Genomic DNA, 57,446 nt, shown 5'->3' on the forward strand with positions numbered 1-57,446 from the left:
TGGGAGGGCAGTTACAGCACCATGTTGCCGGCTCACAAGGGGCCTTGGATTACGCGCTTGATTTCGGTGCACGCCATATCGGCGCCTCTTACGACGCCAAAGGGCATCGTATTGCGCCCGAGCCGAGCCAAGGCGACCTGTTTGATTCCAACACTTACAACATTGGCGGCAAATTCGGCTGGCGCATTGATGAGCAACAGCGCGTTCAGCTTTCGCTTAGCCACTACAACGCCGAGCAGGACAGTGACTATACCGCCGACCCCTCGGTCAGCCGGTTGCCGCCGGGTTCAGTCCCTGCGCAACCGTTGTCCGGGTTGTCACTCGACGAGCAAAACCAGATCAAGAACACATTAGTGAATCTTCAGTATGCCCACACAGAGGTGCTCGGAGGCACACTCGACACCCAGCTTTACTATCGCGACTATTTCACCCGCTTCACACCATTCGATGCGCGAGGCGTGGCCACCCGCGGGCGCAATGTCGATCAAGTCATGCAAAACAGTGAAGTCTTTGGTAGCCGCATCACGCTGCGAACCCCGTTAGGCGGCTCGGATACCGAGGTGTTATGGGGTGGCGACTTCAACCAGGAGCGCAGCGACATGCCCATCGATATCTTCGACCCGCAGGAATTCGATGCGAGCGGTGGGGCGGTGTTCAACAAGATCGGCAAGTTGACGTACATGCCAGACCTGACGTCCCGCAGCGTAGGCGCATTTGCACAGTTGCAGCACCGCTTCACCGAGCAGTGGTCAATGGAGGGCGGCGTGCGTTATGAATATGCCACTGCTAAATACGGGGACTTCGTGCCGCTGTCCGAATCGACTGCAGCGAGCCCAGCCACGGTGGAAGGCGGCAAGGTGCATTACGATGCGCTGCTTTCCAATATCAGCCTGACTTACTCGCCGGTCAGCGGACAGGCGATATATGCCGCCTTCAGCCAAGGCTTCCAACTGCCCGACATTGGCGTGCAATTGCGTAATGCGCGGCGGGACTTCGAGGTCGGATCTTCCAATCTGGAACCGGTCAAGACCAACAACTACGAACTCGGCTGGCGCGGCGACCTGGGCGAGCAGACCCTGGCATCGCTGGCCATTTTCTATACCACTTCCAAATTGGGGGATGTGCAAAGCTTCAACAATGGCCTGATCCTCACGCGCACCCAGGAACGGATCTACGGTGTTGAGGGCAGTGCCGACTGGCTGACCCGACACGAGCATTGGGGGGCAGGGGGGAGCTTCACCTGGATGAAAGGGCGCGAGCAACCGGACGGAGGCGATTGGCAAGACATGACGGGCTACCGTATTCCACCGCTGAAGCTGACGGCTTATCTTCAATACAAACCTGACGAAGACTGGACCCACCGCGTGCAGGCGACTTACTTTGGCGCAGAGGACTACCGCCTCAATGGCGTAGAGAGTTTTGGCAGACGCAGGGTGGAGGGTTACACCACGGTGGACGTCATCAGCCAGTACCAACTGAGTGAAGGGGATCAGATCAGCGTAGGCGTACAGAACCTGTTCAATCGGTACTATTATCCGCTCTATAGCCAGCTGATGCGGAACAGCAACAACACCAGCCACTTGCCAGCGCCCGGTGCCGTAATCACAGCGAGTTATACCCACCGATGGTGATCTTGCAGGCCATGTTCAGCACGGTCTGAATATAACTAAACTAAATGAACATTTAGCGTAGTTATATTCAGAAGCAACCAAAGAGGCAGGTGGCGAGGTGAATAAAAGGGCGCATCAAGCAGCCGTCGCCTGCCTGGCTAGGTCAAGTGCCGGGGCCTGAGTGCCTTGCAACCTGTCACAGTAAAGGCCCACACCTTGTTCGACGGTCAATGTCGCCGCCTCGTAGCCTGCAGCGCGCAAGCGTTCCAGATCGGCACAGGTGTAACACTGGTACTTGCCACGCAAATGCTCAGGGAATTCGCCGTATTCCAGAATGCCTTCCAGCAAGGCGATCTCCAAGGACAATGGGGGTTGATGCTGGTACCCGCGCAGCCGATTGATCACCGTCAGGGCGACGTCATTAAACGACTGGGCGCGCCCGCTACCGACATTGAAGATACCGCTCAACTGTGGGTGATCAAGGAAGAACATGTTGACCTTGACCACATCATCCACCGCAACGAAATCACGCAGATGGCCACCGCTGGGATAGTCCCCATAACTGCCGAACAGGCTGACTTTTCCATGGGACTGATACTGATTGAAGCAATGCAGGGCGACTGACGCCATCGCACCTTTGTGCTGTTCATGTGGGCCATACACGTTGAAATAACGCAACCCGACGACCTGGCTGCGCGCTGTCATCAAATGCCGGCGTACCTGTTGATCGAACAGGTACTTGGAATAGCCATAGACGTTTAGCGGGCGCTCACACTCACGTTGTTCGCGAAAATCCTGCCCGGCGCCATAGACAGCTGCCGATGATGCATATAAAAGCGGGACCTGTTGCTGCTGAGCAGACGCCAGCAACTCACGGCTGAACCGGTAGTTGTTGTCCATCATGAAACGACCATCAGCCTCGACGGTGCTTGAACACGCGCCTTGGTGCAGCACAGCACGCACCTTGCCAAACTCACCGCGAGCAAAGCGATCGAGAAAATCGTCTTTGTCCAGGTAATCGGCAATTTCACTGTCGGCCAGGTTACGAAATTTGTCGCCATCGGTCAGGTCGTCGACGGCGATGATGTCGGTTTCGTTGCGCTGGTTGAGCGCTTGAACGAGATTGCTGCCGATGAATCCTGCAGCACCTGTGACGCTCAGTTAAAAATGAAACTTCCCTCGGCACCCTCTAGCTTAGGGCTTTCAGCGAGGTCATCAACTAAAAATGATTGTTTCTCTGCGTCAAATGCCGCATTTGATCATTTCTCAAACTTAAGCGCTCCAGCCCAGTAATCATAAGGCATCCACTGATGCTAGCCGATCACTTATAAATGATCATTTTATAACCTATTGATAGAGCTAAAATTTTTATCTGAATTTTTAGATGCTCCATTCGCGAATGATCATTTTTAGTTGGTCTCCAATCCCCAGCCAGGATCTACTCTATGGCAAAATCCCACATTCGTTACAGCTTCAGGTAGCTGAAAGCTCTGTTTTCGCATAGTTTGCTTGATTTTTTTTCATGCATGCCACTGCTTTGCATTAGCGACGCTCTCGTTAATGAATCAAATGCCCTATTTTCATATAATAGATATAAATTGACAAGTTTGAAATTTTCTTTTGAAAACCACTACTTATCTGGTGGCCTAAAACTTGCTTAAGGCTAAGTGGCTTTTTTAGGCGTCAATACTCATTATTTGTTTAGAGCTGCATTGGAGTGATGCTCTTTTTTGACGTGTGCTCGCAAATCGGTTTAACTTCGACAAAATTTCAAGTGCTGAGAATTTGAATGAAAAGATTTGTGAACAAGGGAAGTCTCGTCAAACATTCAGAGAACGCATACCGTGTCATAGAAGTATCCAAGGATGGCTCTGTCACTCTGGAGAATCTGGATGCGGGGAATACTTTCAGTGTTCCATTTACAGAAGTTTCCCTGCTTGAGACAGAAGGTGCACGTGAGGAATACATCACCGAACGCCGACTTGCTTGGCTTGAACAATCAAAAAGCAATCCAGTGGAAATGCAAGTAGCAATAACTCGTGCAGAGTGCATCGATCGATTGCTCTCAGGTAAAATCTCCCGTGCGAATTTGTTATTAGAGCTTGAAATATCCGTACCTACTTTGACACGCCTTCTTAGACGATATGATCCTGAGTTGGGTGCAGTCTCTTTGATGCGAAACGTTCGCGGTAGAAAAGCTGCAACTCGCATGCTGAGTCCTCTTCATGAACAAATCATTGAGGATGGGATAAAGCGATATCTCAATAAGACCAAAAAACTTTGCACTTTTACTGAGATGTATGAATATGTAGAATCAAAATGCGTTGTGAATGGCCTAAAGCCTCCAAGTCCGAATACAATAAAAAATCGGTTGGAGTCTTTTGGTGATCGCGCAATTTATTCTATAAGGCGTGGCCGTGAGGCGATGCTGCAGAAGTTTGAAATGAAACCAGGGTCTATAGATGTCGAAACTATTCTATCTATGGTGCAAGTCGATCATACAAAAGTCGACGTAATCATCAGGGACTCGAACGGCTTGCCGCTAATGCGGCCTTGGCTGACTGTAGTCATAGATCTTAAAAGCCGGATTGTTTTGGGCTATTACTTAGCGCTGCATCCTCCAAGCGCATTGAGTGTCGCCATGGCGTTGTTGTCTGCCTGTTACCCAAAAAGCGAGCAGCCGATGATGATGGGGGGAGGGATAGGAACATTGCATCGTTTTTGGGGTACTCCAGTCGCAGTGGGTACTGATAACGCTGCAGAGTTTACTTCGGACGAGTTTGCAGCCGCTTTAGGACTCTACGATATAGAGTTGCTACTGAGGCCGATTGGTAAAAAGCATTACGGTGGACATGTCGAACGGCTCATTGGTACATTGATGGGTAAAGTGCATATGCTGCCAGGGACTACCTATTCAAATGTCTTAACTAAAGCAGATTATGACTCTGCTAAAGAGTCGGCGCTGACATATCAGCAACTTTGCAAGTGGTTTGCGGATCAGGTAGCTATATATCATGGGCGTGCTCACGAAGGTTTGGGGCGTCGATCTCCTAGTGAAGTGTGGGATGAAGAGATGGCGAAACTAGGGCCACAGTATATTCAGCCTATACCAGGTGATTTTCGAACTTTTGCTTTAGATTTTTTTCCGTCTTTTACGAGGACTGTGCAGACGAAAGGGGTTGAGTTTAAAGGGGACTTCTACGTTTCATCTGTAATCCGAAGGTTAGTAGGGCAGCGCCTAACCTTCAAATACAACCCTCTAAATCTCGGGAAGATCTGGCTTCGCTTAGAGGGCAGGTATTATGAGATACCGTATTCAGATATAACCAAGCAGCCTATATCTTTGAGCGAGTATTATGCTAGTAACAGATCAGGCAAACGTCGCCGTGGAGAGCTTATCGACCCAACGCTTCACGAACTTAGGCTTCAGGCTCACGATGATATTGATAATGCTGTGGCAGAAGCTAAGCGCGTCAGACAGCACATTGCAAAAAAAGCTCACGGCGTGGGAATAACGGCTCTACTAGAAAATAAGTCGTTTGATGATTCCGGGCTCAAACCACTTGCTGCTGATCAGGCCCGTAAAAAACTTGACTGGAAGGGGTAAATTTATGCCGTTCGAACATATACATGAAAGCCGCCGTTTCGCAATGGAATTGTCTGATCAGGAACGTATGGACTTCATACGGAAAGACGTACTAATTTCCACGGAGCACCTGAGGAACGTCAAGCTGATTGCCTACAACATGATTCATATCCCAAGAGGGTGCATGGAGGCACCTTGCCTTGTAGTAACGGCTGGCAGCAATTACGGAAAGTCTACCATTTGTAACGAAATCAGAGGTTTGAACGAGGATTGGTGTCGTAAGATTCGTTATGTGAATTTTGTACGGGACACAAGAAATGTTCGAGTCCGACCGCGGCCCGGCGAGAAGCTGATGATTGCATTGGGTTTGGATCCTGGTAAGACGGGATTAGACATTGGAATGGTAATGGAATACTGCCTCGCAAATGATGTCAGGGCAATTTTTATGGATGAGTTCCAAGACTCTATTCTGCAACTTTCCAATCAGGAGCAGTTGGCCTTCTTGTCAATGCTGCGAGGTATGTGTGGCCCGCCCACATATATGAGCTTTTTTGTATTTGGTGTGGGTGAGGCTCTAAATGCCTTGCAGTTCGACCCACAGTACGTCCGTCGGTTTGAGAAGTATGAAGTGACACCATGGCAGCAGGTAGATTCAGAATACCTCAATTTCCTCGATACTTGGGAGAGCATTATGCCCTTAGCAATGCCCTCTCGATTGTCCTCTGCGGAACTCAGCAGCGCGATTTACAAAAAAACGGAAGGAGTCGTCGGTCGCATTTGCGACCTACTCAAAGCAGCAGGAGCTTATGCTATTTCGTCTGGAATTGAGAAGATTACAATTGAGGTTTTGGAAAGGGCGGGCAAATCGAAATGGCTCCAAGAAATTCCAGCTAACCAAAAATGAGAGTTTTCCGGTGCCCGTTACAGAGACAAGCTAGACTTTCGGTAACAAGAGCTCTCCTAGATAAGGATCTGATTTTATTGCGAGGGGCGCCACTGTCTGGGAAGAGCATAGTCTTGTCTGTGTTGTTTTCGTCGATGAACGATCCGAAGTGCCTATGGCCGATAGTGATTCGGTCACCGCATGTGCATGTAGGTAAATCGTTAAGGCTTGCATTTGCTCATGCATTAGGCTTGCCAAGCTCTGTTGTGTGCTCTTCACCTAGAGCGCTAAATAGTGTACTACACGAACTCAACAGTAAAGACGCTGCGGTAGTGCTCGCTATTGACGATATTGATATATTTTTTTTAGGGGCCGCAAAAGTATACCAAGATGCTTGTGATTTTATATTTTATCTCTCCAAAAGACTCTCCCGCTTAAAAATTGTGGGGACTTTTTCTCGGTTCGAAAAAATCAGAAGCATCGCTAAAGACCTGAGGATGGAGAATCATTGCGTGCTTGAGTTGCAGTGCTGGCCGGCTACCACTGAATTTTGTGATTTTGTAAAATATGTGGGAAAAAATTTTGGACTCAGTGAGCATCAGGTTTCCGACAAGGCTTTTTTGCAAGCCCTGTTTGAGTCAACGCGCGGAGCGACTGGTGCCATTTTGACAACCATCAAGATATTAGTCATGAGTGGAGTGTTTGAAGGCGGGGAAGTTGCAAGCCCCGTTCACCTTGGGCAGCTTTGGAGGTTCTGATTCTTGGATATTGTTGATAACCATAAAATAGTTATAGGCGAGACCATTCTCTCTTGGGTGTATAGAGGCCTATCGTTGGGCTGCCTCAGAAATCCACACTTATTCCGTGCTGCCATTCAAAAGGCAGTCAAATCTGAGTATTGCGAATCAGGCGAGGTTTCAAAGTGGCCAATGCATTTAGATTCAGACATAGAATTTGATGCATCAAGCGAGTTGGCGTGCCTTTATTCTGAAATCTACAATGTATCCATCGATGTCATTCGAATCTATTTTGGGGGTGACAAACTACCCTTGACAAACTTGCTCTATAGGAGTAATTCATGTGAAGACTGTCTATCTCACAGCTTTATGGCAGTTAGGTTTCCAGTGTGGAAGATAAATTGGTGTTACCTCACTTCTGCATATTGTCCAATTCACCTTAAAGCCCTCCGGTCACCATTCACTCAACCACCTGTCGAAAGTCGTATGTGGAATTGCTATCTACATACTTTGCAATTGGGACTTAACCCGGTAAATTATGAAGAAAAACGATTGGCCCTCTTGGTGGTGAAGGCTCAGTCATGGGTGCAAAGACGTATTGTAAACCACCCCGGAGAATCTGACGTGTTACATACTCTTTATGGGCTATTTTTGAGTAGACGTACGTTATACGCAGTTGAGGGGGTCGCCGCATCAGGTTTTGCTCATCCCCCCAGATCACCCTGCCGCACGCATCTAGATGTCCTCGACCGGATAGATTATGGGATGCACTCTGCCAATGGCACTCAGCGGGGTGGAGCGCTTCTTATGATGGGGTGGCTTTTAGAGCTGTTCCCAACGACTGACATTAACGGTGCAATTCGAAGTAATCGCATGGTAAGGCGTGCATTACCTAGAAGCCCTCGCATGCTCGGCTTTTTAGCTGCGCGCATATTTATTTCACGAGAAGAGGGCGAGTTAGTCGCAAAAAAACTGCAACCGCTAAAAAACTATAATATTAGGAGCATCTGTGATTTTTTAGATTCACTTAACGCCGGCGTGAAGTCTCTGAGATGACCGCTTATGGACGGCGGTGGTTAGGTCACTCAATCTTACTGTTTCGCCAAATTCGACCAACAGTTGTCTGGTGGATGCCTAGTTTTCTCGCAACCTCACTCTGACTTAAACCCTGATCACGATAGATCAATGCTTCTTGGGTGATTTTATCAGGAAGGCTCCTTCCTGCCTTTTCTCCGACAAGCTCACCCTCCGAGAAATGTTTTGGCATGCCGGCAACGATGCCCAGCGCATCAAGCTGCTGAATCTCCTTTTTCAGTGCCGCACGACGCTCCCCAATGGACAACTGTTCGTCGTAGCTTGATGCCACCATCAACAAAGCTATCGGATCGAAGGATAGGGCTTCAGCAATGCTGCCTAGCATCTCCAATGTAACGCCGGTTTTGGCGTTTTCCAGTCGCTGAAGGTGGCGAGGCTCAATCTTGGTCTTGATCTTTGCATACAGCTGATCACGAGACATCCCGCGGCTGGCGCGCGCGAGACGCAGCACTGCTGCGAGGGCTTCCCTCGATACCATGTCAAATCCCCAAAAGTGAGGATAAGGCCATATTGATCCTATGCACGCCATGACATATAGTTCATGGCGCGCATAGGATGGCCACCTTGGGTCTCGCAACCCGCGTGGAGTCTAAGGCTAGCGCTAGCGGCCTCCAGCCAACGAATGGCAAAAAATGACGATCATGGTCGGAAGTATGGCCTTCAGTGACCGTTGCGTGTGGACTATCCCGTCGTAGGGAGTTCCCCCTCATGCGACCAGCAATGCTAGGAAGAAATGTGTTTTTGACGAAGAGCGATGAGCTCCAAGGGAGATTCAGGATTGAGGACTCAGAAGTCCTGTTCTGGAAATCCATCAACCTGAGCCGCTGCACGTATGTGTTTCTGGTCGAAGGGGTAGGCTTCGATGCAGGTGCCCTTGGCCCTACATCACAGCTTGTGTGTGACGTATCAACGATCAAGTCACTCTGGGAAAACGGATCAGCGGAGCTCCTGAACGTGCACAGGGTGTACGTGATTCCTCCACTGGCCCTACGCAAGACCGGTTGCTACATGGAGCCGCTTTCTGAGATCCGAATCAGCGGTGGTAGCGAGAGGTCTCCTGTCTATGAGTTCGTCACAGACACAGGTCATGTTTTCAGCAGCGACGAGGTCTGACGATGGCTGTAACGCTGGAAGAGGTTAGTGAGTTTTTCTACGGGCAAGGGAAGGTTGTCTCGGGATGGGAGGGTGACGATGGCGAGCTGATAGAGCTCGCTCAGGCGTATCACCCGGGTAAGCCGTATTGCTTGGTGCGTAAGTGGATCGTTGCCGACCTGCAACTGTCACAGGCAGAGCTGGAACGATTGAAATCTGAGGCGGTACAGCCTTTGGTGCTTTTTGCTCATGAAGTTGTCCGAGACAGTCGCAATCGATTTGCCCCTGGGCACTGGGTGCGCAGCAACTTTGGAATCTCGCACCGCCAGCCATGCATGTTCGAAACCAGGAGCACGGTTTACCTTCTGCTAGGTGATGGTTGCAGGAAGCGCGCTACCCTCGACACGGTTTTTTCACTGCGTCCCTAGCTCAATCCGAGAGCTAGCCCGACTTCCCTTCGGAGAAGCCTTGGAGAAGCGATCCATACAATGCCGCTCGGAGCGTGAGAGAGCTGATGAAGGTTTTGGTGTATTCAGATTTGCATTTGGAATTTCGGGGCTTCGAGTCACCCCAAGTCGACGCCGATCTGGTGGTGCTCGCTGGAGACATTTCAGTGCGCGGTCAGGGCGTGACCTGGGCGAACCAGACTTTCGCTTGCCCGGTCATCTACGTCCCCGGGAACCACGAATACTACAAAGGCGGACACCTGGATCGTACGCTCGCCAAGATGAAGGTGGCTGCGGAGGAGCATGTGCATGTCCTCGAAAACGAATGCCTGGTCATTGGTGACACCCGATTTTTGGTGACTACCGCTTGGACAGACTTCACCTCAACCGGCGATTACAAAACTGCAATTTACGAGTGTTGGGAGTGGATGAATGACTTCAGGGTTATCCGGAGCGGGGAGGGTTTCAGGAAGCTTCGCCCCGTCGATCTCATCGCCCGGAACATTACCGCTCGCGAGTTTCTTGCCACAGAGCTCGCTAAGGACTTCGAGGGAAAGACGGTTGTGGTTACTCACCACTGCCCGATTCAAGAGATAGCAGGTGATGGACACGTGGGCCATCTCGGTGCTGCGTATTTCAACCAGTGGAATGGCTTAGTTTCGCAGGCTGATGCCTGGATCTTCGGTCATACCCATCACGCGGTCGACACGGTCATTTCCGGCTGCCGACTCGTATCGAACCCTCGAGGCTATCCGGGCGAGCGCACCGGTTTCTCGCCGGATTTCACCATCGAGATTTGAATTGCCGTAGGGCGTTGCTCAAGCGACGAGCACCAGCGGCAAAGTAGGAACAACGAATGTCAGACGAAGTCGTCATCGAATACCACGTCAAAGAGCTCTCGGATTTTCAACTCAACAGGATCGCTCGTGCCATGGCTCAGCAGTACCCCGTGCCGATCACTGCCTACCTGAGCGATGTGTTCATCTCGTCAGAGTGCGCCGCAGGAATCGTCTTTGGCCACAACGATCCAGGGCCCCACGAGCAGCATGCGGACGGGCACATTTTGCAGACCGCGCCGATCTACCAATTGCGAAGGTTTGGCAGGTTCTGGGTGGCGTCTACGAACAGCGGCAACTACGTGCTGGCGACGTTCAATAGAGGGTCGGGAAGAGCGAGCTTGAGGGCGCTTATTGAGGTTGCTGACAAGCCAGGGCAGCCAGCTGTTTAACGGAAATGCCAGGCGCCTCCGTGCGCTGGAGTACGTCTTTACGTTGGAGATGACCGTGTCGAGAGGTAGGTGCGCAAGGCGACTCGCCGCCGGTGAAAGCTGCTCAGGATTTTGAAGTCCCGAAGGCGGTCGTTGCTGAGATACCCGGCATCTACTAGGCCCTGGATGTAACCCTCGGCTTTGCCGCGAGCTTCACGCAGGTCTCCTTCCGTGCTACTTAGGTGGATGTCATCAACAATCAGCTGCCAGCGCCGACTCTGGCGATCACCAATCGGGTCGTCGGAGAAGGTTGGGGCGGTGAGAAGAGTTTCGTAGTAGCCAGAAGCAGGTGGATTGCTCAAGTACAGCGCTCCTTAGGTTGAACCTACCTAAAGGCTAACACGCGCAGATTCAATCGCCTGTTACTGGTTGGCCCATAGGTTGGTGTCTCTTGAGAAATGTACCGAGAGCGCCATCGCAGAGGAGGTAGAACATGGTTAAACGGCGAGCGCCGCTTTCCACTTCCAAGATCGTCAATGTCTCGCCATCAGCCATGCCCAGCACGGTAGCCAAGGCGATGCAGATTGATTTCGATTCGGAGGTCACGGCGTACCTATCCTCGGTGGAGTATGGGCCGCATGAGCTCTTCCTGAGAGGAGTAGTCTTCGGTGACCGAGAGCGGCGTTTTGATGACGGTGATCCCATTCGCACCTCCAACATCGTGACTTACGAAGAGCTCAAGGGATACGTAGTCGCGCGCACCCTCAACAGCACATACGTTGTCTGCGACTGGGCGGCAGATGGTGCGAGAGGGGGCTCGAAGGCTCAGCACTAGTAATACCAGCTGAGCTTTCAACCAGGTGATTCACCAACTGGCGGCGGCGAGGGGGAAATAGCAGATGAAGGTCGTTAGCGAGACCGATCCAAGTACAGTCACAGATGTCATCTGCGACATGTGTGGAGACTCAACACGTGCTGAGGCCGGAGAGCTGCAATTTGGTACGATGCACGCGTCGTGGGGTGAGGGGGCTTCACATTGCGGGGAGGACTACGAGCTACATCTGTGCGAGAACTGCTTCTTCGTTCAGGTATCAACCATTAAGCGAACGCGCTGGATTAGCGTGATGTTTGAGGATGAGGGAGATGCCATCCTCAAAGATGATGCATACGGGCGGGTCACCGGGAGATTGGGTATCTGGAGCAAGCCAGGATGACGCTAACCAGATGGTTGATTTAGGGCAAGTCATGGCATTGCCATGATTATCGGCGAGCCATAATTCTGCTCAATATGTCCAAGTGGTGTTCGCCTATCTCTACGGGCGTACCGTTGCTCATCGCGTCATAGGCCCACCGTGACTGATCATCCCATATATGAATGAGCCCGCGCTATCGCGCGGGCTTTTGTTAGAGCCGTGATCAGAAACCTTCCAGGACAATCTTGCCTCGGGCCTTGCCGCTTTCGATCAAGGCGTGGGCACGCTTGAGATTGTCGGCACAAATGCTTCCGAAGTGCTCCCCAACAGTTGTTTTCACAATTCCCTCATCGACCAGCTGCGACACACGTTCGAGGAGCTGGTGCTGCTTGATCATGTCCTCGGTTTTGTACAGCGAGCGGGTGAACATGAGCTCCCAGTGCAATGACAGCGATTTGCGCTTGAGCGGCATGACATCCAGTTGCGCCGGATCATCGATGAGTGCGAGCTTACCTTGCGGGCGAAGCACCTCCACCAATTGAGGAAGGTAGGTGTCGGTGTGCGTCAGGCTGACCACGTAATCAATCGGGTTCAGCTTGAGGTCTTCCAGCTGAAGCGGAATCGACTCAGAGTGATCGATGACATGATGAGCTCCCAGTTCTTTCACCCAAGCTTGAGTCTCAGGCCTTGAGGCCGTGCCTATGACTGTAAGCTGCGTCAGCTTCCTTGCCAGCTGTACCAGGATCGAGCCCACACCGCCCGCAGCACCGACCACCAGCAGGTTCTGACCTTTGCCGCCATCTTCTTCTATGGCTAACCGCCAGGCGGCGGTCGATTTTGGCATCCGCGAGAAAAACGTCTTTCCGATGTGGGATTGGGTAGGGGGCCGTTACTCGCTGTGGTCGTCAATAGGGCTACCCATTGCGCTCGCAATTGGGATGTCGAATTTCAAGGATATGCTGGGGGGGGCCTACGCAATGGATCGGCATTTCCAGGAGGCGCCATTCGAGGAGAACATGCCGGTCATCCTCGCGATGCTGGGCATCTGGTATCACAATTTTTGGGGCGCCCAGACCTACGCCTTCCTGCCTTATGACCACTACCTGCGAAATTTTGTGAAGCACCTCCAGCAACTGGATATGGAGTCGAATGGAAAGAGCGTCCAGCGTGACGGTCGGCCCGTTACCTGCACAACTGGCCCTGTGATCTGGGGAGGTGTTGGATGTAACGGGCAGCATGCTTACCATCAGCTCTTGCACCAAGGCACGCCTCTTATTCCTGCGGACTTCATCGTTCCAGTGGTGAGTCACAATCCCGTTGCAGATCACCAGCAATGGCTATACGCCAATTGTTTGTCCCAGAGCCAGGCACTGATGGTTGGCAAGACTCACGCCGAGGCCGAAGCTGAATTGCGAGCGAAGGGGATGACAGAGGGTGAGGTGCAACGGCTTGCCCCTCACAAAGTAATTCCTGGCAACCGCCCGAGTAACACGCTGGTCATGGACATGATCAGCCCGAATCGGCTCGGTGCCCTAGTGGCGCTCTATGAGCACAAGGTATTCGTCCAGGGTGTGGTATGGGGGATCAACTCCTTTGACCAATGGGGAGTGGAATTGGGCAAAGAGCTTGGCAAGAACGTCTATGAACAATTACTAGGTCAAGGCGCAGAGCCCGGTGATGACGCATCCACAGCAGGCCTTGTAGCTTATTTCCGCAATCGTCATCGCGGCTGACACAGCGTGGGCGTGCATTCTTTGTCATGAACCACGAACTGGCCCCCTTGCGGGCCAGTTTGCGCCTGCGCACATGAACTACTGCTTGTAGTACGTGTCCTTTTTTACGATTTTCCCATTTGCAAATTCCCACAGATCGCAACCAAGCGTGTTGAGCTTGCTCCCATCTGGAAGATTGGCGACGACCCGGAACTCTGATACGGCTTTGCTGCCGTTAACCCAGGTTTCCCCATCCACCCACTGGATATCTGGGCAGGCCGTGAACCGCGATCGCAGTGCGGCCTCAATGCTTTCTTTACCTTTGAAACTTGATCCACGACCTTGGTTGCCACTTGCGCTGACCATCTCACCATCATCACTGAAATAAGTGAGAATTTTTTCGATGTCGTGCCGATTAAATGCTTCAACGATCTCATCAATCAAAGCAACGGTAATACCAGTCATGCAACCTCCGAATGTATTGAAATGCAGTGTGCCCGCCACTTGGAGTGGCGGGCTTGGCGCTTAATTAGATCTGAGGGGTAGTGTGCTCTTCAGGCTGGAAGGTTTTCTCTGAGTGGTCATAGCCGCCTTTGCCAGAAGGGATAACAATGATCCGAGTAACAATCAGGAAAACAAGGCTTGCTACGCCAGCGGCCAGAACAGAGGCTGGAACCAGCGGGTAAGGGTAGTTGGACGTGTAGGTAAGCGGGTTCAGGACGTAAATGTAGGTGGCAATACCAGCAATCATGCCAAGCACAGCGGCTGGATTGAAGCCTTTCCAGTATCGGTAGCTGGGCTCGCTTTCGTCAAACAGGCCTCGAACATTGATCTTGCCCCGACGCAGCAAGTAGTAGTCAATGATTTGAATGCCACACAGCGGCGCGAACCCTACGCTAATGAATGCTAAGAAGGTGGAGAAGTTGCTGAAGAACAAATTAGGAATGGCTAGGCCAATAACGGCTATAGGTGTAATCACCACCAGCAGCAAGACCTTCCATGAGATTTGCTCTAATGTTTTGTAGTGCCGCAGCCCCAGGGCCGAGCAGTAGATACCCGCTACGGCGGTGCCCAGGTTCGCAGCGGTCACAAACGCAAGGGAAATGATCGCATAGGTTGGCCCGCCCACCGTGCGTAACCATTCCGAAGGATCCGATACCTTGAGCACGAGAACGCCCGCAACACCAATCAAGCTCAGCGCGGCAACCGATCCGCCCAGGCCAATCAACGCTGGTACGGCAGCTTTTCTTCCATTAGGAACCATCCGTGACATGGCGCCAACGTAGGGCCACCAAGACAGAGACGACGCGATGCCGAGCTCCAGGCCTGTCACAAAGTTCCACAGCGGATCGGGGGAGGCGTACACAGGCTTGGCCAGGGACAGGTCTTCCCAACGCTCGTTGACAATGATGTAAAGCATCCATATGCCGACGAACACGTGAGCGACGAGAATCTTGGCGACTCTGTCGACCCCACCAGAGCCTTTTATCAGTAAGAGCATGACCAGCACACAGGCGAACAAGGTTGCGCAAGGTTCAATGATTCCACTCTGATCCGGCGTAGCAAGACCGACCGCGACAAAGAACTGAGCCGCCGACTTCCCAAAGAAAATGAGCAGCAAGCAGTTCCAGCCAAGGATCGAAAGGAATTGCAAAGTTGCAGGGATTATCCAACCCCTAGAGCCAAACGCCGGCTTGCTGGATGCGATCGAGTCAACACCAAATCGACAACAGATGGGTAAGGCTGCGAGCACAGTGATCAACATCCCAAACATACAGCCAGCAGTGAGTGCTGCGAAGCCCTGCTTGAAATTCAGATAATAGCCAACGTATTCGCCAATGATGTAGCACCAGGTTGCTGCGCCCGCCGTCGTGAGAGCAATCAACAGCTGCCAACTGCCCCAGACTCGCTCAGCGGGTAGTAAAGGCCATGCGGATGTGTCCGCAGCAACGTCTAACGTATGTTGCTTGCTCATGCCCACCCCCACGCTGCAACGGCTGCGGGGAATACTACGCCCAACGCAACGAGCCAAAACCATGCAACGGAATCAAAATCCGATCCTTGATTTTGCTCTTGCTCCAGCAAACTAATTCTTCTTTCGAGTTCGATCGGTAATGCACGCATTTCTAAATCTCCTGCAACCTTTTCTTGTGAGAGCCGACCATTACTGGTCGGCCGAATTGGCAGTTAACAGGTAAGGTTAAGAGCCGTACGTCCTTGTGTGAGTACGTATTCCACTTTTATTTTTCTAAGATCATCTACGGGAACTTCAAACGGATCTTGGTCAAGCGCGATAATGTCGGCAAGTTTGCCTGGAGTGATACTTCCTCTGATATCGTCTTCGCCCATGGTCGCAGCGGCATCAAGGGTATGCATGCGAAGGGCCTGTTCCAGCGTGACTGCTTGCTCTGGATCGATGTAGTTACCGGAGTAGGTCTCCCGCTTTACGCAGCACCAGACACTGAAGAGGGGGTTTGTAGCCTCTCGCTCCGAGCCGATCCACACATCAGAGCTACCCGACAGTCGCCATCCTTGAGCAATCAGGTCTTTGAACGGGAAACGTCCAATGCGACCGGTATCACCGAGGTAATCAGGGAAGTACTCCCCGAAGGTGTAGATGAACACCGGCTGGGGTACCGGGATGATGCCGGCTGTTGCCCAGGCCTCCATAGTTTTCTGCCTAGGCATGAAGTTGCCTGCGTGCTCAATCCGCATGCGTGTGCGACCGCTGCTGGCGCCACCCATGGACTGGACTAATTCACACAGCCACTCCTGAGCTCGATCACCGTTCGCGTGGACTGCCAGCTGTAGCCCACTCTTTTGGGACTGCTCGTAGGCACGACGGAAAAAGTACTTAGGAAATGCGATCTCGCCACATTGGCCATTCAGCCCAAGGTATGGGCAGCTGACAGCAGCGCTTTTGGCCGAAAATCCGCCGTCTGCGAAGAGCTTAATGCCTTGCATGCGGATCATGTGCTCGGATGCTTTTAGCTCGAATTTGCTCCGCCAGTTACAGGCATCATCGAGCTCCATGGTGCCCGGAGCCCAGATATAGACGCGCATCGCCACGGGCAGTGTTCCCTCACAGGCCATCTCATCCATGCACTGGATGCCCTCGACGGTCTCAGAGATCTCTCCAATTGTTGTTACGCCGAACCGGGTGAAGTAATCGAACAGACCTTCCTTGAGTGCGCTCTTGAGGGTTGCACGATCGCAGCCAGGGAAGGGGAGTAACGTATCCATTTCCTTGACTACCCCTGTAGGGTCGCCATTGTCGTCGCGCTCGACGATAGGAAGGCCGGTGACGCTGAACTCGGGCGCCACATAATCTCTGTCGATGCCAGCGACTTCCAAAGCCTTGCTGTTGAGTACGGTAATATGCCCCCCGGCGCGTATAGCGATGGGGTGCTCAGTACTGACGGCATCTAATTCGGCTTTGCTCGGTAAACGGCCTTCTTTGAGTTTGCGATCAAAGAACAGGTTGCCTTGGCCAACGATCCATTCGCCTGGAGCACGCTCGTCTCGTGCTTTCGCAAACAAGCTGCAGACGTCAGCGATTGAGGAGCACTCCGGCGCACGGCAATCGATGGTGTTGAAAGTCGTCCTGCACACGACTTCCGCATGAGCATGGACATCTACGAACCCGGGCATGAGGGTGCGATTCCCAAGGTCTGTGACGACAGTGTTCTCAGTGCGGAACTGATCGACCTCATCACGGCGAATCAGCCTCACGATCCTGTCACCTCTGATGATTACCCCTTCAGCCTGCGAGTCAGCATCTGGGCTCATGGTAATCACCTTACCGCCAAGAAGGATCCTCTCGGACGGTGCCTCTCTCTCGATCATCGTTACGTCTCCACTGCGGAGGTTCAAAAAGGCTAACGCGAAGGCGGATACCACAGCACTATCCGCCGGTCAGCTACGGAAAAAACTTTTTCCAATCTTTTAAATTCCGCTTTTGTTTTTTTTCTTAACGAGATGCTACATAATCAGCAACGAAAGGGGATGTCAATGTCTTTTTCCCCTGTCGGTCGGCGTGCTGCCGAGCGACAGCACTGCACGACCAGCTGATGGAGCCGACACGATGAAAATTCCGGTCACGGTACTGACGGGCTATCTGGGAGCGGGCAAGACCACCTTGTTGAGGAAGATGCTTGCGGATCCCAGGGGGAGGCGTTACGCCGTTATCGTCAACGAGTTCGCTGAGCTTGGGATCGACTCCGAATTAATCGAGAGCAGGGACGAGCAGGTCATCCAATTGAGCAATGGTTGTTTGTGTTGCTCAGTGAGGGGGGATCTCTTGTCGAGCCTGGAAGCCCTGCTCGAAAAGGGTGGCTTCGATGCGTTGATCATCGAGACAACGGGCCTCGCGAATCCTGCGCCGATTGCACAAACCTTCATGCTTGACGATGACCTGAACGATGAGCTGGTGCTTGACGCGGTGGTCTGTGTAGTCGATGGCGCCCACATCCAAGGCTACTGGAAACGCCATCCGGAAATCGTCCAGCAGCTTGCCTTCGCTGACGTCGTGCTACTGAACAAGATTGAGCAGCTTTGTGATGACGACGCTGAATCCGTTGATGCCCTGCTTCGCAAACTCAGTCCTTCAGCCAAGCAGTTTAGAACGAGCCATTGCGCGGTCGACGTGGGATCACTGTCTGGCTTCAGCGCATACAGCTTGAAGGATCTGGAAATCACAGGTGCTGACCACCGGTTTCCTGTGCTGCTGCATCGTCACGATCAGCATGTCGTGAGCGTGTCTCTGACCACTGACAAGGAGGTGGTGCCAGACCGATTCATGGGGTTCATACAGGCCTTGCAGCGCGAGTACGGAGAGGATCTGTTGCGATACAAGGGGGTTCTAGCGCTGACCCACGAGCCTCGCAGGTTTGTGTTCCAAGGCGTGCAGGCGATGGCTGACGGCGACGTTCAGCGGCGCTGGCATGACGATGAGCCACGCACCAGCAAACTCGTCTTCATTGGTCGAAACCTTGATTCCGACGCCTTGAGCAGCTCTTTCGAAGCCTGCCTGCAGTAGCACAACCCCGATCAATCTCCTAAAACAAGAGCGATAACATGCCATTCAACACAATCGAAGAAATCATTGAGGATGTTCGCCAGGGCAAGCCCGTGCTTTTGGTGGACGACGAAGACCGTGAAAATGAAGGTGATCTGCTGCTCGCGGCGGAGCTGTGCACGCCGGAGATGATCAATTTCATGGCCAGGGAGGCGCGCGGATTGATCTGCCTTACCCTGACTGAAGAGCATTGCACTCGGCTGGAGCTCAAGCAAATGGTGCCGAACAACGGGACGGTGTTCTCCACCGCTTTCACCATGTCGATCGAAGCCGCACAGGGCGTGACGACAGGGATTTCAGCGGCAGACCGTGCTCATACGGTACTAACGGCAGTGCGGCCCGGAGCGAAGGCCAGCGACTTGGTACAGCCTGGCCACATCTTTCCCGTCCAGGCTCGGGATGGTGGTGTACTGACCCGGGCGGGTCACACCGAAGCTGGGTGCGACCTTGCGCGCCTCGCAGGGCTGACTCCCGCATCGGTTATCGTGGAGGTAATGAATGATGACGGGAGCATGGCCCGACGCGCAGACCTGGAGCAGTTTGCTCAGAAGCACGGCATCAAAATTGGGACGATTGCTGATCTCATCCACTATCGATTGGCGACCGAACGTACCGTGGTTCGTATCGGTGAGCGTGAGCTGCCCACGGTTCACGGTAACTTCCGCCTAGTCACCTACGAAGATGTTGTCGAGGGTGGTGTTCACATGGCATTGGTCATGGGTAAGCCGTCTGGCGATGAGCCCGTGCTGGTCAGGGTGCATGTCATTGATCCTCTCTGCGACCTTGTGGGCGCAGATTGCTCTACACCGAGCAGTTGGACGCTCTGGAGTGCGCTAGAGAAAGTAGCCGCTGAAGGAGAGGGTGTAGTGGTGGTCTTGGCCACCCATGAGTCGTCTCAGGAACTACTGGAGCGTGTTCCTCAGCTTTCAAAGCCCAACCGCAAATCTCAGCGCGCCCATTCCCGCACCTATGCCGAGTTGGGCACAGGCGCTCAAATCCTCCAGGATCTGGGCGTACGAAAGCTCAGGAACATGGGGTCTCCAGCCAAGTTCCTCGGGCTGGCTGGGTTTGACTTGGAAGTCGTCGAGGTACTGGCGGGTGAGGTGGAAGCCTAGTACTTGCCCATTCAACGAGGGGGTGGATAATACCCGCACCTGCCCCCTAGACCTGCTGAGTATATGAATACTGCCGATCTGAACGAAGCGCCCGTCATCACACGACTTCAGCCTAAAGGACAAGGCCCGCTTTCAGAGCAGCTGTTGTCCGCCACTGATCGAGAAATCATTGCCCATCTACAGGAGGATGGTCGACGCCCATTTGTCGCCATCGCCCGCGAGTTGGACATCTCAGAGCGCACTGTCCGCAACCGTGTGCATCAGTTGCTGGAGCAGAACGTAATCCAAATCGTTGCGCTGACGGATCCGGCGTCTCTAGGGTATCAAGCAGGTGCATTGGTTGGCATCACTCTGGATCTCTCCTGCTCGGCACCAGAGGTGTCTGAGGCATTGATTGAGATCGCAGATGTCGATTACGTCGTCACGACAACGGGGCGTTTCTCCATCGTTGTTGAGATTATCTGCACCGACATGGCACGCATGCAGCATGTCCTCTTCAAGGAAGTGGCAGTACTGCACGGCGTTAAGGGCATTGAGGTTTTCCCTTACTACAGCGTCTTCTACCAGCGCGCACAATTCTTCGGGCGTCCGCCGGCAGCTCAGCCTCATGGGGTAGTGAGCAAGGAAATGGACGATGTCGACAAGAAGATTGTGCGCGAACTTAGCCACGATGGCCGAGCGCCTTTGAAGAATATCGCTGTAGCCCTGGGCATTTCGGAGTCTCAGGTCAGGGGCCGGCTAAATGTTCTGGTTGAGTCTGGGCTGCTCAATATCATGGCGATCACCAGCCCAATGAACCTTGAAGATCGAGCCCTCGCATGGACGGCTATCACCGTGCGACCTGGCGTTCGGGTCAAGGATGTTGCTGAGCGCTTGCGTGCGATCGAAAAAGTCTCCTACATCACCATCTGTGCGGGCCGATTCGATTTGTTCGTTGAAGTGGTCTGTCCCTCCAGGCATGCCCTGTTCGAGCTCATCGACGATCAATTGCGAATGGTGGAGGGCATCGAGCGGATCGAAAGCTTCCCCTACATCGACCTCCTGTATAAGCGACTAGGCTCCGACAAAATCTGAATCCGAAAAAAAGCCGACCTTCTGGTCGGCTAAAGAGGGTGACGGATTGCCTGAAGAACCCTAAGGCTCTTCAGAGGAGCAACGCACGCTGATCAGTTGCAGTTCGTCCAAACGGTCTTGGTCTGAAGGAATTTCTCGATGCCTTCAGCTCCGTTATCGCGACCATAGCCAGACTGTTTGTATCCACCCCAAGGTGCGGCACAGTCGAAGTTGCCGTAGGTGTTGATCCAGACGGTACCAGCCTGCAGTGCTCCAGCGACCTGGTGGGCCTTGCCCACGTCTCTTGTCCAGACCCCAGCAGAGAGACCAAAGCCGGTATTGTTGGCCCGGGTGGTGAGTTCATCAATGGTCTCGAACGTCTGGATGACCAGCACCGGCCCAAAGATTTCGTCAACTACTACCTCACGGCTATCCGAAGCATTCACCAGAATCGTCGGCTCCAGGAAGTGGCCGTCAGAAAGCGCGCCTCCTGCCTTGTTACCACCCATCACGCATTCGACGCCTTCGGCCTTAGCGCGCTCAACGAATCCGCTAACCCGTGCAAATTGATCGGCGGAAATCAGCGGCCCCAAGGCAGTGTCGGGAGCCAAACCATGCCCAAGCTTGAGCTTGGCGGTTTCTGCCATCACCGTTTCGAGTACGCGCTCGTAAACTTTGCGCTCCACCATCAAGCGAGAGCCCGCTGCGCAGACTTGACCGGAGTAGAAGAAGATTGCCATTGCTGCCGTAGCCGCCGCCTTGTCGAGGTCAGCATCGGCGAAGATCACGTTCGGGTTCTTCCCACCCAGTTCCATCGAGACATGCTTGAGGTCACTGGCGGCAGTTCTGACGATATGCTTACCCACCGCTTCAGAGCCGGTGAACGCGATCTTCGCAACGCCAGGGTGTTCGACAAGAGCCTGGCCTGCGATTTTGCCGAAGCCAGGAAGCACGTTGAGCACACCCGGAGGGAGGCCGGCTTCGATGGCAAGCTTCGCGAGGAATAGTGCCGACAACGGGGTTTGCTCGGCAGGCTTCAGTACGACAGTGCAACCTGCAGCGAGCGCCGGAGCCAGCTTGAAGCAGGCTTGGCACAGGGGGAAGTTCCACGGCACGATGGCAGCAATTACACCCAGCGGTTCGCGTCGGGTATAGACATGCATATCGGGTGCACTGACGGGAATAGTCTGGCCGTGGAGCTTGGTTGGCCAGCCCGCATTGTATCGAAGCGCGCCGATAGCTAGCTCGACGTCCACGGCTCGAATCTGGGCGGCAGGCTTGCCGCTGTCCAGGCTCTCGATCTGGGCCAGATCGTCGCCATGTTTCTCGATGAGGGCTGCAAGCCTATGGATGACCGCTTCGCGGTCTTTAGGCAGCATCTTTGCCCACGGGCCTACAAGTGCACGATTAGCGGAAGCAACAGCAACTTCGACGTCTGCGATACCCGCTTCAGAAACATTTGCTATGAGCTGACTGGTCGCAGGGTCGAAGGTCTGGAAAACCTTCCCTTCACAAGCATCCACGAACTGGTTGTCGATCATCAGCTTCATGGGTTGCTTGAGAAACGCCTGAACGGTAGGGCTCAGGTGCTTCAAAGGATCCAGTGGTAAATTCATGGCAAGGCCTCACTCTAATTGTTAGAAGCTTTCGAATTCGCAGGTGAAGATCCTGCAGCCGCCCGTGGCGAAGCGAGAGACATCCTCAACCGCCGCAATTCCCTCAGGAGATGCCAAGGACTCATCGAGTTCAGCCTGGTTGCGGAAGGTCATAATCGCGACGGTGTGCCACTCCTGTGGCGCGCTGGTCGAGCCACTGATACTGGCTTCGAGGGCGACGAGGTTTGGCATTTTCTTCACGAGTGGAATGTGAACGTCTCGGTAGTGGCGCTCAAACTCAGCTGGGTTTGACGGCAATTCGTAGACCACGACGACCCGCTTCATGGCTGTGCGGCCGCTTGTGGAACGGCGAACATCTTGCGGCGGTGATACAGAAGCGGCATCTGCTGCGTGTTATGCGAAATGTGCCGGATGCAGCCGGTAACGATGAGGTGATCCCCACCGGGGAGAACATCGGCGACTTCACACGCCAGTGTGCACGCCGCGCCCGGGAGTGTTGGCAGACCCAGTTCGCCCGACTTCCACGCGATGCCATCAAACTTGTCGGTGCTCTTGCCGGCGAACAGCATCGCCAGGTGCTCTTGTCCTGCACCCAGCACATGGATCAAAAACGGCTTACCCCGGGTGAGGCATTCCAGTGTCTTCGATTTGCGGTCAAAGCACGCCAACATCATGGGTGGAGTCGCCGAGAGCGAGGAGACAGCAGAGAGGGTGGCACCCACGGGATGGCCTTCGTCATCCCAGGTCGTGATAACTGTGACTGCTGCTGGAAAATCTGCCATCGCCTCCTTGAAAACCTGCAGGTCGATATCTGGCATCTCAAGGGGCTGCTGCAACTGAGCCTGGCTCATTTCGCACCTCCATTGATGGCTGGCATCACCTCGCGACCGATCAGTTCGATCGAGCGCATGATGTCCTCGTGGGGGATGCCATCGATGCGCAACAGTATTTCGTCGATCCCCATCTGCTGAAGCTGACGGATGCGTTTGATGAAGTCATCCGGATCACCAACCATTACCGATGGGGTCTCGGAGATCAGGAAGTCCATGTCGCCTTCATGCTCCAGCAAGCGCAGCATGCGTCCGTCCAGGTACTCGTAAGAGCCCTTCTTACCGAGAGGGGCGTACAGGTCGATGATGAATTTGAAGTAGCTCGTCGTTACGTCACGAGCGATATCCACGGCACGCGCGCGAGTGGTATCACAGAACGCCGTTGCTACGTACAGGCCGGCTTGCTCGGTTCGGCGCGGGACGCTGCTCTTGTGAGTCGCAAGGCCGGAACGGTAGGCGTCGATGCACTCTTGCAGGTAATCGAACCCGAAGTAGTTTTCGAAGCTCAACACGCCAATGCCACGCTCACCTGCGTTGCTGTGCGTCTGGACGCTCGATGCCGAAACGTAAATCGGAGGGTGCGGGGTCTGCAGTGGGCGAGGAACAACGGTGCGCGGCGGAATGTTCCAGATCGGCCCATTGTGCTGGAGCGTCTCATCAGCAAAGGCCTTGATGAGGACTTCCATACCGTCTTCCCACTGCGCACGCGTGGTGCTCGGATCAACGCCGAAAGCTTCCAGCGTGACCAGGTTGTTGGAACGCGCGGTGGCGATCTCGGCCCTGCCGTTCGAGACAATATCCAGCGTAGAAGTGCGCTCAGCCACCAGAATTGGATGGTTCCACTGGAGCATTACTGCGCACATGGTGCGCAGCTTGATGTCTTTGGTCTGGGCTGCAATGGCGGCGTACAGCACTTCAGGCGCCGACACCGTGAATTTTGGTGGGTTGAAGTGCTGCTCTGAGGTGCCCCAGGCATAGAAACCAAGCTTATCGGCCAGGCATGCCTCAGCGATCATTTCCTGATAACGCTGAGCAACGCTCACGCCTTGCATGGTTTCGCCTTCTTGCAACAGGCTGATCTTCATTTTTCGTCTCCCATTGGGCTTTTGTTTTCCGGTTTCAGCAGGCTATACCCAGACGAGAGGCGTATTCAAGCATTATTTTTCACTTTATTGCCGTCTTCCGTTATTTTTACGGCTTGCGATTACCGGAAAAAGCGTCCGAAAGGCTCTGCGTTTCCGGTTTGCCCAGGCGGCAATCGATGAGGCGCGAATTCGAGTGATAGAGGGGGCCGTTAGCCGAAGTGTTGGATCCGGTTGCCTCAGGTGATCCAGTTACCACTGAGAGTCGCCAGCACCCTCAGGGGCAGGACATGTAGGGCAGGCAGGTCGTCCGGGCGAACGAGAGAGAAAACAGGGGGAAGGAGAGGGCATAAGCTGCCCAGGCAAGTCTCACCCGCGAAGAAGTGTCTTTGCACCTAGGCCAACTTGATGAGCTCAGCAGATCAACAGGTCACTTGTGAACTGCGTTCTGGAAGCTTTCCAGAGCCTCCCACAGTCCGCGCATGGTTGGATTGTCATTCTGCACAGCTGAGTAGGAGCGGATCTCCAGCTCCGTGCTCCAAGTGCTGCCACCGACTTGAATCAAACGCCCTCGCGAAAGCTCTTCCTGTACGGCGCTTTGCGGTAGCCAGGCGATGCCATAGCCCTCGACAGCCATGCGCATAAGCAACATGGCCATATCCGCTTCGTAGCAGCGCTCTAATGCGACAGGCACACCTGTACCCGCTATCAGGGTGTCTACGACCTTCCCAAGAAAGGTCGAAGCGGTGTAGGCGAGGTAGGGCACCGGTGCTGAACTGCGGCCTGGAAGCTGGTATTTGGGTCTGCCGTCCGCCGCTGGCGCTGACACCGGCATGAAGGATTCGTGACCCAGGGTTAGGCTTCTGAAGTGCGCAGGATCCAGGAGGATGGGGGCTTGTGGATGGTGATAGGTGATCATCAGGTCACAACTGCCTTCTTCGAGGGCGACCACCGCATCATGGATGTTGGCCGCAACGACGCGCGCGTTGAACTGATCACTGTGAGCTTGGAATTTGGAGAGCCATTTTGGAAGGAACGTCATTGAGAGGCTGTGGCCAGCGGTGATCTGAATCGATCTCCCTGGCATCCGTTCTGCGTCCCTCAGAGCAGACCTCAGTTTCATCAATCCCGCCATCGCTTCTCGACCTTCCTTGCAGAAGGCAACCCCGGCTGTGGTTAGTTGAACTGGATACGTGCTTCGGTCAACCAACTCGACCCCCACCCAGTCCTCCAGTGACCTTATCCGGCGTGACAGCGCGGACTGAGTCACGCTGCGAACCTCAGCAGCCCTGGAGAAATTTTTCCATTCGTCTAACGCCAATAGGTCATATAACCATTTGATTTGCATGGTGAGTTTCTGCTGGGAGAACGTCTCCTTACTCTAGCTGAGCAGACCACTCCGATGTATTCCGAAAGCGCATAGTTTGATCCTGAATCCTCATCAACTCACACCCGGTGCTGCCATAAGATCGAATCCTGGCTGCAGCCATTTGCTGCCGCGTTTCTGCCAAGTCACAACACCAACAACATTGCTTGAGGATTACTTCCGTGAAGAACAACAAGCTTCCGCGCCGTATCGCGGCCGGCATTATTTTAGGCGTTCTGGTCGGTTGGGCCTGTCATGACCTGTCTGCTGATGCAGAGCATGCCAAGCAGCTGGCAGGTTACTTCTCCCTGGTGACCGATATCTTCCTTCGCATGATCAAGATGATCATCGCGCCCCTAGTTTTCGCCACATTGGTTGGCGGCATCGCCAGCATGGGTAGCTCCCGGTCGATTGGCAGGATCGGTCTGCGCGCAATGGCGTGGTTTGTCACTGCTTCGGTGGTTTCTCTGTTCATCGGGATGGCACTCGTCAATATCTTTGAGCCGGGCGTAGGGCTGAACCTCGATGCTTCCCACCCGGCTGCGGTAACTGCGGTAGGCACGGGTGACTTCAGCCTGAAGGCCTTCATCGGCCATGTCTTCCCAAGAAGTATTGCTGAAGCAATGACCAACAACGAGATTCTCCAGATTGTGGTGTTCTCGCTCTTCTTTGGCTTTGGCCTGGCTGCAGTGAAGCGGGCGGGGCACACCAACATCGTCGACAGCATCGACGAGCTGGCTAAGGTGATGTTCAAGATCACCGACTACGTAATGGCTTTTGCACCGATCGGCGTGTTTGCAGCCATCGCTTCTGCCATTACTACCCAGGGTCTGGGTTTGCTCTGGGACTACGGCCGTCTCATCGCTGAGTTCTATATCGGGATTGCTGTGCTGTGGGTGGTTCTGTTTGCAGCGGGTTTCGTGTTCCTCGGCCGCTCGGTCTTTACGCTTGGGAAATTGATCCGCGAGCCAGTGCTGCTTGCCTTTTCCACTGCAAGCAGCGAGTCGGCCTACCCTAAAACCATGGAGGCGCTGGAGAAATTTGGTGCACCCAAGCGGGTCTCTAGCTTCGTCCTGCCGCTGGGCTACTCGTTCAACCTTGATGGCTCGATGATGTATCAGGCGTTCGCCATCATGTTCATTGCCCAGGCCTACAACATTGACCTGAGCTTCACCCAACAGCTGTTGATCCTGCTCACGCTGATGGTCACCAGCAAAGGCATGGCGGGCGTTGCGCGTGCGTCTATCGTCGTCGTGGCCGCCACACTCCCCATGTTCAACCTACCCGAAGCCGGCCTGCTGCTCATCATCGGTATTGACCAGTTCCTGGACATGGCTCGCACCGGTACGAACGTAATCGGGAACAGCATCGCGACTGCAGTGGTGGCGAAATCCGAGCCTGTTGAGGATGAGGAAGACGACGCAACTGTTGCGCGCAGCGATCAACCGCTTCCCGCTGGCCAACCGGCTTCCATCGCCTGAGGATCAAGAAGTGACGAGTCTGAATAAGTCAGCCCCTACACCAGCTTCACCGCGTAAGCTCGGTATCGTTGGAGGGCTTGGTTCGCTCGCGGGTGGCGACCTTTTCTACAAACTGGTTAAGTCCCGAGCTGTCATGGAGAACCAGGCACGCTTCCACTTCCTGTTCGAACAACAGCCCTTCAAGGATGTGCTGTTGCCGCTCGATGCGAAGGCCAGCATGACGTCCCGGAAGTTCTACGTGTTTCAGGTGTGCAAATCATTTGAAGAGAGTAGGGTGGATGCGATCGTGCTGCCATGTTTCGCGAGCCATACCTTCCTGGCAGAGGTACAGGAAGAACTGAGCTTGCCGATCATCGACATGATGGACGCATTGGTGCAATCCATCGAGCACGTACTCAAGCCTGGCGGCAAAGTAGGGGTGATTGCTTCAGACTTCGTTCGCAATTCCGGCCTGTTTGAGTCACGCCTTGGCGGGCAGTACGAGGTCGTTTACCCCTCCGATGAAGCCCAGGTGGAGCTGATGACGTCCATGTATGGAACTGCCGGCATCAAGGATGGACACCTGGACGGGGTAGCTCTGGAGGGTGTCTACCGGGCATGTTTGTCACTTCAAGAGCAGGGGGTGAGCCTGATTGCTCCGGGCATGACGGAGCTGTCACTGGTCGCCCAGGATCTGCAGCGTCGTGGCCTGCCGGTACTGGATATCAACGAGATCTACGCGAGCTTCGCTACCGCAGAACCAGGTTCATCGCCTACGCCGGCGTTCAAGTTAGGAATAGTTGGCGGCGTGGGCCCAGCGGCCACGGTGGATTTCATGGGGAAGGTTGTGGCAGCAACGCCCGCTGGCCGCGATCAGGATCACATCAAGATGGTGGTCGAACAGAATCCGCAAATCCCAGACCGCACGGCCAATCTTCTGCGAGAGGAAACGGATCCGACGATGGCCATGTATTCCACCTGCAAGCGTCTTGAGAGTGCAGGTGCCCATGCGATCGCCATACCCTGCAACACCGCGCATGCTTTCGTTGATCGCATCCAGCCGCACCTGAGGATCCCGATCGTGAACATGCTGATGGAGACCGCCAGATGGATTTCTCAGCGCTACGGTAGGAATAAGGTGGTCGGTTTGCTGGCAACCTCCGGCACCGTACAAAGCCGTGTGTACCACGATGCGGCGCATCAGGCAGGGCTAACGATCATTACTCCTGGAGTGGAGTACCAGAGCATGGTCATGGAGTCGATTTATGGTGAGCGAGGGGTCAAGGCGGGACACACCCAAGGGATTTGCAGGACGCAGTTGCTGGTGGCGGCAGAACATCTGGTAGAGCTGGGTGCAGAAGTCTTGATCCTCGGGTGTACTGAATTGCCGCTGATTGAGGCTCATAACGAAGCGTTCGAGGTGGGTGGAAGAACTGTCGCATTGATAGACCCCACCACCATCCTGGCTCAGCGCTGTGTAGCACTCTCATCGGAGCGACCAGCAGACCTGGTCGAGTCGGAGCTGTAGCGCTGGGAAGGGAGCGTTTTACGTCGACTGTGCTGTTGGTACCGGCACAGTCGACGGCATTGATTCAAACGGATGCTCAGGTTGTCGCTCTCTGGCTTCACAAATGGGTTCAGCGCTTAGGATTGGTAGCTCTTTGCGAGGCGTTCAAACACCTGAATGCCCGAAGCAATCACCTGATCGTTGAAGTCGTAATGCGGGTGGTGCAACGGCATGGCATTACCGTCACGATTTGCCCCAAGCCAAAAATAGGCGCCTGGGCACGCCTGCAACATGAAGGCAAAATCCTCTGAGGCCATAGAGGCAGGCCCATTCCATTCGACACGCTCAGCGCCATTCAGCGCGATACCGATGTCCCGTACTCGTGCGGCGCAGTCAGGATCGTTCTTCGTCACAGGGTAGCCTTCGCGGTAGATCACGCTGCCGGTGCCCCCAAAGGACACAGGAAAGGACGTGGCCATGGAGCGGATCATGTTTTCCACTTGCTCACGAACCGACTGATCGAGGCAGCGTACGGTACCTTTTATCGTAGCGGTCTGAGGGATGACGTTGTAAGCACTCCCAGCCTCAACCATCGTGACACTCAACACCACTGAGTCCAGCGGTGAGATGCGCCGGGAGGTTATGGTCTGCAGAGCAGAGATAAGCTGTGCCGCAATCATGACCGGATCGATGCCTTTTTCCGGCATGGCGGCATGAGCTCCAGATCCGCTAATGCAAATTTCAAACGTGTCTTGGGAAGCCATCATCGCGCCGGGATTTACCGCGATTAGCCCTTCCTTCAGGCTGGGCCAGTTATGGAGGCCGTAGACGGCAACCATCGGGAATTTCTCGAAAAGACCATCCTCGATCATTTTTCTCGCTCCGGCGCCCGTTTCTTCCGCCGGCTGGAAAATGAAGTGGACATTGCCTTTGAAGCTCGAGTCACTGCAGAGGTATTTCGCAGTGGCGAGCAGGATCGCAGTATGACCGTCGTGACCGCACGCATGCATACAACCAACATTCTTTGATTTGTAGTCAGGGCTACCTAGCTCCTGTAGGGGCAACGCATCCATATCAGCTCGTAGCCCAATGAACGGGCCGCTACCGCGCGCCAGGGTAGCAACTACACCTGTCCCACCTAAGCCAGTGACAACCGCCAACCCGAAGCTCTCCAACAGCTCAGCGACTACCGTGCTGGTTCGATGTTCCTGGTAACCAAGCTCCGGATGCGCATGGAAATCGTGCCGCCAAGCTCGCGCCTGATCCACGATGTCGCTGAAATTGAAATTATCTGGCATGGGCATATTTCGATCCTTTTGACTCATGTTCATCCGGCGGTGTCACTGGTTGTCAGAGGCGCAGCCTTCTAGCCAGCCACGGCCTTAGCGTTACCTGTTGAAGTTGATGGCCAGAGTGTGTTGGTTACAGAGCGATCCAGGTCGTTTTGAGTGAGGTGTACTTATCCAGGGCATGAAGCGAGAGATCCCTGCCATTACCCGTTTGCTTCACGCCGCCAAACGGAGTTTGAATGCTGACGGCATCTACGGTGTTGACCGATACGGAGCCCACTCTCAGCTGACGTGCGACACGATGGGCGCGGCTGAGGTTTTCGGTGAAAACGGCGGCTCCAAGGCCATACACGGAGTTGTTGGCGATCTGGATCGCCTCGTCCTCGTCGTCGAACTCGATCACAGCCAGTACCGGCCCAAAGACCTCTTCCTGGGCAAGTGTGCTGTCCGGTTGGACTTGGTCGAAGATCGCGGGAGCGATGTAGGTGGTGCCGAGGCCACGATCAGAATCCGAAGTCAGGAGCCGCGCTTCTGATTTCCCGATGGCTATGTAGTCCCGAACCCGATCGGCGTGTTTCGGTTCAACCAGGCAGCCCATGGTCGAAGCAGGGTCAAGCGGGTCACCCGGGACATAGGCTTGCGCTGCAACCAACAATTTCTGAATGAAGGCATCTTTGATGCTGCGGTGTACAAGCAGTCGCGACGTGGCAGAGCACACTTCACCCTGGTTGAACAAAACGCCTTGGGCTGCGAGCTTCGCGGCTTTCTCCAGATCCCCGCAATCCTCAAAGACGATGTTCGCGCTCTTACCGCCGCACTCAAGCCACACAGGTTTCATGTTGGATTCGGACGCATAACGCTGGAAGAACTTTCCGACTTCGGTTGAGCCAGTGAAGGCCACGCAGTCGATGTCAGGATGCCGGCCTATGGCCTGACCTGCGGTCTCTCCAAGCCCTGGTAACACTTGGAACACACCGTCAGGGATGCCCGCACGCTGGGCCAGCTCTGCCAGTTTCAGCGCGGTCAAAGGCGATTGCTCAGCGGGCTTCAGGATGACGCTGTTGCCCGCTGCCAGGGCAGGTGCACATTTCCAGGCGGTCATTTTCAACGGGAAGTTCCACGGCACCACTGCGCCGATGACGCCGAGCGGCTCGCGTGTCACCGTGGCCACTACGTCCTTACCGATTGATGCGACTTCGTCGTAAACCTTGTCGATCGCTTCCGCGTACCACTGGAAAACCTCGGCAGAGGAAGGGACATCCAGATCGTAGGCATCAGTTACCAGCTTGCCCATGTCCATCGATTCCAGCACAGCGAGTTCTGCACGGTGCTCCATGATGAGCTGAGACAGTTTGAGCAGGACACGCTTTCGCTCGGAGGGTGGGCATTCTGACCAGCTACCACGCTCGTAGGCCTCACGAGCGTAAATGACAGCCGCATCAACATCCTCGGTATTGCACGATGCGATATCGGTAATCTTCAAACCTGTCGATGGGTTTATGCACTCGAACGTATAGCCAGAGAGTGATTGAACGAACTTTCCATTCAGGAAGGCTCGATTCTGAATTTTCAAGTTTTTGCTAAGTTCCAACCATTGGGCGTGGGTAAACCGTTCAGGTACAGTCATGTGCCATCCTCTTGAATTTTTTAGGCAGCTTTGTGAAAAGTAAAAAATACTTCTTATTTATTATTGAGGGCTTTCGGTGCTTACGTGCATCGCTCGCCTGGTTTTTCAACTTTCAAAAGCGATGCAAGCCACATGCTGCCCAGATAGAAAGCAGACAGTATCCAGCAAACTCCGCTGAGCCCCAGAGAATCTTGGAAGAGGGTGAACATGAGCGGGCCAAACCACATGCTGACCCCTGCACCGAGGCTTAGGCTCGCGAGCATCGCGCCCTTGTTTTGGGGGGAGATCAGGGGCATCAAGGCGGAGAGTGGAACGAAACCGGATAGCCCGATACCCCAGAATATGCCGTTGATGGCGACAGGCCAGAGGTTGCCCGGGAACCAGAGAGGTAGGTAATAGAAAAGAGGGGTGGTTATCGCACACACCAGCCCACCCATGTACATGATGGTTCTACGGTGGCCGAAGATGTCCCCGAAGAAGCCGGCCACGAGGTTGGCGATAATGTTGCTCATGAAGATGATGCTGAGCAGGTACAGCCATTCTGAAAGGACGAAACCGCCCTGGGCCGTGTAGAAAAACGGCATCACGGGCATGAACCCGTATAGCGACGCAGTGTTGATCATCCGAGTGAGTGAGCCAGCCGCCGCCTTAGGTTGGCGCCAGAGGATGGTCAAGCTGCCTATCAAAATTTTGATTTTGCTCTCGTTACCAGGCTTCAGCGGGCTTCGGCCGGTAGGCTCAGACATGCCCAACAGCGCCAGGAGTCCGCCGGCAGTGACAAGGATGAGGGAAAGCCAAAAGGTATTGATCTCACCGATGCGCGGAATGCTGAAGCTCGCCACCAGAGGTGCGATGGTCATCAGTCCAAGCGTATTGAAGAACCAAAACCAGCCCATGGAAGAGCCCAACATTTTGGTAGGAGCGGCGGCGGCGATCCAGCAGAGAAAACCGTAAGCAAACAGCGGGTAACCAAAGCCCCGTATGCCGTACAGGATCATCATCGCATGGTAATTTAGCGTTGCCAGGCCCAAAGCGATGAATGCTATCTCGAATATGATCCAGATGATGAGGCCTGCCCACATTACCTTGGCTGGCCCATAGCTGTCTGAAAGGGCGCCAGAAAGCCACGCGGAGATGGAAGCGCTTACTCCGTACACGGTGAAGAGAAGAGCAACCTGATTCGGAGTGAAACCGTTTTCTTTCAAAAATGAAGCTAAGAATCCAAGCTCAATGCCATCGCCAACCATGAAGAAAGTGAATCCGATAAAACCCATGAGTAGGGGAGCCGGAATTCCTATGCGATAGACTATCTTGCTGAGTGACGTGTTTGTATTAGTTTTCACGTATTCCACGATGGATCTCCTACCGGCGTCAGGCACCTCAATCGAAGATAGATTGAGGCGCTTCTGAAATATTTATAATTCTGTCGCGGTTCGATCTACGATTACGATTTTCGTAGCGGCAAGGTATCCATCGCTAGAAGTGTGTCCTCGTAGGATCGTATGCCGGCATCCGAGCCGAGTCCCGTCGCAACCAGGGCGCCGCACGTTGTCGCGAACCTGGCACATCCTTCAAGATCCATCCCTTTCGTCAGGCCGGTGATGAAGCCTGCGCTGTAAGCGTCCCCGCACCCGGTCGTATCACGAACCTGAATTACGTGAGCAGGAACATGGAATCGAATGCCATCTTGAGTGGCAACCAAAGACCCGTCCGCTCCGAGGGAAATGGCTACGACTTTGGCCCCCTTATCCAGGAAGTAGTCGGCGCAGTAGTTCACATCGCTGTTACCGCACAAGACGGCGGCCTCGTCGATGCTGGGCATGAAGTAGTCCACCCAAGGGAGCACGGGCGTTACGAACTGGAGGGTTTCAGCACCAGCCGAAATCAGATCGTAGGTAGTGATCCGACCCAGCTTCTTCGCCGCTTTCATGAACTCAACTGTTGGCGCGCCATCCACCTTGGGCAGGAGACCGGTGCCACCAAAGTGGACGATTCTGGCATCCAATGCCTTGGCTTGTACTTCAGGCGTGAGCTCGAACTCTGTTGAAACGCCACGCACATGGAACACTGGCCGTGACCCATCAGGTCGGATGGTCAAGATGGTCGATGAGGTAGAAATACCCTTGAATCGAGTCATCCCCGAGGTATCGATGTGGTACTTGGCCAAGGTATCCATGATGAAGTCGGCTTTCTCATCATCACCCACAGCCCCCACAGCAATGCAATCGAGCCCCAGCTTGGCTGCATCCACCACGCTGCCACCTGCGGTACCCGCCACGGTAAGGCGAATCTCGTCAATGAAGCAGCAACCGCCACCTGGTGGGATGGATTCAATCGGAACCCCAAGAATGTCGAGGGCGTAGAAACCAGTGAAGCTAGCGTCGTAGTACGCAGGGGTTTGATTATCCATGGTGCTTCTTCTCTTTAAGACCATAGGTGCCCCATTTCTTGAGCACCGCATCGATCTGATCTTTGGTGAGCAAAACTGGCTCTCCGACTTGGAGGCACGCGTGGTACTGACGAGCCAGCACCTCCACTTCGAGCGCAAGCCACAATGCTTTCTTCAGGGTGCTGCCAGTGGCAATCATGCCGTGATTGGCCATCAGGCACGCCTTGCGGTCTTGCAAGGCCGCCAAGGTGTAGTGCGAAAGCTCTTCCGTCCCGTAGGTTGCGTAGGGGACACAGGGAATGGAATCGCCCCCGGCAGCAGCGATCATGTAATGAACGGGTGGGATGGGCTTGTTCAGAATCGCCAGCGTCGTGCAGTAGATGGGGTGCGCGTGCACCACTGCGTTCACGTCCTTCAGCTCCCGAAGAATGTCCAGGTGGAACCGCCACTCGCTGGAGGGTTCCATGCCACGACTGGCAGTCCATTCGCCGTTCATTTTCATTTCAACGATGTCACCTGGCTGCATCACATCGTAGGGAATGCCGGAAGGAGAGATCAGCATTACGTCGCCGTAGCGGACGCTGACATTGCCTGAAGTGCCCTGATTGATGCCCAGGGCCGTCATCTCTCGGCACGCTTCCACGACTGCCTCTCGGGCCTGCCAGATATTTTCAAATTCCATATCTTGCTCCAGGAAGCTGTTACCAGGCGGTGTAGCCACCGTCGACCGAGAGGATTGCCCCAGTGATGTAGCTGGCAGCATCCGATGCCAAGAACAGCGCAGCGCTCGCCACTTCAGCTGGATCGCCACAGCGGTTCATCGGGGTGCAGTCCAGCCACTTTTCAAAAAGCTCAGGATTGCTGCGTGCCTGGAGGGTCATATCGGTGGCGATGTAGCCTGGCGCTAGCGCATTGACCCGAATGCCATCGTTTACCCACTCACAGGCCAGTGACTTGGTCATCATGTGCACCGCAGCCTTGCTGGCGATGTAGGCGGTACCGGATTGCGGGCGATTGACGATCTCACCGGACATGGAGCCGAGGTTGACGATACTTCCGGATTTTTGCTTGGCCATGATTCGGGCAAATTCCCGGCAGCACCAGAAATTGCCGTTGACGTTGACCTCCATCATCCGTCGCCAATCGTCATCGCTGACCTCGAATGGTGGAGTGATCTTCGAGATGCCGGCGCAGTTCACCAGCACATCCACGCGCCCTGAGCGGGCAGCGATGTCTTCAGCGCAGGTTTTCACGGCGGCTGAGTCCGTGATGTCCAGGCGGTAAAAATGAGCCTTGCTGCCCAGCTGGGACGCCGCAGCATCGCCAACCTGCGGGTCAAGATCCAGTAGCCAAACTGTGGCACCGAATTCGGTCAGCGCTTCCGCGACTGCGAACCCGATGCCTCGGGCCCCACCAGTGATAACAGCTACTTTCCCGGTAAAATCAAACTTAGATTTGTACATCTAATCCACCTTTATTTTTTTGATTGTCTGTTGATTTTGGCGAGCAAGGGCAGGGCGCATCATGGCGATGCACCTCTGCTGAACTCAAGGCAGCGTGATACAGCTCCTCCGCTGCTCAAGGAGAGCTTTGCTGACAAAACGGTTTAGGCTGAGCCTGGGTTGCTGGTCGCGCGGCAGTGCATACGAGGAGCGGTGAAAAACGAAACGATGGTCAAGCCAGGCTACGAGGGCTCCAGGGTTTGAGAGCTGGGCTGAAGCGTGGTCGAGCAGTGAGAGCCTGTACTTTCGCATCGGTGTTCTCCTGGACAAGCCCCAGCGGATGGGGCTACGAGCACCGTGTCACCGGTGCCTTTGGGCTCTGGTTATGACCAGACACGCTCTGGTTATAACCAGGATTTTTGCCGTTGGAAAGCGTTTTTGAAAAAAAATTGTGCTAGGCGGCTATCGGAAGGGCCTAGGCCGATTTCTGCTGGACAAAATCGATTTTTTGAAATATACGCTGCGGTTCTCGGGTGGAAGTGATTGATATGAGAGCATCGGAACAAGACAAGGACGCTGGAGCTATTCACGCTCTGCTGGAGCAGGCGTCTCCAGTAGACAGAACCAGTTCATTGCCGCTTTGGGTTCAGATTAAAGAGCGCCTGCTTGGCGTGATAATGGACGTATCAGTGCAGGCGAACGCTCGACTGCCATCCGAGAACACCTTGTGTGATTTATTGGGAGTATCTCGCCCAATCATTCGAATGGCGTTAGATGCCTTGGTCACACAAGGCTTGATAAGCAAAGTGCCTAGGCAAGGGATTTTTGTTTCTCAAAAACGGCAGGAAGTGGACTACGTTTCCCACAACAAAGGACTTTTTGGCGAAATCGCTAAAGGCTATAGCGTTACCACAAAAGTTCTCCTGGTAGAGCGAGCTAACCCCACGGAAGATGAGGTGAAAAAGCTTCAGCTACCACCTCCAGCCGACGTGTTACGTGTAAGGCGAATCTACTACGTAGATGGTGTAGCAACAGCCGTCTCAACTCTGCGCCTGGCAGGTCATAGAGTGCCTGGCATAGAGGCATGGATAAAGGACAGTGTGTCCGTCTATGGCATTATGCAGGAACGCTTCAGTTTGACCGTCACCGACTCTGAGCGGTGGTTTGAAGCAGTCATGCCAACCAGGGAGGAGGCTGAGCTTTTGGGAATAACCACAGGCCAGCCTTTGATAGGCATTGAGTCGATAGGCCGGACTAAGGACGGGCTACCCATTGAGTACTACAACACCGTCTATTCAACGACTAAGAGCCGGCTGCGAGTGACAGCGGGATAGAGCGGATACTTAGGTTAAGCAGACACGGGCTAGTTGCATTTGTTCAGAGGCGTTGCCGCTGCTGCCACCTTCAATGGACTGCAACGGCGTCTCAGATATCCTTCCGATAAGGAATTGATCATATCCACCGTGCTTTAGGTGTTTTTTTCCCTCCCCCTTGTTCTTGCGCATCGCCCCGTCGACGCAAATTTTTTGTTACGTTTGCAGCCTGCGCCCTTCGTAGTAACTGCCTGGCAAGGCGTATGACCCTCTGCTAGCTTTTTGCCACGACCAACGTCCAGGAGTGGGCTAGATGCAGGCGCAGGTGGATATCCGTTCATGGCTTCTTAAGCAAAATGACTGGCTTCAGGAGGCAGCAGACCGGCTGCTGAAGAAGGGCGAAATTGATGCACTCGATGTCGCGGATCTCACCGCGCTGATCAAAACACCAGCCGGTAGTAAGCCGTCATCACATCGCACGTTTGCCGAGTTAAGTCACCGCCATACCGTCCAGGATGAGCTGAGGCTCATCCAGATTGGCGAGGTTGCAGGCATCGAGAACCTGGAGCCTCGCAGGCCTCTGGAGTTCGGCTCGCACAACCTCTCTGTTATCTATGGGCACAACGGATCAGGCAAATCCAGCTACACCCGCATCCTGAAAAAGCTTTCAGGAAAACCCAGAGCTGCTGAGCTCAAAGCCAATGTCTTTAAAGCGGCCCCTCCAGCGAGTAGGTGCCAGGTCACCTCTGAGCTGAACGGCCAACAAAGCGCGCACGAATGGCACGTTGGCCAGCCCCTAATCGAAGCGCTGCGCAATATCGACATTTTCGACAGCGACGAGGCGAGCCACTACCTGACAGCTGAAAGCGCTGCCACCTACATCCCGTCTATCGTCGGCTTGTTCGAAAAGCTCGCCGTCGTCGTAGAGCAGGTGAGGGATGCCCTAGCAGCCGAGCAATCCAAGCTGGTTACAACCTTGCCCCAGATGCCTGCCATTTATGACGGCACGCCAGGTAAGCGTTTTTACGAGAGCTTGGGGGCAGTGACGCCAACCGTGTTGAATGAGGCATTGACCTGGAAGCCAGAAGAGGAGAGCCAGCTTACTGCCTTGATTGAGCGCTTGAAGGCAGAAGATCCAGGTGCTTTGGCTGTTCAGCGGCGACGCACCAAGGCGGAATTGCAGAAAGTTATCAGCGCGCTGAGTGGTGGCGCCGAAGCCTATTCTGACCAAAGCCTTAATGCGATCAGGGGGCTCAGGCAATCAGCCCAAGAAAAACGGCAGACCGCACTCGAAGGGGCCAAGATCAAGACAGCAGAGCTCGAAGGTGTGGGGTTACCTACGTGGAAGGCCATGTGGGAGGCTGCACGCGCGTTCTCAGCCTCGCCGTATCCGCACGATCAGTTTCCGGTCACCCATGACCAGGCGCGCTGTCCTTTATGTCATCAAACGCTGGATGAGCAGGCACAGCATCGACTTCAAGAGTTTGAGGCCTTCGTCCAGGGCAAGCTGGAAACAGATGCCAAAAACGCAGAATCGCTGTACGACAAGGCCTTAGAGCAGCTGTCGAAGATTCCGACAGAGCAAGAGATCACCACTCAATGCGAAGCAGCTGGACTGGGCTCTAAGGAGTGGTCTGAGTACCTCAAGGCGTTTTGGCTAACAGCATCACAAGCCCGGGCCGCACTGCATGCCCATGAAGCTGTGCATCCAGCACAACCAGTTGCCCCTCAGGCCGAAACAATCGCGTCGCTTACGGATTACGCAGGGCGCCTTGACGACGAGGCTGCTCAGTACGAAGCGGATGCTGTGCAGTTCGATAGGGCACAGGCGAGTAAGGAAAAACTGGGTCTGGAGGCGCGCAAGTGGATTACCGAGCAGGCAGTTGCTGTGCGTGCAGAGGTCGACCGGCTGAAAAAATCGAAGGCCTATGATGCTTGGAAGGCACTCACCAGCTCGCGGGCGATTTCCACCAAGGCAGCTGAGGTGACCCAGGCGGTAGTGACTGAAGCGTATGTCGGGCGCTTCAATCAGGAGCTGCGTGCGCTTGGTGCACACCGTATCCAGGTCGAGTTAATCAAAACCAGAGCGCGAAATGGTGTGGTGTTGCACCAGGTTCGACTCAAAGGTGCTCAAGACGCGCGCACCCAGCCTCAGGGAGTATTGAGCGAGGGAGAGCGCCGCATTATCTCACTCGCGGCGTTTTTGGCGGACGTGTGCGAGAAGCCAGGGGCAGCTCCCTTTGTTTTTGACGATCCTATTTCTTCTCTTGATCACGAGTTCGAATGGGCTGTCGCTTGTCGTCTGGTGGCGCTGGCGCAAACAAGACAGGTCATAGTCCTCACGCACCGACTGTCGTTGTACGGGATCTTGGAAGACCTGGCTCGCAAGGTCAGCGATGACTGGAAGTCCAAGCATTACCGCGCTATGCGAATCGAATCTTACGGCGGAGTTGCCGGCCACCCGTCTGACCAGGATGTATGGAATGCGTCGACCAAGAAGGCGAACAACATCTTGCTGACCCGGCTTACGGAAGCAAGAAAGGCCGGTGATGTCGGTGGCGCCGACGCGTACCGGGCCTTGGCGCAGGGAATTTGCAGCGAGTTTCGTAAACTCGTTGAGCGATCGGTTGAGGAAGACTTGCTCAACAAGGTCGTGCTCAGGCACCGGCGGGGAATCCAGACCGATGGCCGACTCCGAGCTATCCAGGGTATCCAGCTGGAGGACTGCAGGCTGATCGATGAGTTGATGACGAAGTACAGTTGTTATGAGCACAGCCAGTCGACTGAAATCCCGATGTTCATTCCTGAGGAGGCTGAGCTGAGGGTTGATCTCGAAGCGTTAAGCGTCTGGCGGGAACAGTTAAGCAAGCGGCGCGACGCTGCGGCATAACAATACCCCCCATGGGGCGCCTTAGGTTTTAGGCGCTCCTTTCCCATAGCCTGCAATATTCTTAGAAGGGCAGCTCAGCCTGCCCTGATCCAATCGCGTTCACAGGATGGCCAGGCCGTCCAGGCCTCCGGCGCGCGACGACTGTATGACCTATGGATTCTGGAGGAGGGCTCAATGCACTGAGCTCTGGCAATCCACCATCACTCGTCAGTGCGCGGATTTCATCGCTCAGCTTTGATATCAGCGTGGTTGTCGGTACGCCAGTGTCTTCGCTCACTGTGAGGGTAAGCAGAGCCAAAGGCGAGAGCTCAAGTCTGTCGCTCAATTGCTCCAACTTGTCCAAGGTGATACTGGACTTACCGCTTTCTAGCTTTGACAGGTATGTCCTGCTCGTCGTGTCGGCGAATCCACGTTGCGTGATGTTTCGCTTGCTGCGTAATGCCCGCAGTACGGTGGCAAATGGCGATTTCAGGGGCATGGGATTTTCCTCGCATCCAAACGATCATTGCACATGATTTTTCACCTTCTTCCTCGCCGAGATGACGCCCCACCCCTTAACGGAGATTGATTGCCACTGGTGCGCCCGGGAGCGGATCCGTACCGATGCGGGGCCACATGCGTCGACCTCGACCAGTGGCTAGCGTAGCACTGTTGAAATATACAGTATTCGAATTTATCCTTCGCGGAGAACATTTGTACTCTTGTCACGATGAAGGCCTATGGCGCATGCGCAAACCAAGTGATGACGATCTGCTCGAACCTTTTTTCACTCGTGAGGAGCTGCTTGAGCAGCGTTGTGACCTGCTTGAGTCCGAGCTCGCGGAGCTGGGGGATGAGCTGCAGGCGAGTCGCGAAAAAATATCGACCCTGGTGCTGATGTGGTCAGGTGTTACGTCTGAGTTGAGGGCGGCAGAGGCAGAAATCAGCAAAATGAAGCTCCAGCCTCTCGCTTAGCGATCATGATCGATCTCTCCTGCGTTGTAAGCGGCCAGGCCGCCAAAGGAGCTGCTCGCGTCGACGTACCTCAGCGCAGATTTCATATCCTTCCAGCCGACATAGCTCATAAGGCCTTTAATGTCCCAGCCATTTGCCGATGCCCAGGTTGCAAAGCCACGGCGCATCGAGTGGCTGCTGTATGCCTGCGCAGGTATGTCGGCTTCTTCCAGGATGCGCCTGAGCAGCGGAATCAGGCTGCTCGACTTGAGCCCTTTTTCTGACAGGTTCCCCCATCGATCAAGCTTACGAAAGATCGGGCCCTTGGAAATGCCGGCCACCGTGATCCAATTGATGTATGCATCAACCGGACAAAGCTTTTTAAGGGCAGGGGTGTGGAACGTCGTGCCTTGATGGGCGCGATCCGCTTTGGTGTAGGGGAGGTAAAAAGTGATGCCAATGCCGGCCTCGGCCTGGGTATCCTCGATCTGAAGACGGGCCAGTTCATCACTCCGAAAGCCACGCCAAAAACCGATGAGTAGTAGGGCGGCATCGCGGCGGTACCTCATCAGCGCCCGATAGTCTCCCGACTCGATCGCTTCTCCTGCTTTGCTATTCAGCCAATAGACGGCCTTCTCAAGGTGACGCAACTGAAGCGGCGCAGCCTGCTTCTGTTTGGCCGGGTGCACGACGCGGATGCCCTTGAGCATCTGCCGTACCTGGGGGGCCTTGGTTGGATCGGGGAAGCCCTGGGTGACATGCCATTGGGCAAGCGCTGCCAGGCGCTGACGCAGCGTGCTCAGCGCCAGCGATTCCGCATATTCCGCGAGATAGCGAACGATTCCCTCAGCTGTAGCAGGCAGGAATCCTCCCCATGCCACTTCAAAGTGCTCAATCGCAGCCCGATAGCTTTTGCGCGTGTTTTCGCGCTTGCCTGCCGTCAGGTATCGCTGCGCCTTGTCCATCTGCCATTTCCTGCCATTTGTACCGGGTCTGGAGACGATTCTCGCCGATTCCGGGCTATAAGAACAAATAATCCCCTATTATTTATTCTTGTAAATCCTACATTTTTCAAGATGTAAATTGAGTAAGATGTCACGTAGATACATGACATGTAACCCAGTACGAAATCGTAGGAGAGACCATGGCGCGCGGCGGCATCAACAAGGCATTGGTACAGAAAGCGCGTGCGGCGCTGCTCGCCCGTGGCGTTAATCCGAGCATCGATGCTGTGCGTGTTGAGCTGGGTAATACCGGCTCTAAAACAACGATTTCCCGGTATCTCCAAGAGCTGGAGGCTACCGATACCCGCCCTCAATCTGACCCGAACCGCTTGAGTGATGAGCTCATTGGGATCGTAGATCAGCTATTGAAGCGGTTATTGGAGGAGGGGAATGCTGCCCTGGCGCAGGAGCGCAGTTCGCACGAACAGAGCCAGGCGGCGCTGTACAGGCAGATCGAGGGGCTTGAGGAAGAGCTGAAGCAGGCTCAGCGAGAGGTGGCGAGCCGAGACATCGCGTTGGCGAGCCAGGCTGAGGAACTGAGCACCACGCAATCGTCACTGCAATCAGAACTCACCCGGAACGCGCGCATCAGCCAAAGCTGCACTGATCTTGAATTGCGGGTACAGGAGAAAGACGAGCAGGTTCGCTCCCTGGAAGAAAAGCACGCTCATGCTCGTGATGCTTTGGAGCACTACCGCAACGCGATCAAGGAGCAACGTGAGCAAGACCAGCATCGCCACGAGACTCAGCTCCAGCAACTGCAGCATGAACTGTTGCAGCTTCAGCAGACCCTCATGGTGCGACAGGACGAACTGACCAGACTAAACCGTGACAACGAACGCCTGCTGGGTGAAGCGCGCCAGCAGAGCAAGCTCGCGCATCAGAACCAGGACACACTGAAGCGCTTGGAAGGGGATCTGGGCTTGGCAAACATGGCTGCAGCGCGGGCAGAGGGAGCGAAAGATATGCTCCAGGAGCAGTTGGTGATCGCCAGGAATGCGACAGAGATTGCGAGCGCCGAAGTCGCACAGCTCAGAGCGACTTCGGCTGAGCTCAGCCAGCAACTGACAGACGCCAGGAAAGCTCTGACGGTTGTTCAAGGCACTGAACCTGATGACGGCGATAAGCAAGGGTGAAAAACGAAGGACTTGCTCCGCGCCAAATCGGCCAAACAGGCATCGCAGAAGGCCTGTAAACCTAATTTTTCACTTGTTAACCACCGAGGTTTACAAGTGAAAAAATACGTTTACAAGCCGATATTGTCAGGTCACTGACTGCTCGAAGGGCGACTGCTGCGTGCGCCTCTGATGATCGGAAGCAAACGTCTCTTACCGATCGGCCAAGCGAAGATACCGACGCAACTGCTCCCCTAGTGCCTCGAACACCTGAACGATCCTGTTAACTTTGCGCAGGTCGTTGTGCATTGCGACCCACACGTCTACCTCAAAGCCAAAATCGTGCGGCAGCACATGTATGAGGTCGTGCGATTTTGCTATTTGCGTCGGGCAGAGTCCGAAGCCTAAGCCCGCTTTCAGAGCGGCCAGCTGAGCGAGGTGATGATCAGAGGCGATGGCGAAATGCTGGTCGGCATCGCACAGACCGGCGTCGACAAGCCGACGCAAATCCGCTGAGCGTCTGTCCGGCCCGATCAGGGGCCGCTGGCGCAGCGACATTAGAGAGGCTGGATTACCATAGCGCTCCAGGCACCCGGCACTGGCATGGATGCCAACCCGCAAGCTGCCGACACGCCGCACCGTGATATCAGCTTCATTGGGCCGCATCAGCCGCACCGCAATATCCGATTGCAGCCTGGCGATGTCTTCAAGCGCGTCGCTTATGCTCAACTCAAGTTTGAGCCCGGCGCGTTCGTAATGGAAAGGGCGCAGCAGGTCAGGCAGTACCTCAACGCCAAGCAACTCGCCGCAGGTCAGCCGGACTGTACCGTGATCCATCGACGCTTCAGAGCTGGCCATGCGGTTGAAGGTTTGCGCGGCCAGATCCATGGCCTCCACATGTTCGATCAGGCGCTGCGCTCCGGCAGTGGGTGTCAGCCCTTGAGGTGTGCGGGCGAACAGACTCACACCGAGAGCGTGCTCAAGATGGTCAAGGCGCCGGCGCGCGGTGGCCTGGGCGATACCCAGCAACTTCGCCGCGCCGCTTAGGCTGCCAGAGCGCAACACGGCAAGAAACACACGCTGGCTTTCCCATTCAATGCCGCTCATACATTCTTTGCCAACAGTTGCTCCTAATTTGCTCTTCTGCCCGAGCCCGTGAAAAAGCGATCATTCACCCACATTTTTCCGGGCGTCATTGTAAGGAACTAACGCATGAGAATCACCGGTCAGTGCCGATGTGGGCAAGTCACCATTGAGATCGCGGCGCAGCAATTGCCGCCGCTGTATGCCTGCCACTGCTTGAACTGCCAACGCTGGAGCGGCAGTGCTTTTGGCCTGCACATGCTGAGCGCAGCTTCAATTGTTCAGGTGTTTGGTGAAACGGCGATCTTTAAGCATGAACACCAAGGTCAGACGTCCACCCAACATGCCTGCGGTAAATGCCATACCCGGCTATTCAACGAGACTACGGCAGCGCCCGGCATGCGTGTGGTACGGGCCGGCATCCTGGAAGGCTCTGAACGTTTCGAGCCGATTGCGCATATCTGGACACGGCGCAAGCAGCCATGGCTGGCGCTGCCGAAGACTACCGCGCAATGGGAGGAGAGCCCGACGCCCGAAGCATTTGCTGCCGCGCTAGGGTAAAAGTGCTTGCCCCTGATCGTTGCGGTTGGAAATCCTCGCGGTACAGGTGATCGCGCCCGCTAAAAAGTAGGCGGGCACCATCGCCCTTAACCCTGGATTTTAAATGGTGTGTTCACCCATCGCTGCCTCCGAATCCAGCTTGCTTACCCATCCGATTGAATTTGGACACGGTGCGTGACGCAGATGCAGTTCAAGTCGCTGTTTTCTGCGGGGCGCATAGAGCTCAGGCTGCGGGGGGCTTGCTAGAACTACCCGATGAGGACATTCGGCGACCGGCGCATTTGAACGCCCTTGCCATCCAGAGGCTGTAGTGCAATGCGTCCTAAAGGGAGCGGTCTTCGTTTCGTGATAAGTGGCCCAATGCCTAGACGAGCATCAGACCACACCGGTGGTGGCGTCAGGAGCGATCGTCATCCAGCAACGCTACAGCTCGGACGAAGCCTGCGGACGCATGCCTGATTTTGTAGGGGAAGCATGAGATCCAGAACCCAGATGAAGGGAGTTGCTCCAGGTTCGCCAGCTTTTCCATTTGACCGTAGCCTATGTCACGACCGGCTTTGTGGCCCTCCCAGACAATTGATGCATCCCCAGTCTGTGCGAAGCGCTCGCGGGTAAACTTGAAGGGCGCATCCCAACTCCATGCGTCCGTACCAACGACCCGAACCCCTTTTTCAAGGAGGTATAGAGTGGCATTGCGCCCCATCCCAACACCCGCATCGAGATAGCCAGGCTGCCCAAAAAGGCTTCCGGCGCGGGTATTGATCACTACGATTTCCAGTGGCTGAATCTCGTGATCGATGCGCCTCAATTCAGCCTCTACATCGGCAACGCTCACGACATACCCGTCTGGCAAGTGGCGAAAGTCCAATTTGACGCCTGGCTTCAAGCACCACTCCAGAGGCAGCTCATCGATCCCGTAGGCGGGCTTTCCACCATCCGTTGTCGAGGCATAGTGCCAAGGCGCATCCATGTGCGTACCGCTGTGCGTGGTGATACTTAGCCGTTCTGCTGCCCACGACTCGTTTCCAGGCAAATCTTCCTTGCGAAGCCCTGGGAACATCGCGGCCACCTCTGGCCACCCCTGCTGATGATCCATGTAGTCAATCTTGGGCAGTAGGGGTGGAGGATCCGTATAGGGGTTGTTGTCCAGGCTGACCGAGAGGTCGAGCATGCGAAATTTAGCCAAGTTCATGAGTAGTAATCCCTACTTCCGTGCTCTTGGGGCGAGTGAAGGGTGGGTACTTGCCGAGTGCGTTCCGAATCAGCTGGGCAGCCGAGCGATCATTCCGAAAGCCGAATTCCCGGGCGCGTGTGGCGCGCAGAGGAGGCAGGCTCCCGAACAGCGCCTCAAGCTGGGGGTCTGGATTGAACCGGATGTTTTTACTGTTCTCAGCGCCGAATCGCGATGCAAGAGCCTCAAGGATTTCACTTATGGAGAGCTGCAGAACTGGCAGTTGCCAGATTCGATTCCCCTGAGACTCGCTCAATTCTGCAGCACGGATAAGGTTGTCCACACAGCAGCTTGCCGACATCCACCAGCAGGTTGCTTTAGGTGAAACCGGGCACTCATAGGCTTCGCCAGCCGCATAGGCATGCAGCAAGTCGCTCATGAAGGCGGACTTCAACCCGTTCGGCTCCTGCGGGCGGGCCACGATCCCAGGCAGGCGGACAACGCGTCCGTCCAGCTCACCCCGGCGCACCAGATCTTCGATGCCGATTTCGACCATCCGCTTGTGTGCCGCATAGGACAGTTGCGGATGCGCAGGTTGAGACTCATCCATACGAGCCGGTAAATCCCCTCCATAGACCGCAACGCTGCTCGCATAGACCAGGACAGGAGGGCGCTGGCGGTTTCGGAGTTGCTGGAGCAATTCCAGGCTGGCTTGCAGATTGACCTGGTAGCCGAGATCGTAGTTGGCCTCTGCTGCACCGCCTGGAATGCTGACCAGGTGGAAAACAACATCGATGCCATCCGCTAGTACTCGCCGCAGAAGCGCAGGATTGGTGATGCTCCCTTCATGCCGGCGAAGACGGCTATCGTCAGGAAGGCCATCGGTAGTCTGGTCTACGGCAAGAATGGCTTCGATCTTTTGTCCGCGCAGTTGGCCTTGCTGCAGCAAGCGCTCGACGAGCTCGCGACCGACGAAGCCATTAGCTCCGCTGATCATTACACGCATGGCGCACCTCCTTGCACAATTCGCTGGTCGATCGGCCCGAAGAGTGCGCTACCGTCGGCGCCCTTCGCCTCCATTCGGACACGATCTCCGAAGCGCATAAACGGAGTGATGGGTGCACCGTTAGCAATGGTTTCAATCGCTCGACGCTCAGCGATACACGCTGACCCTACGGAGCGATCGTTGTTGGAGACAGTACCTGACCCTACAAGGGTGCCAGCGCTCAGACGGCGGGTGCGCGCAGCATGAGCAATCAGCTGGTGGAAGCCGAAGTGCATTTCACCCCCGTGCGGGTGTCCGAACCATTCACCATTCCACTCCACGTTCAGAGGCAGATGCACCCGACCATCTCCCCAAGCATCACCCAGTTCGTCTGGAGTCACGGCTACAGGCGCGAAGCTGCTGGAGGGTTTGGCCTGGAGAAAACCAAAACCTGTTTTCATTTCGCGTGGGCCGAGGGCACGCAAGCTGACGTCGTTCAACTGAAGCACTAAGCGGACATGGCGCAACGCCTCGTCTGCAGGGCATCCCATGGGAACATCGTCCAGCAGCACCGCAAACTCACCCTCGAAATCGATGCCGTCCGCTTCAGAGGGAAGCGCAACGTCTTCATTCGGGCCCAGGAAGTCGTCACCCGCACCCTGGTAGATCAACGGAATGGTGTCGGCGTTCTCGATCGGCTCCAGGTTAAATGCTTTCTGCATCAACTTGCCGTGGGTCAGGAAGCACGAACCATCTAACCACTGCCATGCCCTGGGCAGGGGAGCCATCAGTTGATCAAACGTGAGCACGAACGCGTCGGCAGCGTCACCAGAATTCAGCTGGTGGTACAGGGACGCCAGGTGCGCTTCAACATTCGCCCAATTCTCCAGTGCCGCCTGCATTGTGGGCGCTGCCTGCCCTGCGATAACTGCATGCTGCAGATCTCGGGAAACTACAATCAGCGTCCCGTCCCGGGTATCGTCGTTGAGCGTAGCGAGCTTCATCCCAGCAGCTCCTGCAGTTCAGGTGCGTAACGTCCGTCAAGCAGGATGAAGACCATCCGCGACATCTGTTCAGTACGGTTGCTCCAGGCGTGATTGGTGCCGCGCTGGACAACGATGTCACCTCGCTTGAGGTGCACTTCCTCTTCATCCAGCACCAGCCATACCTCGCCCTCAGTGACGATGCCGTAATCGAGCGTCTCGGTGCGGTGCATCAGCTTGTGCTTCGAGTCCGCTTTCCCGGTGCCGGCGTGAGACTCACCAATTTCTGCAAATGCAGCGGCAGCATCTTCGGCACTGACCTGGTTCTGTACGCTATCTGGCGGAATGTCCACGACGCGGATAACGCTGCCCAGCGGGCCAGGGCTCAGTTGAAGTGGCTGAGAGGTCGGGTCATCTGCGTTGTCCAGCGGCGCAGGGGTCGTCGCGCTGTTCCAGACTTCGTAGAAGACGGTGCCTGGCACTGCTTTAAGCGGGAAGTTGTTCGGCGTTGGCGCGCTGCTGGCGACCACCGCAAGGCCTTCACCATTGTGACCGGTTACCACACGCTTGAAAGTAGGAAGGGTTTGCATAGGATCTCCTTTAGTTTCCGTCACCGATGGTTGTGCCACCATCGACAATAATGTTCTGACCACTGATGAATGCGCCGCCCGGCGAGGCCAGCAGCAAGGCAACAGCAGCTACTTCCTCCGGGCGTCCAACACGGCGAAGCGGCGTCAGTGCGAGACGGCGCTGCATAACTTCGGCGTTATCGGTCAGGGGGCGAGCGAATTCGGTTTGAATCACACCGGGGCTGATCGAATTCACCCGAATGTTTTGCGGCCCCCATTCGACCGCCAGGTTGCGGGCGAGCTGCGAGAGGGCCGCTTTGGAAAGGCCATACAGACCGAGCGCTTTGTTCCCGCGCACGCCGGCAATGCTTGACATGAGAATGACGCTGCCACCGCCATGCTCAGCCATGGCGGGCAGTAATCCATTGGTGAGCCAGATAGCACTTCGCAGGTTCACGTTGAGGGTCAATTCCCAGTCTGCATCGCTCGCCGAGCTCATCGCCCCTAAGTGCGGCGCTACGCCGGCATTGCACACCAGGACGTCGATGCGCCCGTAATGCTTGATGGCCTGAGCAGCCAATGCATGCACCTCGTCTTGCTTGCTCAAATCAGCAGCAATCCCAATGGCATCAATCCCCGCATCATTCAATGTCTGGGCGACGCTAGACGTTTCGCTGTGACTTTCACTGCTCACAATTAACTTGGCGCCCGCTCGCCCAAGGGCATAGGCGATCGCAAGGCCTATTCCTCGTGTAGCACCGGTGATAAGCGCCGTTTTGGCACTAAGAGAAAAGAGTTCGTTCATACAGCACCTGTGCCTGAATAATCTGAGCGATGGGCGTCAGTCCTAGGCCGCACACATAGCGTCGCCTGCAACTGACAGCCCACCGAGCCTTTCAAAGTCGCTACGCCCACGGCACTGCCTTGTGCACTTCACTGCAAGGTGGGGTTTGAGTGTGCTTCTGCTCAGGAACAGCAACCGCTGATTTTTCAGGCGAACGCTGAGGCAGTAGGAAATAGGCCAGGGCAGGGAGGAGGATGAGGGCGCCGACCATGTTCCAGATGAACATGAAGGCAAGCAGCACACCCATGTCGGCCTGGAACTTGATCGGAGAGAAGATCCAGGTACCCACACCGATTGCCAGGGTCACCCCCGTCAGCATCACGACCTTCCCTGTGAAGAGCAGTGCTTGGTAGTAGGCTCGGGACAAGCTGGCGCCTTGACGCAGTTGCGCCAGGACGATGCTCATCACATACAGTGCGTAATCGACACCGATGCCGACGCCCAGGGCGATGACGGGGAGGGTGGAGACCTTGACCCCGATCCCCAGTGCCACCATCAAGGCCTCACAAAGAATGGAGGTGAGTACAAGCGGAAGAACTGCGCAAACCACGGCCCTCCAGGAGCGGAATGTCACCAGGCACAGCAAAGTGACCGCGCCGTACACCCACCAGAGCATGTCATGGTTGGCCTTCTTCACAACGATGTTGGTCGCCGCTTCGATCCCTGCACTCCCAGCAGCCATCAGGAATGTCGCGTCCTCCGAGGAGTTGGCCAGGGAGAAGCGCTCCACATTCGAAACCACGTCGGTGAGGGTGTCAGCCTTGTGGTCTTTGAGGTAGGCAAAGACTGTCAGGAGGCTGCAATCATCGTTGTACAAGCCGCGAGGAGCGCCCGCAGTGACCATGTTCAAGGTCGCTTGGTTGTTCACCAGCTCGTACCATTTCGGGTTGCCTTCCGAGAGGCCAACCAGCACACGCCGATTGAGCAGCGCCAACGAGTTTGTCGAATCTACGCCTTCAAGCCCGCGCAATTGCCAATCCAAATCGTCGACTTTCTTGAGGGTGCTGAATGCCGAACATTGCCCCGGTGGAGTCTTGATCATGACCGCAAAGAGGTCACTGCTCGCACCGTAGTGTTGGGTGATGAAGAGGTTGTCCTGGTTGTATCGAGAGTCAGGTCGCAGCTCAGGTGCCCCAGCATCAAGATCGCCGACCTTCAACTGCAGGCTGATCGCGTAGCCTGCGACGGCCATTGCAGCAGCAACGATGACGCAGGCTGTTGCCCAACGTTTGCGGGTGAACAGATCAAGGAAGCGCCATACCGCATGCTTGTCCGCGCCAGACGCCTCAGCCTCTTCTGCACGCAAGCTACGCCGAGCAGCTTTAGGGCTTACGCCGATGTAAGAAAGAACAATGGGCAACAAGATCAGGTTGGTGAAGATGAGTACCGCGACACCAAGGCTCGCAATCACTGCCAAGTCTTGGATCACTTGAATCTTGATGATCATCAGAACCGCGAAACCTACGGCGTCGCACAGCAGGGCGGTCAGGCCAGCCAGGAACAGCCGACGGAACGTGAAGCGTGCAGCCACCAGGCGGTGCATCCCGCGCCCGATGTCTTGCATGATGCCGTTCATTTTCTGCGCGCCATGGCTCATACCGATGGCGAATACAAGAAACGGTACCAACACCGAGTAGGGGTCGAGCTCGTACCCCAGCATCGGAAGCAGACCCAACTGCCATACCACGGCAACCAGCGAACACATGACCACCAGAAAGGTGCTGCGCACGCAGCGGGTGTACCAATAGAGCACTGCAGCGGTGATCAGGATGGCCACGCCGAAGAACACCAGGATCTGCTTCAAACCATCGATCAAATCACCCACGACCTTTGCAAAGCCCGTGATGTGAATCTCAACACCCTGAGACTGGTATTTGGCACGCAGCTGCTCAAGCTCATGAGCAAAGCTGGTGTAGTCCAGTGGCTGACCATCCGGCGTCTGCGCCAGCAGCGGAACATAGACAATGCTGGATCGCTGATCGAAGGCAACCAACTGGCCAATTTCGTTCGAGCGTTCAACGTTTCGTTTCAGCGCCTCCAAGCTCTTGGGCTCACCATCGTAGCCATCAGGGATAACTGGCCCACCTTCGAGACCTTCCTCTGTTACCCCCGTCCAGCGCGTAGACGGTGTCCACAAGGACTTCATGGCAGCGCGGTCGACACCCGGGAGCAGGTAGACCTCATCACTGATCTGCTCAAGGACTTTGAGGTATGTCTTGTCGTAGATGCTGCCCTGGGGATTGGCAACTGCGATGCGCACGGCATTACCCAGGCCCTTGAGTTCGTCGCGGTGCTCCAGGTAATTGACGATGAACGGATGCTCGCGCGGGATCATCTTCTCGAAGCTGGCGTTCAGCGTCAGGCGCGTGGCCTGCCAGCCCAGGAGCAGAGTAGCGGCAATGCAGAGCAACAGTACCAAAGCACGATTGTTGAACAGCGCGCGCTCCAGCAGGGAACCTGAGGCACTATTGAAGTCTTCGAGATTGCCCGAAGGGGGAGCGGAGGAGGTTGGTACATGCATGGCTTAATCCGCGATTTTGGAGAGGGAAGAAGGCGCAACACGTTGTGCTCCGGCTACACCCACAGCAACCAGGTTGCCGTCGGGCGTGGCTGTCACAGCACTGAGCGGAAGTCCTTCAGATACAGCGATGGGTTCAAGCTTCAAATCCTTGAGGCCGCCTTTCAGAACCATGCCGGTCTGATTGGTCAGGAGCAGCTGCTCACCCTCAACGCGAATGGCGTTAAGAGATGCCGGAGCAGGGGTATCGATCGCGTTGAAAGTGGCCCCGTCATCGTCAGAAGAGAAAAGCTTGCCTCGCAGGCCTCCGACGAGAAGTCGTCCGCTGGGCAGAATCGCGGCTGCGAAGTAGCTCCCATCGTAGGAGCCTTGGAGTGCACTGAAGCTGGCGCCGCCATCCGTAGAGCGGAGCAGAAGGCCCTGCTCTCCAGCGATCAGAATCTCGTCGTGGTGGCGAGCCATCGCGTAGTAATGCAATCCACGAGGATTCGGGAGATCCCCCATCTTGGACTGCCAGGTTTTCCCTCCGTCACGGGTAAGCAACGCAAGCCCGTAAGCGCCGACAACGATCCCGTTGTGGGCATCGCTGAAGTTGATCGCCAGAAGGGGCTTGTCAGCGCCATCCGCCGACAAACGCTGAGCGGAGGCAAGGCGCTTGGCGTCTCCAGAATGCTCAGCGGCCTGGAGCTCGATCGCTGCAGCCTGCGTGCCGTCCAGCTGTACTTGCCAGCTCGCCCCAGCGTCCGCGCTATGCAGCACAACGCCGGAGTGACCAACGGCCCAACCATTGGAAGAGTCCACGAACTGCACGCTGGTCAGCGTAGTGCTCACAGGACTTGGAGCTTGCCGCCAGCTCAGGCCGTTATCATCAGACAGCAGTACAACGCCGCGCTCGCCCACGGCAACCAAACGAGCGCCGGCGTGATCGATGTCCAGTAGCACTGCATGCAATGCTTGAGGCCCGAGCACTGAGGCTTGGGAGAGTCCATCATTGGCCCCGGCTGGCGCGACCATCGTGAGTGAGCAGCTTGCAAGCAAGAGCATTCCTGAGACTATCTTTTTCATCTCGTAAAACCTTTCTTGTTCTTATAAGAAGCAGGCGGGGCAAGCGCCCCGCCAGCATCAACGAACTCCTTCGCCCGCCATTGCGTCAGCGGTGAAAACCGAGTCCTTGTATGGCGGCACGATGCGGTACTGCTCGTTCTTGCCTGCGTAAACGTCGCCCACGAACCAGGATCCGGAGAGCAGGTCGTAGAAGCCGTTGGTCAACGAGGTGACGCCTGGGAGGTCAGGCAGGACAACCGGGGAAGTCCACACCACCTTTGCGAGTTGACCACGAGCGTCGTATCGATCACCCAGGACAGCAGTCCAGGTATCTTCATCGAGGTAGTAGGTGCTCTTCGGCATGACGTGGCGCGCGCCGCTTTTCAAGGTCGCTTCAACTACCCAGACGCGGTGGAGCTCCCAACGCACGGCATCAGCTTTCATGTGGTGCGCATCGAGCAGGGCCTCTGGGGACGATGCGGTGAACACCCGGTTCGAGTTGTACGGGATGTACATCTCTTTCTTGCCGACGAGCTTCCAGTCGAAACGGTCAATTCGGCCGTTGAAGACGTACACCTCGTCAAAGCTCATGACGCCAGCAGTGGCTGGGGTAGGGGTGTCGCAGCAGGCATTAGGCAGGCGGCGAACGCGTCGTTGGCCAGGCAGGTAAGTCCAGGCGGCGGAGTTATCGGCATTCAGGTTTTCAAGGCCAGTGATGGCTTCACCGGCGCGCAGTGGAGGGCCATCGTTGGTCATGCGAATCGACCAGAAAACACCTTTCTCCGGACTGAAACCTGGCAGGTACCAAGGCATCTGCAGATCAGCTCGCGAATCGTTGGTCAGCACGTGCTTCCCATCGGCAGTGGTCAGATACTGCGTGAAGCTGGAGTGCCAGGAGGCTCCGCGCCAACGCAGCAGATGGTTCCAGATAGCCTCTGCACCGTTCTGAGGAATTGGGAATGGAATGCCGCCTGCCGCACCCTGAGGCATTGGCCCGGAAGCACCATCCACCAGCTTGCCACTAGTCGCGTTAGCGAAGGTCGCGTCGTAGACCGATTGCGGTGCTGCAGCACTGCGGTGCGTTGGGTAGACGACAACCTTGTAGGAGTCTGGGTACTTTTTCAGCATCGCCTGGATGCCTGGGGTCAACTTGTCTGCGTACTGAGCCATATTCTGGGCAGTAATGGTCAACACAGGCTGATCGCCGGCATACGGATCGCCTCGCTTACCGCCGTCCTTGTAGGCAGCATCGACTTTGGTGAGACCGCCAGTCCAAGCAGGGATGCTGCCATCCGCATTGCCCGCGCGTTCTCCCCCAAGGGGCGTCAGTGTCGATTTCAGTGTGGCCGCTTGGTCAGCCGAAACCGCAGCCATCGACGCATGGGAGAAGAGCAGCGCAGCACTCAAGGCAGTAAGAGCAGCAAGAAACTTTTTATTGTGGTTCATCGAGACATCCTCGGTCAGAAGGTGCGACTGACAGTAAAGGCGATGAAATCGCGGTCTTTTAGCGGCTGTTCAAAGGTGTAGTGGTTGTTTTCGTCCAGGAAAGTGTTTTCTGGGCCGTAGTAATGGGTGTACGTCAAACCCAGGTTCCAGGTGTTCAGGTAGTTGCCCTTGATGCCGATGTTGATATCGCCACCATGGTCAGCGCCAAAGCCGGTACCCAAGGCCCCGGAGGCGCCATTGGTGTAGCTGAAGCCAACAGGCACAGAGACATCCAGGCCTGACAGGAATTGGCGATACATGGGCTCGTACACCACGCGCAGGCTTGTCGCATCGCGATCGGCATTCGGGTCAAATGCGTCCTTGTTTTTGGTGACGCTCATGACCCTGTTCCAGGCGATTTCACCGAGGAACGTCGCCTCTTGAGAAATGAAGTTAGGCTCCATGCTCGACAGCCACGAGATGTTGGCGTGCAGCGTCCGCCCAGTTGCATACAGCGGGTCGGAGTCGTTGTTGATCGCTTCGCCAACTGCCAGCGTGCGCTGACTGGTGGAGGCCAACGGCTGATTCCAGCGAGTGGAAAGCTCACCAGCAATGTTGTAGTTGCCAAGGGTCGTGGAGAAGCTCGCACCGAAGGCTTCAATACCCTCTGGATAAACCCAGTAGTACTCACCCGCTTTGCCTGACTGCGGGTTGAGGTTGGCGAAGTCTGGGCGAACGTTCAGTTGCGGACTCTTGTCGTGGAATCGAATGGCATAAAGGCCCCAGTCCACCGACTCGGTTCTCCAGCGAAGCTGAATACCGCCTTGCCCGGAGTCCTTAGCCTCCTTGTCGTTCCCATGGTAGAAGGCCAGTGGCTGAGCACCAGGGAACAGGGGCGCGCCAATGAACATGCGCTCATTGCCGTCGCCAAAGTTGTCGGAGCTGGAGAAATAGCTTCCTGCGCCAGGCAGGCGGTTCGCTTCCCACTCGAATTGGTAGTAAGCGCCAATGGACACATCTGGCGTCAGCTGGAGCTGCCCGGATATCTGCTGAACAGGACGGATCAGCTCTTTGAATTGGGTGTTCGGTACCGAAAGACCCTTCACAACGTCAATTGGCGCCATGCCGCCGGCGATACCGTTCATGCCGTAGAAGAGGCTCTCGCCCCATTGCATGGCGTACTGACCGACACGCCCAGTTACTGGCATGTCGCCTATTTCAGTTTTGCCGAAGATGAATGCATCGAGCAGCTCACCTTTACGCCCGTGCAGAGTACGGGTGTCGTCGGTGAAAGCGTCATACCTTACTGAATAGCTGTTCGAGCGCGTGGGGTCGTTATTGTCATTGCCCTGGTTGTAGACATCGTCATACCAAGCAGCGCCACTCACACGTGCGCCGAAATTTTGGTAGGTGATATCCATCTCAGACAGGAGATCAAGGCGATTGGAGATCAGGCCTTTGTTGAAGTTGCGATCACCGTCATCCTGGTTCAACGCGGTTTGACCTTCAGTCAGCTTGTCGCTCTGACTCTTGGTACGCCAGGCTGCACTGTATTTCAGGGTATTGTCCCAACGCACCCGAAGATCGGGGTTGCCAGTTTCAATTTCAAACGCATGTACATCAGGAAGACCAGCCGTAATTGCGAGGAAAGATGTGGCCAGTGCGAGCGGCTTGAGGGGCGGTAATTTTTTCTGGGGCGAGCGATTGCAAGACAGCATTTAAGTCACCTCATTATTGTTCTTGTTTGTCAGTGTTGGCTTTGAGTCAGGTGCATCAGGTTGCGACCTGATGCACCCCAGAATTCATACCGGTTGCGCTGTGACCTCAAGCATCTGCTTCACCAAAGCAATGCGGTCGAAGTCGCGGTCTTTTTGAATCTCTTTTTCGCCGGCAAACAACGATCGCTCGCTGATGTATTTGCAGCGCTCAAAACGGCGAGCCATGAATCGATCCAACTGTTCCGCCAGCGTGCCACCGGAGGTCAGCTCCTCGCTGAGGACGATGGCGTCTTCGATCGCCATGCCGGCACCTTGGCCGAGGTGAGGAGTGGTGGCATGCGCGGCATCACCAATCAGCAGGATGCGGCCGGCGAACCACTGCTCATCAACGAAGACGGCTTCGAGCGGCTTGTAGACGACCTGGGTGTTGTCGGTGATCTGTTCACGCAGTTGTTCGATCAGCCCACCAAAGCCTTCCAGGCGCTTACGCAGCTCTTGGGCAAGATGGTTCTCGTCCATCCAAGGATTGCCTGGCTCATGGGAGGTGGTGAACAGGTACATCAGGTCATCTGCCAGTGGGACAAGACCCGCGTTGCCGAAGGGGCCCTGGTAGTTGGCCAGGTGATCGATCTCTGGAGACCGAGGGAAGTTGTAACGCCAAACAGCTTGGCCCGTGAACTTCGGACGGTATTTGTCACCGAAAACCAGAGTTCGTACTTTGGAGTAGAGGCCATCAGCACCCACAACCAGCGAGTAGCTACCCTTGGTGCCGTCGGTCATGACCACGTCGATGCTGTTTGCGTTCTGTTCGTAACTTTCAATCGACAGGCCCAGGCGTACTTGGGTACCAAGCTCGATGGCGGTTTCGCTCAGCACCTTGTGTAGCGCGCGACGCGAGATTCCAACGTTGGCTGGGTATTGAGGCCCGGCGAGGCGCTGGCCTGGAATGCGAACCAGGGGCACGCCGTCGGTGTTGTAGATTCCGACATCTTCGAATGCATACGCGGCGTCAAGGTAGGCATCAAGCAATCCCAGCTTGGCCATCTCGCGTACCACGTTGCTTTGCTGAATGATGCCGACACCGTAGACAGTCCATTCGGTTTTGATCTCGACCAGGTCGACCGCGATCCCTTTACGGCGCAGCGCAATAGCTGCGCACAGGCCACCGATACCACCACCAACGATCAGGACTTTTTCGATATTCATGAAAGTACTCACGTGTTGTTCTTGTTTGGCTCAGCCTTTACAGAGGCGGCCTTTTTCGTGGTTAGGCTGAGTTTCCCCAGAGACGACCGATTTGACTAATCGAGTCCTCAGATGCGACCTATCGCGCTGCGCGATACCTCGATAGGCTGACCAAGGCTGTCGATCGAAAGGCGAACCAGCTCGTCCTCACACTTGAACTCAAGCGCTGTTAAAAACTTCCCCAGGCATGGGCCGTAAACGCAAAGCCCTGTGTCCGGCATGAACTGCGCTCCATGCGCGTAACAGATGACCCGCTCCCCATTGGCTGAAAGAAACCGATCCTTTCGGTACTCCAAAGGCACATCCAGGTGAGGGCAGCTGTTGCGATAGATGCGCACCTCTCCCTGATGCTTCAGAGCAAACACAGTCGCGCGCCCAGACTCGAACGGATCGAAACCCAGGGCGGTGCCTTCTTGCAGTTGCTGGAGCGGGCAAAGCACCACGCTACGATCCATGGCTCACTCCTGCTTCGGAGGTGGCCCACCTGGTGCCCATTTGTCGCGGGAGCTAAAGAGGAAGAGCTGAGAGTTATCAGCGGACATCGGAGCATGGCGGGCAGCCCAGGCGTCATCGTGCTTGTCCATATCGGCGTCGTATTCGATATGGCAGCCCAGAGGGCTGTTGAAGTACC

At 55.2% G+C, this 57,446-nt stretch carries 52 protein-coding genes and 2 pseudogenes (2 of these 54 only partly in view); 20 read left to right on the forward strand and 34 right to left on the reverse strand.

Annotated features, from left to right (window positions below):
- Positions 1–1,631, forward strand: the 3' portion of a protein-coding gene (locus tag LU684_RS02055) for a TonB-dependent siderophore receptor (protein WP_232894138.1). 760 nt of this gene lie to the left of the window's left edge; the window shows 1,631 of its 2,391 coding nt (coding positions 761–2,391); its start codon lies beyond the left edge, outside the window; its stop codon occupies positions 1,629–1,631.
- Positions 1,632–1,745: 114 nt separating this feature from the next.
- Here LU684_RS02055 and rfaD read toward each other — a convergent pair whose 3' ends face one another.
- A complete protein-coding gene (gene rfaD, locus LU684_RS02060; RefSeq protein WP_232894139.1) occupies positions 1,746–2,771 on the reverse strand; it encodes an ADP-glyceromanno-heptose 6-epimerase in 1,026 nt (341 codons plus the stop codon).
- A gap of 628 nt (positions 2,772–3,399) precedes the next feature.
- On the opposite strand from rfaD, the gene LU684_RS02065 reads away from it, so the two are divergent.
- From LU684_RS02065 to LU684_RS02075, 3 genes are all read left to right on the forward strand, one after another.
- Positions 3,400–5,217, forward strand: coding sequence for a Mu transposase C-terminal domain-containing protein (locus LU684_RS02065; protein WP_182365643.1), 1,818 nt, complete (start codon positions 3,400–3,402; stop codon positions 5,215–5,217).
- Between the two features lie 4 nt (positions 5,218–5,221).
- Positions 5,222–6,100, forward strand: coding sequence for a TniB family NTP-binding protein (locus LU684_RS02070; protein WP_181097959.1), 879 nt, complete (start codon positions 5,222–5,224; stop codon positions 6,098–6,100).
- Positions 6,101–6,411: 311 nt separating this feature from the next.
- Positions 6,412–6,837, forward strand: coding sequence for a hypothetical protein (locus LU684_RS02075; RefSeq protein ID WP_181126940.1), 426 nt, complete (start codon positions 6,412–6,414; stop codon positions 6,835–6,837).
- A 1,060-nt stretch (positions 6,838–7,897) separates the two neighbouring features.
- Here LU684_RS02075 and LU684_RS02080 read toward each other — a convergent pair.
- Positions 7,898–8,362, reverse strand: coding sequence for a helix-turn-helix domain-containing protein (locus LU684_RS02080; protein WP_181126939.1), 465 nt, complete (start codon positions 8,360–8,362; stop codon positions 7,898–7,900).
- 257 nt (positions 8,363–8,619) lie between these two features.
- On the opposite strand from LU684_RS02080, the gene LU684_RS02085 reads away from it, so the two are divergent.
- The 4 genes from LU684_RS02085 (at position 8,620) to LU684_RS02100 (ending at position 10,677) form a co-directional block, all read left to right on the forward strand.
- Entirely contained in the window at positions 8,620–9,024 is a 405-nt protein-coding gene (locus LU684_RS02085; protein ID WP_232106902.1) for a hypothetical protein, read from the forward strand.
- Positions 9,025–9,026: 2 nt separating this feature from the next.
- Entirely contained in the window at positions 9,027–9,431 is a 405-nt protein-coding gene (locus LU684_RS02090; RefSeq protein ID WP_181097962.1) for a DUF6957 family protein, read from the forward strand.
- Between the two features lie 86 nt (positions 9,432–9,517).
- Positions 9,518–10,249, forward strand: a complete 732-nt coding sequence (locus LU684_RS02095) for a metallophosphoesterase (RefSeq protein ID WP_181097963.1) — start codon at positions 9,518–9,520, stop codon at positions 10,247–10,249.
- A 56-nt stretch (positions 10,250–10,305) separates the two neighbouring features.
- Complete coding sequence (locus tag LU684_RS02100; RefSeq protein ID WP_181097964.1) at positions 10,306–10,677, forward strand: hypothetical protein; 372 nt, start codon at positions 10,306–10,308, stop codon at positions 10,675–10,677.
- Positions 10,678–10,715: 38 nt separating this feature from the next.
- On the opposite strand, the gene LU684_RS02105 is transcribed toward LU684_RS02100, so the two are convergent.
- The gene (locus LU684_RS02105; RefSeq protein WP_181097965.1) at positions 10,716–11,018 is read right to left on the reverse strand and encodes a hypothetical protein; all 303 of its coding nucleotides are present in this window, start codon (positions 11,016–11,018) and stop codon (positions 10,716–10,718) included.
- Positions 11,019–11,149: 131 nt separating this feature from the next.
- On the opposite strand from LU684_RS02105, the gene LU684_RS02110 reads away from it, so the two are divergent.
- Positions 11,150–11,491, forward strand: a complete 342-nt coding sequence (locus LU684_RS02110; protein WP_232106901.1) for a hypothetical protein — start codon at positions 11,150–11,152, stop codon at positions 11,489–11,491.
- Between the two features lie 581 nt (positions 11,492–12,072).
- On the opposite strand, the pseudogene LU684_RS02115 reads toward LU684_RS02110, so the two are convergent.
- Positions 12,073–12,669 (reverse strand): annotated as a pseudogene (locus tag LU684_RS02115) (zinc-binding alcohol dehydrogenase family protein); the annotation flags it as partial.
- On the opposite strand from LU684_RS02115, the pseudogene LU684_RS02120 reads away from it, so the two are divergent.
- Positions 12,662–13,582 (forward strand): annotated as a pseudogene (locus LU684_RS02120) (glucose-6-phosphate isomerase); the annotation flags it as partial. The pseudogenes LU684_RS02115 and LU684_RS02120 overlap by 8 nt on opposite strands.
- Before the next feature lie 78 nt (positions 13,583–13,660).
- Here the strand turns inward: LU684_RS02120 and LU684_RS02125 are convergent.
- From LU684_RS02125 to LU684_RS02140, 4 genes are all read right to left on the reverse strand, one after another.
- Positions 13,661–14,026, reverse strand: coding sequence for a nuclear transport factor 2 family protein (locus LU684_RS02125; protein WP_181097969.1), 366 nt, complete (start codon positions 14,024–14,026; stop codon positions 13,661–13,663).
- A gap of 64 nt (positions 14,027–14,090) precedes the next feature.
- Positions 14,091–15,536 (reverse strand): purine-cytosine permease family protein, encoded by a 1,446-nt coding sequence (locus LU684_RS02130; RefSeq protein ID WP_232894065.1) that lies wholly within the window; start codon positions 15,534–15,536, stop codon positions 14,091–14,093.
- A complete protein-coding gene (locus tag LU684_RS02135) occupies positions 15,533–15,685 on the reverse strand; it encodes a hypothetical protein (protein ID WP_181097971.1) in 153 nt (50 codons plus the stop codon). Before LU684_RS02135 ends, LU684_RS02130 begins: the two co-directional genes overlap by 4 nt.
- Before the next feature lie 63 nt (positions 15,686–15,748).
- Complete coding sequence (locus tag LU684_RS02140; RefSeq protein ID WP_223272742.1) at positions 15,749–17,350, reverse strand: amidohydrolase; 1,602 nt, start codon at positions 17,348–17,350, stop codon at positions 15,749–15,751.
- 295 nt (positions 17,351–17,645) lie between these two features.
- Between LU684_RS02140 and LU684_RS02145 the strand changes: the two genes are divergently transcribed.
- From LU684_RS02145 to LU684_RS02155, 3 genes are all read left to right on the forward strand, one after another.
- On the forward strand, positions 17,646–18,599 hold the full coding sequence (locus LU684_RS02145) for a CobW family GTP-binding protein (protein ID WP_232894066.1): 954 nt from the start codon (positions 17,646–17,648) through the stop codon (positions 18,597–18,599).
- Between the two features lie 38 nt (positions 18,600–18,637).
- Positions 18,638–19,753 carry a bifunctional 3,4-dihydroxy-2-butanone-4-phosphate synthase/GTP cyclohydrolase II gene (gene ribBA / locus LU684_RS02150; RefSeq protein WP_181097973.1) on the forward strand — a complete coding sequence of 372 codons (1,116 nt, stop codon included), beginning with the start codon at positions 18,638–18,640 and terminating at the stop codon, positions 19,751–19,753.
- Between the two features lie 63 nt (positions 19,754–19,816).
- Positions 19,817–20,827, forward strand: a complete 1,011-nt coding sequence (locus LU684_RS02155; RefSeq protein ID WP_181097974.1) for an Lrp/AsnC family transcriptional regulator — start codon at positions 19,817–19,819, stop codon at positions 20,825–20,827.
- A gap of 92 nt (positions 20,828–20,919) precedes the next feature.
- On the opposite strand, the gene LU684_RS02160 is transcribed toward LU684_RS02155, so the two are convergent.
- The 5 genes from LU684_RS02160 to LU684_RS02180 form a co-directional block, all read right to left on the reverse strand.
- On the reverse strand, positions 20,920–22,422 hold the full coding sequence (locus LU684_RS02160; RefSeq protein ID WP_181097975.1) for an aldehyde dehydrogenase family protein: 1,503 nt from the start codon (positions 22,420–22,422) through the stop codon (positions 20,920–20,922).
- A gap of 21 nt (positions 22,423–22,443) precedes the next feature.
- Entirely contained in the window at positions 22,444–22,746 is a 303-nt protein-coding gene (locus tag LU684_RS02165; protein WP_130211536.1) for an EthD family reductase, read from the reverse strand.
- The gene (locus LU684_RS02170; RefSeq protein ID WP_181097976.1) at positions 22,743–23,273 is read right to left on the reverse strand and encodes a flavin reductase family protein; all 531 of its coding nucleotides are present in this window, start codon (positions 23,271–23,273) and stop codon (positions 22,743–22,745) included. The genes LU684_RS02165 and LU684_RS02170 overlap by 4 nt, the downstream gene beginning before the upstream one ends.
- Positions 23,270–24,337, reverse strand: a complete 1,068-nt coding sequence (locus tag LU684_RS02175) for an LLM class flavin-dependent oxidoreductase (RefSeq protein ID WP_130211538.1) — start codon at positions 24,335–24,337, stop codon at positions 23,270–23,272. The genes LU684_RS02170 and LU684_RS02175 overlap by 4 nt, the downstream gene beginning before the upstream one ends.
- A gap of 427 nt (positions 24,338–24,764) precedes the next feature.
- A complete protein-coding gene (locus tag LU684_RS02180; RefSeq protein WP_181097977.1) occupies positions 24,765–25,682 on the reverse strand; it encodes a LysR substrate-binding domain-containing protein in 918 nt (305 codons plus the stop codon).
- Positions 25,683–25,882: 200 nt separating this feature from the next.
- On the opposite strand from LU684_RS02180, the gene LU684_RS02185 reads away from it, so the two are divergent.
- Positions 25,883–27,181 (forward strand): dicarboxylate/amino acid:cation symporter, encoded by a 1,299-nt coding sequence (locus LU684_RS02185; protein WP_181097978.1) that lies wholly within the window; start codon positions 25,883–25,885, stop codon positions 27,179–27,181.
- 10 nt (positions 27,182–27,191) lie between these two features.
- The gene (locus LU684_RS02190) at positions 27,192–28,688 is read left to right on the forward strand and encodes an aspartate/glutamate racemase family protein (protein ID WP_232866483.1); all 1,497 of its coding nucleotides are present in this window, start codon (positions 27,192–27,194) and stop codon (positions 28,686–28,688) included.
- 116 nt (positions 28,689–28,804) lie between these two features.
- Here the strand turns inward: LU684_RS02190 and LU684_RS02195 are convergent, their stop codons facing one another.
- The 6 genes from LU684_RS02195 to LU684_RS02220 form a co-directional block, all read right to left on the reverse strand.
- Complete coding sequence (locus LU684_RS02195; RefSeq protein ID WP_232106900.1) at positions 28,805–29,992, reverse strand: M20 aminoacylase family protein; 1,188 nt, start codon at positions 29,990–29,992, stop codon at positions 28,805–28,807.
- A 97-nt stretch (positions 29,993–30,089) separates the two neighbouring features.
- On the reverse strand, positions 30,090–31,583 hold the full coding sequence (locus LU684_RS02200; RefSeq protein WP_181097980.1) for an aldehyde dehydrogenase: 1,494 nt from the start codon (positions 31,581–31,583) through the stop codon (positions 30,090–30,092).
- 80 nt (positions 31,584–31,663) lie between these two features.
- Positions 31,664–32,935, reverse strand: a complete 1,272-nt coding sequence (locus tag LU684_RS02205) for an MFS transporter (protein ID WP_181097981.1) — start codon at positions 32,933–32,935, stop codon at positions 31,664–31,666.
- A gap of 92 nt (positions 32,936–33,027) precedes the next feature.
- Entirely contained in the window at positions 33,028–33,993 is a 966-nt protein-coding gene (locus LU684_RS02210) for a carbohydrate kinase family protein (protein WP_181126925.1), read from the reverse strand.
- Entirely contained in the window at positions 33,986–34,654 is a 669-nt protein-coding gene (locus tag LU684_RS02215; protein WP_181097983.1) for an L-fuculose-phosphate aldolase, read from the reverse strand. Before LU684_RS02215 ends, LU684_RS02210 begins: the two co-directional genes overlap by 8 nt.
- Before the next feature lie 19 nt (positions 34,655–34,673).
- Positions 34,674–35,435, reverse strand: a complete 762-nt coding sequence (locus LU684_RS02220; protein WP_181097984.1) for an SDR family NAD(P)-dependent oxidoreductase — start codon at positions 35,433–35,435, stop codon at positions 34,674–34,676.
- Between the two features lie 512 nt (positions 35,436–35,947).
- Between LU684_RS02220 and LU684_RS02225 the strand changes: the two genes are divergently transcribed.
- Positions 35,948–36,748 carry a GntR family transcriptional regulator gene (locus LU684_RS02225; protein WP_182365664.1) on the forward strand — a complete coding sequence of 267 codons (801 nt, stop codon included), beginning with the start codon at positions 35,948–35,950 and terminating at the stop codon, positions 36,746–36,748.
- Positions 36,749–37,040: 292 nt separating this feature from the next.
- Positions 37,041–39,617 carry an AAA family ATPase gene (locus LU684_RS02230; protein WP_181097986.1) on the forward strand — a complete coding sequence of 859 codons (2,577 nt, stop codon included), beginning with the start codon at positions 37,041–37,043 and terminating at the stop codon, positions 39,615–39,617.
- A gap of 61 nt (positions 39,618–39,678) precedes the next feature.
- Here the strand turns inward: LU684_RS02230 and LU684_RS02235 are convergent, their stop codons facing one another.
- The gene (locus tag LU684_RS02235) at positions 39,679–40,095 is read right to left on the reverse strand and encodes a helix-turn-helix domain-containing protein (RefSeq protein ID WP_232894067.1); all 417 of its coding nucleotides are present in this window, start codon (positions 40,093–40,095) and stop codon (positions 39,679–39,681) included.
- A gap of 248 nt (positions 40,096–40,343) precedes the next feature.
- On the opposite strand from LU684_RS02235, the gene LU684_RS02240 reads away from it, so the two are divergent.
- On the forward strand, positions 40,344–40,571 hold the full coding sequence (locus LU684_RS02240) for a hypothetical protein (RefSeq protein ID WP_181097988.1): 228 nt from the start codon (positions 40,344–40,346) through the stop codon (positions 40,569–40,571).
- Here LU684_RS02240 and LU684_RS02245 read toward each other — a convergent pair.
- Positions 40,568–41,515, reverse strand: coding sequence for a site-specific integrase (locus LU684_RS02245; RefSeq protein ID WP_181097989.1), 948 nt, complete (start codon positions 41,513–41,515; stop codon positions 40,568–40,570). The genes LU684_RS02240 and LU684_RS02245 overlap by 4 nt on opposite strands.
- Positions 41,516–41,694: 179 nt before the next feature.
- Here LU684_RS02245 and LU684_RS02250 point away from each other — a divergent pair, with 179 nt between their 5' ends.
- Positions 41,695–42,690 carry a DNA-binding protein gene (locus LU684_RS02250; protein ID WP_181097990.1) on the forward strand — a complete coding sequence of 332 codons (996 nt, stop codon included), beginning with the start codon at positions 41,695–41,697 and terminating at the stop codon, positions 42,688–42,690.
- Positions 42,691–42,882: 192 nt separating this feature from the next.
- Here LU684_RS02250 and LU684_RS02255 read toward each other — a convergent pair whose 3' ends face one another.
- Positions 42,883–43,776 carry a LysR family transcriptional regulator gene (locus LU684_RS02255; protein ID WP_181126924.1) on the reverse strand — a complete coding sequence of 298 codons (894 nt, stop codon included), beginning with the start codon at positions 43,774–43,776 and terminating at the stop codon, positions 42,883–42,885.
- A gap of 105 nt (positions 43,777–43,881) precedes the next feature.
- Between LU684_RS02255 and LU684_RS02260 the strand changes: the two genes are divergently transcribed.
- A complete protein-coding gene (locus tag LU684_RS02260) occupies positions 43,882–44,313 on the forward strand; it encodes a GFA family protein (RefSeq protein WP_181097992.1) in 432 nt (143 codons plus the stop codon).
- A gap of 397 nt (positions 44,314–44,710) precedes the next feature.
- Here LU684_RS02260 and LU684_RS02265 read toward each other — a convergent pair whose 3' ends face one another.
- The 12 genes from LU684_RS02265 to LU684_RS02320 all read right to left on the reverse strand — a co-directional run.
- On the reverse strand, positions 44,711–45,505 hold the full coding sequence (locus LU684_RS02265) for a cyclase family protein (protein ID WP_182365679.1): 795 nt from the start codon (positions 45,503–45,505) through the stop codon (positions 44,711–44,713).
- The gene (locus LU684_RS02270) at positions 45,492–46,490 is read right to left on the reverse strand and encodes an NAD-dependent epimerase/dehydratase family protein (RefSeq protein ID WP_181097994.1); all 999 of its coding nucleotides are present in this window, start codon (positions 46,488–46,490) and stop codon (positions 45,492–45,494) included. The genes LU684_RS02265 and LU684_RS02270 overlap by 14 nt, the downstream gene beginning before the upstream one ends.
- A complete protein-coding gene (locus tag LU684_RS02275) occupies positions 46,481–47,473 on the reverse strand; it encodes a fumarylacetoacetate hydrolase family protein (RefSeq protein ID WP_181097995.1) in 993 nt (330 codons plus the stop codon). The genes LU684_RS02270 and LU684_RS02275 overlap by 10 nt, the downstream gene beginning before the upstream one ends.
- Positions 47,470–48,042, reverse strand: a complete 573-nt coding sequence (locus LU684_RS02280) for a cupin domain-containing protein (RefSeq protein ID WP_181097996.1) — start codon at positions 48,040–48,042, stop codon at positions 47,470–47,472. The genes LU684_RS02275 and LU684_RS02280 overlap by 4 nt, the downstream gene beginning before the upstream one ends.
- A gap of 10 nt (positions 48,043–48,052) precedes the next feature.
- The gene (locus tag LU684_RS02285; protein WP_181097997.1) at positions 48,053–48,826 is read right to left on the reverse strand and encodes an SDR family NAD(P)-dependent oxidoreductase; all 774 of its coding nucleotides are present in this window, start codon (positions 48,824–48,826) and stop codon (positions 48,053–48,055) included.
- Between the two features lie 100 nt (positions 48,827–48,926).
- Entirely contained in the window at positions 48,927–51,386 is a 2,460-nt protein-coding gene (locus tag LU684_RS02290) for an efflux RND transporter permease subunit (RefSeq protein ID WP_181097998.1), read from the reverse strand.
- Positions 51,387–51,389: 3 nt separating this feature from the next.
- On the reverse strand, positions 51,390–52,448 hold the full coding sequence (locus tag LU684_RS02295; protein WP_181097999.1) for a WD40/YVTN/BNR-like repeat-containing protein: 1,059 nt from the start codon (positions 52,446–52,448) through the stop codon (positions 51,390–51,392).
- A 57-nt stretch (positions 52,449–52,505) separates the two neighbouring features.
- Positions 52,506–53,873, reverse strand: a complete 1,368-nt coding sequence (locus tag LU684_RS02300) for a DUF1329 domain-containing protein (RefSeq protein WP_182369130.1) — start codon at positions 53,871–53,873, stop codon at positions 52,506–52,508.
- Positions 53,874–53,887: 14 nt separating this feature from the next.
- Complete coding sequence (locus LU684_RS02305) at positions 53,888–55,570, reverse strand: DUF1302 domain-containing protein (RefSeq protein ID WP_181098000.1); 1,683 nt, start codon at positions 55,568–55,570, stop codon at positions 53,888–53,890.
- 84 nt (positions 55,571–55,654) lie between these two features.
- Complete coding sequence (locus LU684_RS02310; protein WP_181098001.1) at positions 55,655–56,776, reverse strand: FAD-dependent oxidoreductase; 1,122 nt, start codon at positions 56,774–56,776, stop codon at positions 55,655–55,657.
- Between the two features lie 107 nt (positions 56,777–56,883).
- Positions 56,884–57,270 carry a Rieske (2Fe-2S) protein gene (locus LU684_RS02315; protein ID WP_181098002.1) on the reverse strand — a complete coding sequence of 129 codons (387 nt, stop codon included), beginning with the start codon at positions 57,268–57,270 and terminating at the stop codon, positions 56,884–56,886.
- A 3-nt stretch (positions 57,271–57,273) separates the two neighbouring features.
- Positions 57,274–57,446 carry the final stretch of a VOC family protein gene (locus LU684_RS02320; RefSeq protein ID WP_181098031.1) on the reverse strand. Its footprint extends 769 nt past the window's final position, so 173 of the gene's 942 nt are visible here — the last part of the coding sequence; its start codon lies beyond the right edge, outside the window — the gene reads right to left on this strand; the stop codon is at positions 57,274–57,276.

Source organism: Pseudomonas sp. NMI542_15 (genome assembly GCF_021283425.1).
GTDB lineage: Bacteria > Pseudomonadota > Gammaproteobacteria > Pseudomonadales > Pseudomonadaceae > Aquipseudomonas > Aquipseudomonas fortuita.

What these genes read in the sequence shown, in the direction of transcription:
- LU684_RS02140 (WP_223272742.1), bottom strand. Translation starts at nt 17,350, where the DNA reads ATGAGCCCAGATGCTGACTCGCAGGCTGAAGGGGTAATCATCAGAGGT.
- LU684_RS02230 (WP_181097986.1), top strand. Translation starts at nt 37,041, where the DNA reads ATGCAGGCGCAGGTGGATATCCGTTCATGGCTTCTTAAGCAAAATGAC.
- LU684_RS02215 (WP_181097983.1), bottom strand. Translation starts at nt 34,654, where the DNA reads ATGGAATTTGAAAATATCTGGCAGGCCCGAGAGGCAGTCGTGGAAGCG.
- LU684_RS02300 (WP_182369130.1), bottom strand. Translation starts at nt 53,873, where the DNA reads ATGAACCACAATAAAAAGTTTCTTGCTGCTCTTACTGCCTTGAGTGCT.
- LU684_RS02220 (WP_181097984.1), bottom strand. Translation starts at nt 35,435, where the DNA reads ATGTACAAATCTAAGTTTGATTTTACCGGGAAAGTAGCTGTTATCACT.
- LU684_RS02260 (WP_181097992.1), top strand. Translation starts at nt 43,882, where the DNA reads ATGAGAATCACCGGTCAGTGCCGATGTGGGCAAGTCACCATTGAGATC.
- LU684_RS02295 (WP_181097999.1), bottom strand. Translation starts at nt 52,448, where the DNA reads ATGAAAAAGATAGTCTCAGGAATGCTCTTGCTTGCAAGCTGCTCACTC.
- LU684_RS02180 (WP_181097977.1), bottom strand. Translation starts at nt 25,682, where the DNA reads ATGCAAATCAAATGGTTATATGACCTATTGGCGTTAGACGAATGGAAA.
- LU684_RS02195 (WP_232106900.1), bottom strand. Translation starts at nt 29,992, where the DNA reads ATGAGTCAAAAGGATCGAAATATGCCCATGCCAGATAATTTCAATTTC.
- LU684_RS02090 (WP_181097962.1), top strand. Translation starts at nt 9,027, where the DNA reads ATGGCTGTAACGCTGGAAGAGGTTAGTGAGTTTTTCTACGGGCAAGGG.
- LU684_RS02305 (WP_181098000.1), bottom strand. Translation starts at nt 55,570, where the DNA reads ATGCTGTCTTGCAATCGCTCGCCCCAGAAAAAATTACCGCCCCTCAAG.
- LU684_RS02310 (WP_181098001.1), bottom strand. Translation starts at nt 56,776, where the DNA reads ATGAATATCGAAAAAGTCCTGATCGTTGGTGGTGGTATCGGTGGCCTG.
- LU684_RS02125 (WP_181097969.1), bottom strand. Translation starts at nt 14,026, where the DNA reads ATGACTGGTATTACCGTTGCTTTGATTGATGAGATCGTTGAAGCATTT.
- LU684_RS02270 (WP_181097994.1), bottom strand. Translation starts at nt 46,490, where the DNA reads ATGCGTGTAATGATCAGCGGAGCTAATGGCTTCGTCGGTCGCGAGCTC.
- LU684_RS02070 (WP_181097959.1), top strand. Translation starts at nt 5,222, where the DNA reads ATGCCGTTCGAACATATACATGAAAGCCGCCGTTTCGCAATGGAATTG.
- LU684_RS02170 (WP_181097976.1), bottom strand. Translation starts at nt 23,273, where the DNA reads ATGAGCCAGGCTCAGTTGCAGCAGCCCCTTGAGATGCCAGATATCGAC.
- LU684_RS02130 (WP_232894065.1), bottom strand. Translation starts at nt 15,536, where the DNA reads ATGAGCAAGCAACATACGTTAGACGTTGCTGCGGACACATCCGCATGG.
- LU684_RS02100 (WP_181097964.1), top strand. Translation starts at nt 10,306, where the DNA reads ATGTCAGACGAAGTCGTCATCGAATACCACGTCAAAGAGCTCTCGGAT.
- LU684_RS02155 (WP_181097974.1), top strand. Translation starts at nt 19,817, where the DNA reads ATGAATACTGCCGATCTGAACGAAGCGCCCGTCATCACACGACTTCAG.
- LU684_RS02160 (WP_181097975.1), bottom strand. Translation starts at nt 22,422, where the DNA reads ATGAATTTACCACTGGATCCTTTGAAGCACCTGAGCCCTACCGTTCAG.
- LU684_RS02085 (WP_232106902.1), top strand. Translation starts at nt 8,620, where the DNA reads ATGCGACCAGCAATGCTAGGAAGAAATGTGTTTTTGACGAAGAGCGAT.
- LU684_RS02135 (WP_181097971.1), bottom strand. Translation starts at nt 15,685, where the DNA reads ATGCGTGCATTACCGATCGAACTCGAAAGAAGAATTAGTTTGCTGGAG.
- LU684_RS02265 (WP_182365679.1), bottom strand. Translation starts at nt 45,505, where the DNA reads ATGAACTTGGCTAAATTTCGCATGCTCGACCTCTCGGTCAGCCTGGAC.
- LU684_RS02250 (WP_181097990.1), top strand. Translation starts at nt 41,695, where the DNA reads ATGGCGCGCGGCGGCATCAACAAGGCATTGGTACAGAAAGCGCGTGCG.
- LU684_RS02255 (WP_181126924.1), bottom strand. Translation starts at nt 43,776, where the DNA reads ATGAGCGGCATTGAATGGGAAAGCCAGCGTGTGTTTCTTGCCGTGTTG.
- LU684_RS02240 (WP_181097988.1), top strand. Translation starts at nt 40,344, where the DNA reads ATGCGCAAACCAAGTGATGACGATCTGCTCGAACCTTTTTTCACTCGT.
- LU684_RS02200 (WP_181097980.1), bottom strand. Translation starts at nt 31,583, where the DNA reads ATGACTGTACCTGAACGGTTTACCCACGCCCAATGGTTGGAACTTAGC.
- LU684_RS02145 (WP_232894066.1), top strand. Translation starts at nt 17,646, where the DNA reads ATGAAAATTCCGGTCACGGTACTGACGGGCTATCTGGGAGCGGGCAAG.
- LU684_RS02095 (WP_181097963.1), top strand. Translation starts at nt 9,518, where the DNA reads ATGAAGGTTTTGGTGTATTCAGATTTGCATTTGGAATTTCGGGGCTTC.
- LU684_RS02175 (WP_130211538.1), bottom strand. Translation starts at nt 24,337, where the DNA reads ATGAAGATCAGCCTGTTGCAAGAAGGCGAAACCATGCAAGGCGTGAGC.
- LU684_RS02285 (WP_181097997.1), bottom strand. Translation starts at nt 48,826, where the DNA reads ATGAACGAACTCTTTTCTCTTAGTGCCAAAACGGCGCTTATCACCGGT.
- LU684_RS02245 (WP_181097989.1), bottom strand. Translation starts at nt 41,515, where the DNA reads ATGGACAAGGCGCAGCGATACCTGACGGCAGGCAAGCGCGAAAACACG.
- LU684_RS02065 (WP_182365643.1), top strand. Translation starts at nt 3,400, where the DNA reads ATGAAAAGATTTGTGAACAAGGGAAGTCTCGTCAAACATTCAGAGAAC.
- LU684_RS02290 (WP_181097998.1), bottom strand. Translation starts at nt 51,386, where the DNA reads ATGCATGTACCAACCTCCTCCGCTCCCCCTTCGGGCAATCTCGAAGAC.
- LU684_RS02235 (WP_232894067.1), bottom strand. Translation starts at nt 40,095, where the DNA reads ATGCCCCTGAAATCGCCATTTGCCACCGTACTGCGGGCATTACGCAGC.
- LU684_RS02165 (WP_130211536.1), bottom strand. Translation starts at nt 22,746, where the DNA reads ATGAAGCGGGTCGTCGTGGTCTACGAATTGCCGTCAAACCCAGCTGAG.
- LU684_RS02280 (WP_181097996.1), bottom strand. Translation starts at nt 48,042, where the DNA reads ATGCAAACCCTTCCTACTTTCAAGCGTGTGGTAACCGGTCACAATGGT.
- LU684_RS02315 (WP_181098002.1), bottom strand. Translation starts at nt 57,270, where the DNA reads ATGGATCGTAGCGTGGTGCTTTGCCCGCTCCAGCAACTGCAAGAAGGC.
- LU684_RS02110 (WP_232106901.1), top strand. Translation starts at nt 11,150, where the DNA reads ATGGTTAAACGGCGAGCGCCGCTTTCCACTTCCAAGATCGTCAATGTC.
- ribBA (WP_181097973.1), top strand. Translation starts at nt 18,638, where the DNA reads ATGCCATTCAACACAATCGAAGAAATCATTGAGGATGTTCGCCAGGGC.
- LU684_RS02210 (WP_181126925.1), bottom strand. Translation starts at nt 33,993, where the DNA reads ATGGATAATCAAACCCCTGCGTACTACGACGCTAGCTTCACTGGTTTC.
- LU684_RS02275 (WP_181097995.1), bottom strand. Translation starts at nt 47,473, where the DNA reads ATGAAGCTCGCTACGCTCAACGACGATACCCGGGACGGGACGCTGATT.